Here is a 43,414-nt window from a genome sequence, read left to right as displayed (position 1 = left end):
GCCCCCCGACCTCTCCCCCGAGGTCTTCCGCATCGCCAAGGGGCTGCGCTGCCCGGTGTGTCAGGGGGAGTCGGCGAGTGAGTCCAACTCCGGGGTAGCGCAGGAGATGCGCCGCCTGATCGCCGAGCAACTGGCCCAGGGCAAGAGCGAGGCCGAGATTCGCCAGTTCTTCGTCGAGCGCTACGGCCCCTGGATCCTCTACGAGCCCCCCAAGCAGGGCCTTACCCTGTGGGTCTGGCTCTCCCCACTCATCGGGCTGGCCCTGCTGGCCTATGGCCTGTGGCGCTATCTGGCCGCCACCCGCGCCAGGGCCGCGCAGCGCGACGTCTCCGAGGAAGAGATCGCCCGCCTCGAGGCCGAGCTCCTGCCGCCCGACACCCAACACCCAACGCCATGATATTTGCCTACCTCTTCACCGCCCTGCTCACGCTGGCCGCCCTGGCCTACATCCTGCGGCCCCTGCTCAAACCCTCCCAGCCCTTCCCCCAGAGCCCGCGCCCCCAGGAGTTGCGCGCCGAAGTCGAGCTACTGAAGAACCAGGCCCGCGAGGCTGAAGGAGAAGAGCGCAAGCGGCTGCTGGCGCAGGCGGTACGGCTCGAGCGTGAACTGGCCGATCTGGGCCAGCAGGCTCCCGCCCCACGCACGCTCTCCCCGGCCACGCTGGCGCTGGTGACGGTGAGCCTGCTAGTGGTGGGGGTGGGGCTTTGGCGCTTCACCGTGCCCCGCCTGCCGGGTGAGACCATCATCACCAGCCGGGCCGAGGCCGCTCGGCTGCGCGAGTTGGAGTCCAAAGCCCGCCAGAACAACCGCCCCGAGGACTGGCTGGCCTACGCCAACCAGGCCTGGGACGTGCAGGACTTCGAGCGGGCCAGCCAGGGTTACCTGCAGGTCGTCAAGCTCGAGCCCAAAAATGTGCTGGCCCTGCGCCGCCTGGGCATCCTGCTCTTCTTTGCCGGGCGCGGCGAACAGGCCCTGCCGCTGCTCGAACTCGCCACCCGTGCCGACCCCTCCGAACCAGAGGGCTGGCTCTTCCTGGGCAACATCTATTTCCAAGCAGGTCGTTCCCAGGACGCCATCGACGCCTGGGAGCGCTACAAGGCCGCCGGGGGCTCGTCGCCCCAGGTGGACAACCTGATCCAGACGGCCAGGCAGCAGCTACAGGCCCGTTCGTCGGGCCAGAGGGTCTACCTGCAAAAATGCGCGGCCTGCCACGGGGCCCAGGCCCAGGGCGAAAGCGGCCCCGCACTCAGAGGCAACCCCATCAGCAAAGTCCCCCAGGCCGTGACCGAAGTGGTCACCAAAGGGCGCGGCAGCATGCCTGCTGTTCCGCTGAGGGCAGAAGAACTCGAGGCACTGCTAGATTACCTGAAAACGTTATAGGGTACAGGGTGACGGGGATGAAGCTCGAGCGACGCGACCTCATCTGGATTATCCCCAGCGCCATCGCTGCCGGGTTTTTCGGCTGGCTGGGCTGGCGCACCGTCTACATCCAGTTCTTCAAAAGCGGGGTTTCGGAGCCGGTGTGGAAGGACGGGCCCAGGGTGCACGTGGCGGAGGCGAGCGAGCTAAGGCGACCCTGGGCCTTCAAGTACTTCGAATATCCCGTCCGGATCGGCTCGGCAGAACGCAGGCTACGGGCGGTGGCCTTCCGGCTGCCCCAGCCGGCGGTAGGGGGCCTCGAGCTGGAGGGCGCTTACTTCCTGGCCCTCTCGCGCATCTGCACGCACCAGGGCTGCACGGTCAACTTCGTGGACAACCCTGAGCTGGGCGCCATCGCCTACAACTTCCGCACCGACCACCCCTTCCTGGGCTGCCCCTGCCACTTCGGCGCTTTCGAGCCCTTGCAGGCGGGGCGAGCCGTATACGGTCCGCCGCGCTTCCCCTTGCCGAGGCTGCGGCTGGAGGCCGAGGATGGGGCGATCTACGCCACGGGGCATGAAACCCCGCTGCGACCCCTCGAGCAGGGGTAGCGATTAAGTACCCCAGATGAGGGAAGATCAAGCGGAAGGCGCTTAGTCATCGGCGAAAAGGGGTATTGGGGAACGGTTCGTGAATCGCCCCTAGGTCTGGCGCTCCGCGTTCGACGTTTGACCCTTGAGGACCTCCACCCGCACGAAGCGGTCCTTGCCTCGCTGGAGCACCAGGGGTTGCTCGAGGGCAATCTGGGCGTTGGGATCGGCCACTACCTCACCGTCGATGCGCAGGCCCCTGTTCTGGATCATGCGCTTGGCCTCACCGTTGGAGGCGGTGAGGCCGGCTAGGGTGAACAGCCGTGCGACGGGGATGGCCCCGCCGCTGAGTTCAGCAGGGGGGATCGCGACGGTGGGAATGTCCTCTGGGATGAGGTTTCTGGCGACCTGGTAGTAACGCTCCTCGGCCTGGCGGATCACCTCCACGCTGCCCGCATCGCGGTCGTGCCCGGCGGCCTCGAGGCTGTACCCCAACCCCTCGTAGAAGGCCCGGTCCAGCCGCGGTGGGATCAGGCTCTGAGCGTAGGCCCCGGTGAGCAGGCGGGCCAGTACCCGGTGCGCCCCGACCATGCCGCCTTTCTCGAGCACCCCTTTGATCTCCTCGGGCTCCAAGTCGGTGCACAGCTCGAAATAGCGCGGCAGCAGCGGGTCTATGACCTGCATCAGCTTCTTGAAGATCACGGCGGGCTCCTCGTTGATGCCGATGTAGTTGTCGTAGCTCTTGGACATCTTGCGCCCGTCGGAGCCCTCCAGGAGCGGCATGATGAAGGCCACTTGCTCTGGCAGGCCATAGGCCCGCTGGACCTCGCGGCCTACGAGCAGGTTGAACTTCTGGTCGGTGCCGCCCATCTCCACGTCGGCTTCGATGGGCACCGAGTCGTAGCCCTGGGCGAAGGGGTAGAGGAACTCGTGGATGGAGATGGGGACGCCCGAGGTGTAGCGGTTCTTGAAGTCCTCGCGCTCGAGCATCTGCGCCACGGTGAGCTGCGAGGCCAGCTTGATAACTTCCTTGAAGCCCAGGTTCTCCAGCCACTCCGAGTTGTACCGCAGCTCGAAGCGCTGCGGGTCCTGGAGCAGGATCTTAGAGACCTGCTCCACGTAGCTCCTGGCGTTGGCGCGGGTCTCTTCGAGCGTCAGCGGCGGGCGGGTGGCGCTGCGCCCTGAGGGATCGCCGATCATGGCGGTGAAATCGCCGATGATGATGACCACCTTGTGCCCGAACTCCTGGAACTGGCGCATCTTGCGCAAGACCACGGCGTGCCCGATGTGGATGTCCGGGCGGGTGGGGTCTAAGCCGAGCTTGATGGTGAGCCTGCGTCCCGACTCGAGCTTCTTGCGCAGGTCCTCCTCGGGGATGATCTCCACCGCTCCCCGTTTGAGTGAGTTAAGGGTTTCCTCAACCGTCATGGGCACAAGTATAACCGCCAGGAAAGCCCCTTCCGCCCGTATACTGAGGCCGTGCTGCGTCTCGTGTTGGTGTTGGCGTTGCTGGGGGCGGCCCTGGCCTACTATGCCGAGCAGGTGGGCCTGGCGGTGGGCTATCCCCCCTTCATACCGATGGTGTACTGGAAGTACAGCGGCGAGCACAAATACGACCTGCGGGTAACCGGGGTAAATGCCGCGGTCAAGGTCAAGGTGGACGGGCAACTCAACGACGGCTCGCTCGAGGTAATCATCGCCCAGAATGGCCGGCAGATCGGGCAATCCCGGCGCTATAAGGGTCGCTTCAGCGATATCGCCTTGTTTTATGTCAACCCCGGCCTGTACACCGTGCGCTTCAAGCTGCAAGATGCCAGGGGCTATGCCCGCTTGGACTGGGTGAGCACCCGCTTCGAGTACTGAATGGCCAATTCATCCCACACGCATCGCATGGGGTATGCGCAGCCTCGCCCTGATTGGTAAAACCCCCATCCATGTGCTAGACTTGTGAACGGTTTGCCTGGAGCGCATATGTTCAGCGTGGCCGGGCAGTCTTGATTCAGGAGAAACATGGCACAGAAGAAAAGCACCCGCAACCCTTCCGCGATGAAGCGGCACCGCCAGTCCCTCAAGCGGCGTGCCCTCAACCGCTCCAAGAAGGCCACCATCAAGACCGTGACCAAGAAGGCCCTGGCCCTGGCCCAGGCTGGCAACGCTGAAGAGGCCATCGAGACCATGCGCTACGCCGAAAGCCTCATCGATAAGGCTGCCAAGGGCTCTACCCTGCATAAGCGGGCCGCCGCACGCAAGAAGTCTCGCCTGATGGCCGGCGTCAACAAGCTGCTGGCCGCCGCTAAGGCTTGAAGGAGTACACCATGGGCAAGGGCGATCGTCGTACCCGTAGGGGCAAAATCTGGCGCGGTACCTTTGGCAAGTACCGTCCCCGCTCCAAGAAATAATCCCCAATCCCCGAGGCCTATACCTCTGCCCTCGAGCCCAGCGCTCGAGGGCTCTTCGTCTTGGCGTTCAAGCGGGCGAGGTAATCCGGCTTTCCGCTTCCAGCTCCCACAGCAGGTCGCGCAGCAGCCAGCCCCGGCCAGGGGGCTGAATCTCGCCCGAGAGCAGCGCTGTGATCAGGTAGCGGCGCACCGCGCTGAGCTCGAGGCCCCCGCTTTGGATGATCTCGCCCACGTTGCGGGTACCGTCGAGGGCCACGGTGATCCTGTCCTCGAGGCGGGTGAGGCTGCCAGCCTGGGTGCGGCGGGCGGAGGGATGTCGGATGCGCAGGGCAAACCAGGCGTACTTGCGCAGCGGCACCAGGTCCCCCTCGTGCAGGCCGCGCCAGGCCCGCTCGGCGGCCACGATCAAGGGCACTCCCCAGGCCTTGGCCGCCGCCCTGACGCTCTTTCCACCGACCAGAACCGTGAAGGGCTCGACCGGGCGCGGGCTCTCCACCACCCGGCTGGGTGAGTCGAGCAGGCGGTGAAAGCGGCTCCACTCGTCGTTGAGGCGGGCCCACTCGCCCATGAGGGTCTTGAAACCCATCAAGGGCGCGCCCGTCTGGAGTTCGTTGACGAACTCAAAATGGCCCTCGTGGGCATAGAGGGGAAAGGTGCTGATGGCCTCGAGGCCCTCCCAGTCCCAGATTCCCCCGCCCACCACTTCCCCCCCCACGAAGCGCAGGGTCAGCGGCAATTCGCCCACTTTGAGCTCCAGGCGTCCGGTACGGCGCCCGTCATGGAGCAACTCCATGACGTCGGCGATGGGGATGGTGCTCAGATCTCCTTCCACGTATACCCTGCTCCCGGCCCTAGAATAAGGGTTCGACCGCCCCGACCGGCGTACTCCGCCAGGGCTTGCCGCACCGGGACCTCCGTCCCAGGCCGGACGACTGCCGCCACCGTCGGTCCCGCGCCTCCCACGAAGGCCGCCAGGGCTCCGGCGGTATAGGCCGCCTCGAGCGCCGCCTCCAGGCCCGGCATCAGGTGGGCGCGGTAGGGCTGGTGCAGGCGGTCTTTAGCCGCTTCGCGCAGCACCTCGAGCCTCCCACTGGCCAGTGCAGCCGGCCACAGCGCGCTGCGGGCGAGGTTGAAGACCGCATCCTGCAAGGAATAATGCCGGGGCAGCGCGGCCCGCGCCAGCGGGGTAGGCACCTCGTAAGTCGGGATCGCCAGCACGAAGCGCACCTCGGGCACGGGTAGGGGGATGGCGATGGGGGGGTCGGCCAGGGCCGCCACGAAGCCGCCGTAGATGGCCGGGGCCACGTTGTCGGGGTGGCCCTCGATGTGGGCGGTGACGGCAAAAACCCCGTCCCTGCCCAGCTTCCCCCCGCTCATGCAGTCGGCGATGGCGGCACCCGCGACCAGGGCCGCCGAGCTGCTGCCCATGCCCCGCGCCAGTGGAATGGGGTTGTTGGCCCACAAGGCGACCGGCGGAGCGACCTGGCCCAGCTCGGCCCAGGCTGCACGGTAGCCCTGGTGGACGAGGTTGTCGGGGGTGGGGGGCACCTGCCCCTCCCCCGTGTAGACGAAGCGATCGCACTCCGCCGGCTGGGCGCGGACCTCGAGGTAGGTGTCCACGGCCACCCCTAAAGCATCGAAGCCCGAACCCAGGTTGGCCAGGGTCGCCGGAACCAGGACCTCAAACACGCCCGTAATCATACCCAAAAGCCGCGTCGGGGCCATGCTACACTGTGGCCTAGCTTTCAGGCTCGCAGTGATCGCCTCGCCGGATGGAGCGATGGCTGTTGTGCAGTGCAGACTTCTCGGGGGTAGATGTTGATGGAAACGGCTTCACGCGGACTTCTCGACACCGTCAGCCCTGCCCTGCTGGCTTATCTATTTGGTTTTCTTCCACAAAACGACCCTCTCACCGAATGGGTTCCCGGCGAGTTGCTGACCCCGGAGTTCGTCCAGCGGCTCAGGGAGTCGCAGTTCACCGGCTTTGCCCTGGCCAAGCTGCCCAGAGGTCACGGCCTGCTGGTGTTTTACAAAGGACGCCTGCTCGAGGCCTGGCGACAGGACCTGCAAGGCTACGAAGCGGGCACCACCGCCTACCGCCACCTCATCGCCGAACTCTCCAAAGGCGGGCTCTCGCTGTACAAGCTGCGCCTGGAGGACGTTCCCTGCCTGCTGGCCCTGACCCAGGGCTCCCCGCGCTTTCTGGCCGCCATCCCGCGCTCGCTGCAACTGGAGACCCTGCTGGACTCGTTGCGCCAGGAGCACTTCACCGGGGTGCTGGTCGTGGAGGACGGCAGTGCCGGGAGGGCCTGGTACTTCTACCGCGGGCAGCCAGTGTTCTCCCCCGAGTTGCCGCGCGAGCTGCGCGAGGGCCGGGTCCACTTGTTGCAGTCCCCGAACAAGGCCCCACCGGACCTCTTCGAGGTCTTACAGCGCGAAGAGGAAGAACTTCGCCGCCAGCAGAGCAACCGCATGTGGGAGTCGGTGGAGCAGGTGCTGCGCGAATACATGGGGCGGGGAGCGGCGGGAGCGCTCGAGCGCCTGCGCCGGACCCTCCCCGAGGACGATCCCGAGGAGTTGCGCCAGGGGCTGGTGAAGTGGCTGGGACAGACCCTCGAGCCCGGTGCAGCCAAGCTGTTTGAGCAGCTCATCCAGCGCCCCCGCTGATACAATCGCTTCATGAGAAATCTGACAACTCCAATGTATCTGATGGCCGCGCTGTGGCTGGTCTGGGCCGCGGGGGTACTGAGCAGCGAGTTCGTGCGCAGCGCCGCGGTCACCCTGGCCGATTTCCTGGGGGTGACGATGCTGTGGAGCCTGGCCAGCCGCTCGCCTGCAGTAGTGCGCCTTCCCCTGGCCGGCCTGGCCGTGGGGCTGGTGCTGCTGGGGGTGGGGGATTCCTCGCTCGCGCTGACCAAGCTGGGTCCCAACCTTGGAGGGCCGGAAGCCGTGCGGGAGGGGATCTACCTGCTGAGTGCCCTGCTGGTGCTGGCGATGGGCGCCCTGCTGCCCTGGGCCATGGAACGCAACGGGCTCTACCCCACGGGCAACGCTCTGCGCTTCACCCTCATCGCAGTGATCTCGGCGGTCTTGCTGGTGGTCTTCGTCCAGGCTTTCCGCAGCTTGAGCGCCCTCAGCATGGTCTACCAGGGGGTGGTGTTCTTCCTGACCATGATCTACATCCAGCAGGCCGCCGTGCTGGCCGGGGGTCGCATCGCCCGCAGCCTCAGCGCGCTGAGCCTGGCGCTGGTGCTCGTCAGCCTGGCGCGGGTGGTCTCGGTGCTGGGGGGTCCGGCCCGGTGGACCACGGTGCTGTACGACCTGTTCTGGCTCGGCGGGATCAGCCTGCTGGTGTGGACGGCCTCCAGGGTGGCGATCCCCGCCCAAAAGCCCGGCCTGAAGGCTACCTCCACTCCCAGAAAGCCCTGACCTCGCCCCGCTCGAGCGCGGCCCTGGCCTGAGGTAGTTCCTCGGCCAGGTCGTGGGCCAGCAAACCCACCTGGCCCCGGCGGTCCCCGCTGAGGCCGTGCAGGTACACCCCCAGCCGCGCCGCGTCCCACGGCTCCAGGCCCGCCGCCAGCAGGGCGGCGATCACCCCGGAGAGCACGTCGCCCATCCCGCCGCTGGCCATGGCCGGGTTGCCGGTGGTGCCTACCGCCAGTTCGACCCCGCTCCCCCTCTGCCGCGCCAGGACCGTTGGCCCGCCCTTGAGCACCACCGTCACCCCCGCGAAGCGTTCAGCCAGCGTGCGGGCAGCCTCGAGCGGGCTCGCTGCGATGGAAGCGGCCTCACTTCCCAGCAACCGCGCCGCCTCGCCGGGGTGGGGGGTGATCACGGCAGGCGTGCCGGCTCGAGCGTACGACTCCACGATCCCCGGCTGCAAAGCGTCGGCGTCCAGGACGGTGGGTATTCGGCGCGAGAGCACGGCCTGCGCCGCTGGCTCGGCCTGCGGCCCCGCGCCCATCCCAACCGCGGCGGCTTCGGCCCTGACGTGGCTCAGACCCTCGGGCGACCAGTGCTCCTGCGGATAGCGGACGGACTCCAGCGGCAGGTGGAGCTCGAGCCCGGCGGGATAGGCCACGCTCACCAGCCCTGCTCCCGCCCGGTGTGCCCCCAGCGCGGCCAGCGCCGGGGCTCCGGTGTAGTTGGCGTAACCCCCGGCGATCAGCACCCGGCCCACGCTGCCCTTGTGGGCATCGCCCGAGCGGCGAGGCAAGAGGGCCGCCATCGCCTGGGGAGTGAGGAGTTCGGGGAGGTCGGGCTGGAAGAGGGAGCGCTCCGGCATCCCGATCCCCGCCAGCACGATGCGCCCGCAAGCCTCCCGCCAGGGATAGAATAGGTGCTCACTCTTGAGGGCGGCCAGGACCAGCGTGCTGTGAGCCCGGACGTGAGGCTCAAAGGGCAGGCCCGAGGGCAGATCCACCGCGACCACGGGGCACGACGAGGCGTTGATCCGACCCACCAACTCGGCCCAGGAGCCCTCGAGGCGGCGGTTCAGGCCCGTGCCGAAGAGGGCATCCACGATGACCTCGCCCGGCTGCGGCTGCCACTGCTCGAGCGGGCGAGGCTCCAGAGCGTGAGCCTGCAAGGCCCGCTGCATCTGGGCTGCGTCGCCGGAGTGGCCTTCCGCCGCAAAGACCCGCACCCTGGCCCCCGCCAGCATCAGGTGTCGCGCCGCCACCAGCCCGTCGCCCCCGTTGTTGCCTCTGCCACACAGCACGGCCACCGGCCTTCCGGGGAAGCGCTCCAGCACCCACTCGGCCACGGCCCTGCCCGCCGCTTCCATCAGCAGCAGGCTAGGAAAACCAAGCCCAACAGCCGTGGCGTCGGCCTGGCGCATGCGTTGGGAAGTGAACAGCCGCATCGTAGCCACGGCTGAATTCTATCGGTGTAATTTGAGGACCGTGCTGGCTTTGCGGGAACTGCGCAAGAGCTATCCGGGCTTCAGCCTCGAGCTCTCCCTGACCCTGCCCAAGGGGCAGACCCTGGCCCTGCTAGGCCCTTCGGGTTCGGGCAAGAGCACCGTGCTGCGGCTGATCGCCGGTCTCGAGTACCCCGACTCCGGCTCCATCCGCATGGAGGGGCGGGAGTTGCTGGCCCTGCCCCCGGAAAAACGCCGGGTGGGGATGCTGTTTCAGGATTTTGCCCTCTTCCCTCACCTCAGCGTCTACGAGAACATCGCTTTCGGACTGCGCGAGGCGAGCTGGCCCAAAGAGCGGCTGGAGCAACGGGTCCGGGCCTTGCTCGAGCAGACTCACCTCACCCCTCAGGCTCACAAGCTGCCCCACCTGCTCTCCGGCGGCGAGCGGCAGCGGGTCGCACTGGCGCGGGCCATGGCCCCCAACCCTGACCTGCTCCTGCTGGATGAGCCGCTGGGCGCGCTGGACCGCAGGCTGCGCGAGGCGCTCGTCCTCGAGCTGCGGGAGTTGCTCTCGGGCGACGGTCCCACCGCCATCGTGGTCACCCACGACCAGCAAGAAGCCTTCCTACTGGCCGACCAGGTCGCGGTGATGCGGGAAGGTCGCCTGGCACAGCTTGGCTCTCCCGAAACCCTCTACCACCATCCCGCCGACCCCTGGGTAGCGCGCTTCCTGGGTCATCGCAACCTGCTTTCGCCCGAAGAGTCGTCCCAGCTGGGACTGCCCCGCAAAGCCCATCTGATCCCCTCGGCAGCGCTGGAGCTGGGTCGGGGCCCACAGGCGCGGGTGCTCGAGCGGCTGTTCATGGGCGAGCGGGTAGGCTACTGGCTGGAGTGGCAGGGGCTGCGCCTGTACCACGAGAGCGGCGAAAGCGCCTGGCAGGAAGGCCAGAGCCTGTCCCTGAGCCTCAACCTCAGCCGACTCATCCCCCTGGAGGGTGCGTGAGCCGTTTTGCCATCCTGCTGGGCGGAAGGCTGGAAATCACCCCCCGCCTGCGCCGGGAGCTCGAGCGTGGCGAGGGCTTGCGGGTCATCGCCGCCGATGGCGGGATGGTCCATGCCCGGGCGCTGGGGCTCCCGGTGGAGCTGTGGGTCGGGGATTTCGACTCCAGCCCCCCCGAGTTGCTGGCTCAGTACCCCGAGGTGCCCCGCGAGGTGTACCCCAGGGAAAAGGACAAGACCGACGGTGAGTTGGCTATCGTAGCGGCGCGCTCGAGGGGAGCGGGGGAATTGCTGTTGCTGGGAGCGCTGGGCGGTCAGAGCGACCACAGCCTGGCCCACCTCACCCTGGCCCTCACCCTGGCCCGCCAGGGGCTCAGAATCGTCCTCAGCAGCGGCCTCGAGGAAGCCCACCCCCTGCTGCCAGGTCGCCACCGCTTCGACTTCCCCCCCTCGACCCCCTTCAGCCTCATCCCCCTGACCGACCTGCATGGGCTGGGCATCCGGGGCGCCCGGTGGGAGCTGGCACAGACTCAGGTCGCGCTAGGCGAGAGTCTGACCCTGTCCAACCAGGTCACGAGCCCCGAGGGTCTGGAGGTCGAACTGGCCCAGGGCTACGGGATTCTGATCGCGCAATTCAAATAAGAAGCACTCTAGCTCTCCTGGCCCAGGCTTTCCCACCCCACGCTTTGCTCCTCGAGGGGGGAAAGCCTTTGCTTTTTGGGCGAGAACTCAGCGAACCACCGCTTGAAGCTGGGCTCGAGCCCTACCAGTACCTTGTGGACCGTCGAGCGTTTGAGCGGAGCGGCCTCGAGTAGCCCCAGGAGCAGCCGATCCTGGTGCTTGCCCACCAACTCAGCGGCCAGGCTGGTGAACTGTCCTTGGAACCAGAGCTGGTCGGAGACTCCCGGCTTCTTGCGCTCGTAGCTGCCGAGCTGGGGGTCGCTGGGGGTCAGGTGGGTCAGGGTGTGGCCCCAGGCTCTGGCCAGCTTGAAGAAGTCGGGGTTGGTTTGCCAGAGGGCCAGCAGCCACAAGTAGTTGGCGAGGAACTCATCCACCCAGCGCACCCGTGTACGCAATCCCCAGGCTACCGCCACCGCATGGGCGTACTCGTGACCTAAGTTGAGGTCGAGGAACTCCTCGAGCTTGCCGGGCAGTCCGTCCTGCTTGGCCGCAGGAAGCAGCACCTCACGCAAACGCCACAGCAGGCGCTCCGGGTAACGAGCCGGAAGGAAGACGAACAGGCCCCCGCTGGGGCTGGTGCGCTGAAAGGCGAAGCCGTAGGGATTACGGGCCCTCGCGTTCCAATCCTCCTGGCCCAGCACCATCAGGTGAATGCTGGGAATCGGGCGATAGCGGCTGAGGGCGGAACGCAGCTCGAGCAAGTAACCCTGCATGGCCCTGGCCCTGAGCACCGATCCCTCCGAGGCTTGGGTGGGGAGATGGGGATGAGGGAGGGCCTGCACAGGGGGAATTGTATACGCCGCATGAGGTCGATAGTCGATAGCCGATAGCCAAGGGCAAAACGCCACACGCACTCTAGCGCGGTTCGAGGTCGGCCTCGAGGGTGTAGTCGTCGGGGTTGAGCATCAGCTTGAGCAGCACCGGACGGCCTAGCATGCCCGAGGTGCTCACCCGCGTGACGAACTGCACCGGCACGTAGACCGTGCGGGTCTTGATGGGCCCGATCCCCATTTCGCCGCTGCTGCACAGCAGGGTCACGGCCTGGGCGTAGGCCCTGGTGTCGCCGGAGCGGCTGGCCCGCCCCGCTTGAGTGATGAGCGAGCGGGCTAAAGCCGAATCCCGCGCGGCGTTGAACTCGCTGAGCTCGAGGACGAAGCTCTCGGAGAGGATGCCCTGGTAGGTCCAGGTCTGGCACGAGGGTACCGTGCTCGAGAGCACCCCCGAGGCCCGGGCGTAGGTGAGGAAAGTCTCCCCCACCGCCACCTTGCTGTACAGGCGGTAGTGGTGTCCCGCGCTGCCCTCACTGAAGTACACCACCCGGCTCCCAGGGGTTTCAAAGCGCCCCAGCGAAACGCCTCCCTGGGCTGCCACAACCGCGAAGGCCGCCGAAATTACCCATAACAAGCGCTTCACGGCAAGGTTGTGCCACGGTGGGGCCCGGCCCTGCACCTATTGCCGGGGCTCGAGTTCAGCGCGAGTAGTTGGGCGCTTCCTTCACCACCACCACGTCGTGGGGGTGGCTTTCGATGAGGCCCGCGCTGGTGATGCGGGCAAAGCGGGTCTGGGTGCGGAAGGCTTCGATGTCAGGGGTGCCGCAGTAGCCCATCGCCGCCCGCAGACCGCCCACGACCTGATAGAGCACGTCCCCCACCGGCCCCTTGTAGGGCACCATGCCTTCGATGCCTTCGGGAACGAGCTTCTTGGCTTCGGTTCTCTCGCCTTTGCCGGAATCCTGGAAGTAGCGGTCGGCGGAACCCTGGCGCATGGCCCCCAAAGAGCCCATGCCCCGGTAGAGCTTGTAGCGCCGCCCCTCCCTGAGCACTTCCTCGCCGGGGGCTTCCTCGGTGCCGGCGAGCATCGAGCCCAGCATCACGCTATGGGCTCCGGCAGCGATGGCCTTGGCCACGTCGCCCGAATACTTGATACCCCCATCGGCGATGACCGGCACGTCCAGGCCCTCCAGACCGCGCACGGCCTCGAGGATCGCCGAGATCTGGGGCACGCCCACCCCGGTCACCACCCGCGTCGTGCAGATCGAGCCGGGGCCGATGCCCACCTTGACCGCGTCGGCTCCGCGCTCGGCCAGGGCCCGGGCCCCCTCCGCCGTGGCCACGTTGCCCGCGATGATCTGAACCCCCTCGCCGTAGCGGCCCTTGAGGCCCTCCAGCGCCAGCAGGATGCCCCGGCTGTGACCGTGGGCGCTGTCGAGCACCAGCACGTCTACCCCGGCCTCGACCAGCGCGGCGGCCCGCTCGTCCAGATCCTTCGCCACCCCGATGGCCGCCCCCACCAGCAGGCGGCCCTGGGCGTCCTTGGCGGCGTGGGGGTACTTCCGGCGCTTGCTGAGGTCCTTGAGCGTCAGCAGGCCCTTGAGCTTGCCCGTGTCATCCACCAGGGGCAGCTTCTCGATCTTGTGTTGGCGCAGCAGTTCCTCCGCCTCCTCGAGCGTGGTGCCGGGAGGGGCGGTGACGAGGCGCTCGAGCGGGGTCATGACCTCACTGACCGGGCGGCGCAGCTCGCGCTCGAAGCGCAGGTCGCGGTTGGTCACCAGCCCCAACAGCTTGCCGAAAAAGTCAACCACCGGCAGGCCACCGATCTTGTACTCGCGCATCAGGCGCTCAGCGTCCTCGAGGGTCGCGGTGGGGGGCAAGGTCACGGGATCGTGAATCATACCCGCCTCGGAGCGCTTGACCTTACGTACCATTGCGGCCTGCTCCTCGATGGGGAGGTTCTTGTGAATGACCCCCAGACCACCCTCGCGGGCCATGGCGACCGCCATCCCTTCCTCGGTAACGGTATCCATCGCCGCCGAGAGCACCGGGATATTGAGCCATAAGCGGCGGGTGAGGCGCGTGCGGGTAGAGACCTCCCTGGGCAGAACCTCGGAGTAGGCTGGGATGAGCAACACGTCGTCGAAGGTCAGGGCTTCTAGGGCGATCTTCTCGATTTTGTTGGCGGGTTCGGGTGTGATCCGCAACATATTCCCAAAAGTATAACAGCAGAATAGATCGTGGCCTACCACCCAGGCCCCTATCGCGACTGGCCGCAGAACTTCGCACCGTCACAAATCGAAAGATAACGAAAATTTTCGTAAGCCAACAAAACCAGCTCCATGTATACTGTGCCCCATGAAAGTACTGATCACGGGAGGAGCAGGCTACATCGGCAGCACCGTCGCCAGCGCCCTGGAGGATAGCGGACACACCCCCGTCATCCTCGACTCTTTAGTCACCGGTCGCCCGGAGTTCATACGGGGCCGGGCCTTCTACCACGGCGACATCGCCGACCGCAGCCTGTTGGAGCGCGTTTTTGACGATCACCCCGACATCCACGCCACCATCCACTGCGCCGCCCTGATCGTCGTGCCCGAATCGGTCGAGCAGCCCTACCTCTACTACCGCGAGAACGTCTGCAAGTCGCTCGAGCTGTTCAAGCACCTCGAGGAACTGGGTTATCCACGAGTGGTCTTCAGCTCCTCGGCTTCCATCTACGATACCGTGCCAGGATTCAAGGTCACCGAGGACTCCCCCTTGAAGCCTGGCTCACCTTATGCCCGTACCAAATACATGATGGAGATGGTGCTGCAAGACCTCACCCGCGCCACCCGTCTGCGGGGAATTGCCCTGCGCTACTTCAATCCCATCGGGGCCGACCCCAAGCTGCGCTCGGGGTTGCAGGTGCGCGATCCATCCCACGTGCTGGGCCGGTTGGTAGACACTGCCTTGGGCAAGCTCCCCTACTTCCAGATCACCGGCACCGACTATCCCACCCGCGACGGTACCGGCATCCGCGACTACATCCACGTCTGGGACCTGGCCATGGCCCACGTCAGGGCCGTCGAGCGCTTCGACGAGGCGCTGGCCAGAACCTCCAACACCTACGAGGTCATCAACCTCGGCAGCGGTCACGGGAACACCGTAAAGGAGCTGGTGGCGGCGTTTGAAAAGGTTTGGGGCTCACCCATCAACAAGCGCGAAGGCCCCCGCCGCCCCGGCGACACGGCGGGAGCTTACGCCAACGCCGATAAAGCCTGGGAACTGTTGGGCTGGAAAACCCAGCTGAGCCTCGAGGACGGCATCCGCAGCGCCCTCGAGTGGGGCAGGAAGCGCAAGGAAGTGCTGGGCTACGCCTAAAAAGGGGCGAACACGGGCCAAGCGGATTTGCCTCCAAAGAAGTTGCTAGAGGAATCGAGGGTCGGGAGTGAATATCCCCCCTTGCCCCCGGTAGAGAAAGGGTGTTCAGCGTATCAGCCACCCGCTTGGCCCTGAAGCTTCCTGAGCGCCTCGCGAGCTTGGCTATAGCTGGGTTTGTAGCGTAGCGCAGCCTGCAAATCGCTGATGGCTGCCGGGGTCTGGCCTATAGCCGCCCGTGCCATGGCCCGCCAGTAGTAGGACTCCTCGTGGTCGCTGACACGGCCCAGCACGTCGCTGGTCAGGGTGATCACGTCCTGGTAGCGGCCTGCGCGGTAGTAGGCCTCGAGCGGATCGAACTGGTACCACAGCATGCGCCAGGGCCAGTTGGATATCGTACCCGTGGGGCGGCCCGGATCGTAAGCGCGGTTGAGGGGCAGCTTCCTCGAGCGGTCGAAAGCCTGCGCCGCCCCCCTGGCATCACCCAGCCGCAGCAGACTGCTCCCCAGGTTGAACCAGGCGAAGGCGTTGGTGGGCCGGGCCTGGGTTTCCTTGCGGGCGAGATCGAGTGATCGCTGCCAGAGGGTGCGGCTATCGAGCCTTTCACCCAGAATCGCCTCGACCCTGGAAGCCCGCTCGGCGGTATAGACCACTAGATAGGCGCGGTTGAAGACCTGCCATAGGCCGTCGAACTCACCGTAACGCAGCGTGACCCTGGGACCGTAGTAGGAGTCGAAGGCGTTGAAGATGCCCCTGGTGTCGTCGTAGCCGACCAGCAAGCGGTAGTGCCCCATGCCCCCGGCGTCCGGGGTAACGAACCAGGTCTCCACGATCACCGGAAAACCCGCCGAGATCAGGCGTTTGAGCAACGCGTAATCCCCCGCCACGCCATGATGAACCCTGTAGCCCTGCTCGCGGGCGTAGGCGGCCATTTCCTCGGGGCTGACGTTCTTATCCTGCTTGTTGGGTTTGAGCACCGGGGCGATTTGGTACTGGGTCTGCCGACTGCCCCAGAAGCTCATGGCCATGCCGATGGTCACAGGGCCACAGTTGTTGAAGCGCTGGTACTCGTGACGCACGCCCTGCAAAAAGGCACCTGGGGGCAACTCGGCAGCCCAGCACAAGCCCATCAGGCTCAGGGAGAAGGCCAGACGCATCACTCAGTCTCCGAACAATTGGTCGAAGGCATCCTTACCGCCCGACTTTCGCGCAGGACGGTAGACGTCGCGCTCGAGCTCGATCCGCCCTTCCCTGAGCAGGGCCTCGAGGGCGCGGGCGAGCTCGAGGCGCGAGAGGCTCTCGCCTTCCTCGTCGAGCCAGCGCTGGATGTCGCCCACACTGGCGAAGCGCAACCGTTCTACCGCACGCAAGACCCAGCCCCGCGCATCCATGATCCCCAGGCTACAGTAGCACCCCCGCGCCATCTCGAGCCGGAGCACATTTACCCTGGTCCGGCTCGCTAAAAAAGTAAAGGCTGCGTGGAGGCGGTGGGCCTATTCAACTGGCGCCGTCTTGTCGCAAAATAGCAGGGTGGACCCCTATCGGGAGTACCAGGACTATGTCGTGGCCCACCGGCTGCGCTCTGAATTGGGGGAACGCATTCCACCTTTGTTTTCCTTATCCGAGTATGCGGCCTTGCGCTTAGAACGCAGTGAACTCCTGCGCAAGCTGGTGGCCCGGCAGGGAGACCCGTCGCTGCTGAACCAGATCGAAGAACTCACCGACGACCTCAACTACGGCTTCTGGTCCAACCCAGGCACCCTCAAGGCCTTTCTGAGCCGCATAGGGCCAGGCGCGCACCCTGTCCTCAACAGCCCGGAAGCCTTCGAGCGGCTATTGTCGCCGACCGAGCGCTCGAGGCTGCCCGAGCCGGGCCTGGCCGGGCGCTACTACCTGGGCTGGTTTCGCCTGCCCAACCTGGTGATGGAGCCCCTGGCCTTCGAGGCAGCATTGCGCGAACAGGAAAGCCTGGGCGAGCGGCTGGGCCTGTTTCTGGACACGTTTAACCAAGTAGTGGGCTAGGGGAAGCGATAAAGTTGGTATTACACAGGCTCTGCCCACCGTCGGCCAGGGCTCGAGGCAAAAGCCCACCGGCTACTTCCCGGTGGGCTTGGCAGCGCTTGGCGCTTACAGGTAAACGTTGATGCCGAACTGCCCGGTCAAGCCAAAACCACCCGAAGTGAAGTTGAACAGCGGGTTCAACTCGACGAACCAGCTCCAGTTGCTAGCCACAAAGCGCTCATAACCCACAGCCCCTTGCAGCAAGAACGCAGCCGTGCCGCCCCCGAAAATCAAGTGAGGACCGCCGCCGAAGTAGACGCTATCGCCCGCGTTGAGGGGATAGAGCACATCGGCTCCCAGCAGCAGGCCAAAGCCACCCCCGCTCGCTCCCAGAGCCCCCCCGGCGCGAAGGTCGAGGGGCCCGAGAAGGCGCTCGAACCCCACGACTCCGGAAAGGCTCAGGCTAAACCCCGGCGTGAAGCTGATGACGGCACCCGTACCGTTGGCGAGCAGGCCAGGTGTGGACACCCCAATCCAGTTGCGCTGGGCCGAAGCCACACTGAAGAGGAGTACAAACATGGCCAGGACAGCGAATTTTCTCATGGCTTTCCTCCTGGGGGCATTCTAATGCTTTATTTCTCTCCTATGTAGTCTTTTAGATTTAGACAGGGCTCATAGTTAGGCTTCGCACCAGCCAGGTGCGATTGAAGGCCCCACTAACCATCGGGAAAAGCCTTGGCCGAGCCTAAAGAAGCCCCGCTGAGCGGGGCTTCGCGCTTTCATTCAGACTTCAGCTACAGGCCCGCGCCCTTCTCGAGGTGTGCCGAGATGACGCCCGCTTCCTGGGCTTCGCGCTCCTCGATCTTGGCCTTGATGCGCTTGAGGGTGGTCACCTCCTCCAACGCCCGCTGATCGAGGGTGTCGGAGATGAACTTGATCTGCTCGTTGATCTCGGGGATCGTGATCTGCTCGAGGGCGTTGACCCGGCGGTTGGTCTTCTTGATCTCCTCACCGATCTTGCGCAGGCGGTTTTCGGTGTTGGCGACCTCGATGATGGCCTCGGCCAGGGCCCTGAAAGCAGTGGCGGCCTCGAGGGTCTTGGAGCCCACCCCGATGGGGCTGAAAGCCAGGGCCCCGTTGCCCTCGGGGGCGCTGATCCTGGGCACCTTCACGCCGTAGAGGCTCTCGACTTCCATGTGCACCCTCACCGGCGTGCCCGAGAGCGACTCTACCGCTTCGGGGGTGTCGAAGGCCTTGGCGATGAGCAAGCTGAAGTAAGCGTCCTTGGCGGCGGCGTTCAGGGCCTCACGGGCCTTGAGTGAGTCCTGCACCAGGGCGAAGAACTCCCCGATCAGTGCGTCGCGCTTGTTTTTGAGCAGGTCGGCACCCTGCAGGGCCAAGCGGCGCTGGTCGCGCTTGGCCAAGAGTGTAGAGCGTGTGGGTGAGACTTGTTCAGCCATTGGCACCTCCGGTGCGCCCAACGCCCAACGCTGAACGCCTGAAGCCTTTGGTGTTGGCGTTCAGTGTTGGGCGTTCGACGTTCGAGAGCATCCCTACACTCCCACCAACTCTTCGAGCTTGCCCGTCTTCTGGTGGTACTGGTCGATGTACTCCTTGCGGATGCGCTTGAGCTCGGAGGCGGGGAAGTCGGAGAGCAGCGCCCAACCGATGTTGAGGCTCTCCTCGATGGAGCGCTCCTGCTGGCCTTGGTTGATGAACTTCTTCTCGAAGTTGTCGGCGAAGCGCAAGTACTTCTTGTCCACCTCGGTCAGGGCGTCCTCACCGGTGATGGCCACCAGGCGGCGCAGGTTGATGCCGCGGGCGTAGTTGGAGAAAAGCTGGTCAGCGAGTTCCTTGTGGTCGGCGCGGGTTTTGCCCTTGCCGATGCCGTTGTTCATCAAGCGCGAGAGGCTGGGCTGCACGTTGATGGGCGGGAAGATGCCCTGCTGGGCCAAGTCGCGGGCGATGAAGATCTGGCCCTCGGTGATGTAGCCGGTGAGGTCGGGGATGGGGTGGGTGATGTCGTCACCGGGCATGGAGAGGATGGGGATCTGGGTGACCGAGCCCTTCTTGCCGTGCACCACGCCTGCGCGCTCGTAGATCGAGGCCAGGTCGGTGTACATGTAGCCGGGATAACCGCGGCGACCAGGGATCTCCTCGCGGGCCCCGCCGATCTCACGCAGCGCCTCGCAGTAGTTGGTCATGTCGGTGAGGATGACCAGCACGTGGTAGTCGTGCTCGAAGGCCAAGTACTCGGCGGCGGTGAGGGCCATGCGGGGGGTGAGCAGGCGCTCGACGGTGGGGTCGTCGGCCTTGTTGAGGAAGAGCACCGAGCGGCTCAGGGCTCCCGTGCGCTCGAACTCCTGCAGGAAGTAGCTCACCTCGCGCTGGGTGATGCCCATCGCGGCGAAGACCACCGCGAAGCCCTCGCCCTCGCCGAGCACCTTGGCCTGACGGGCGATCTGGGCGGCGAGCTCGTTGTGGGGCAGGCCCGAGCCGGAGAAGATGGGCAACTTCTGACCGCGCACCAGCGTCATGTTGACGTCGATGGCGCTGACACCGGTCTGAATGAACTCCTCGGGCTTCTCACGGGCCACCGGGTTGATGGGCGCGCCGTTGATGGGCAGGCGCTTCTCGGCCACCACCGGGGGCAGGCCGTCGATGGGCCGGCCGATGCCGTTGAAGGCCCGGCCCACCATCTCCTTGCTCACGCCCAGGCGGGCCACGTCTTCCACGAGCGAGACGGTGGTGCGCTCGAGGTTGAGCCCCGAGGTCTCCTCGAAGACCTGGAGCACGGTGTACTGGTCGGAGACTTCGATCACCTGGCCACCGCGCACCCGGCCCGTGCCGTCGTCGATATTCACGATCGCGCCGTAGGCCAGGTCCTTGGCCCCCTCGAGGAACAAAAGCGGGCCGGAGACGTAGGTGACGGCGGTGTATTCTTTCTTGAGCATCTGCTACACCTCCTCAAGCCTTGACGCTGCCCAGGAATGCGTGCTGGACCTGGGCGTCGAACTCGGCCTTATAGGCGGGGAAGTCGGCCTCGGGCACGTAGCGGGCGCGACCCATCTTCTCGATGATGGGGTCGGAGAGGAAGTCGGCGATGGTGGCGCCGCGGGCCAAAGCAGCCTCCCCTTGCTTGTACAGCGCGATGATCATCTGCATCATGCCGTAAGCCTTGGCCATGGAGCACGAAGCGTCTACGGGGTCGTAGGCGTTTTGTTGCAAGAAGTCCTCGCGGGCGATACGGCCAATCTCCAGGCTCAGGCGCTCGGCGTCTTGCAGAGCGTCAGGGCCCACGAGCTGAACCACCTGCTGCAGCTCAGCCTCACGCTGGAGCATGGTGATGATCTGGGTGCGCACCTCAGGGTAGTCGGGGGCCACGTTCTGGCGGTACCAGGGCTCGAGGATGCCCAGGAAGAGGCTGTAGGAGCGGGCCCAGTTGATCGCCGGGAAGTGGCGGGCGCGCGCGAGCTGGGCGTCGAGGGCCCAGAAGCCGCCGGTGATGCGCAGGGTGGACTGGGTGACGGGCTCGGAGAAGTCGCCGCCCGCCGGGCTCACCGCGCCGATCACCGACACTGCGCCGGTCTCCCCGGCCAGGGTGGTCACCCGGCCCGAGCGCTCGTAGAAGCTGGAGAGGCGCGAGGAGAGGTAGGGCGGGTAGCCCTCTTCAGCCGGCATCTCCTCCAGGCGCGAGGCGATCTCGCGCAGGGCCTCGGCCCAGCGGCTGGTGGAGTCGGCCATCAGCGAGACCTTGTAGCCCTGGTCGCGGAAGTACTCGGCGATGGTGATGCCGGTGTAGAGCGAGGCCTCGCGGGCGGCCACGGGCATGTTGGAGGTGTTGGCGATGAGGATGGTGCGCTCCATCAGCGGGCGCCCGGTCTGGGGGTCCTCGAGTTCGGGGAACTCCACCAGCACGTCGGTCATCTCGTTGCCGCGCTCACCACAGCCGACGTAGACGACGATGTTAGCGTCGCCGAACTTGGCGATGGACTGCTGGGTGACGGTCTTGCCCGAGCCGAAGGGACCGGGGATGGCCGCCGTGCCGCCCGCGGCCAGCGGGAAGAGCACGTCGAGGATGCGCATGCCGGTGAGGAAGGGCTCGTTGGGGTCGAGCTTGCGGGTGAAGGGACGCGGCTTGCGCACGGGCCAGAAGTGGGCCAGGCGCAGCTTGGTGCCGTCCTCGAGCTCGGCGATGGTGTCGTCGATGGTGTACTCACCAGGGCCCACGATGCTCTTGATCTTGCCCGACTTGTCCGGGGGCACCAGGATCTTGTGGGTGAAGCTGAACTCGGGCACCGTACCCAGGATGTCGCCGCCTTTGACAACATCCCCCACCCGTTTCATGGGGGTGAAGGCCCACTTCTTGCTGCGGTCGAGCGAGCTGACCTCGATACCACGCGAGATGTAGATGCCCGAGACCTCCTGAATCTTGTCCAGCGGGCGCAGGATGCCGTCGAAGATCCCGTTCAGGAGGCCCGGCCCCAACTCCAGTGCCAGGGGCAGGTTGGTAGACACCACCGGCTCGCCCACCTGTAGCCCGTTGGTGTCCTCATAGACTTGAATGAAGCATTCGTTACCGTCCAGCCGGATGATCTCGCCCACGAGCTTCTCGTTGCCCACGCGCACGATGTCGTACATCTTCGCGCCCTCGAGCCCCTCGGCGATCACCGCTGGACCTGCGATTTTCTTGATGACCCCCACTATGTTCCTCCTTGTCTGTGGAGTCTTGCCTTTACAGATCGTCGGTGGTCGATAGTCAATAGTCTATAGCCTGATCTGTTCGTATCGGACTATCGGCTCTCGCCACCGACCCCTAGAGCTTGATGTCAAACCCGATGGTCTGCCGCACCAACTGGCGCATGTAGGCCCTGGCGTCGCCACCGCCGCTGAAGGCCTCGAGCAAGTTGGGCAGCGAGAGCAGCACCGGGGTGCTGCGCCCGCGCATGATGCGCTCGACCGCCTTGTTGGGGTCGGAGAGCAGGCTCTCGTCCACGGCGATCAGGGCGTAAGCGTTCGACTGCACCATCTCGGCGAGCGTGCGGGCAGCTTCCTCCTTGCTCGAGGTTACCGCTTCCAACCCGGCCAGGCGATACCCGGAGGCCGTCTCGGCATCGGTCAGCACTCCGATCTTCACCCCATCACCTCCTTCTCCACCGCGTCGGCAGGCAGGTTGTAGTAGGCCCGTCGGGCCAGCAGGCGAATACGGGCGGCCTCCCACTCCTTACTGCGGACGTAGTCGAGGGTCAGGCCCGGCCCGAGGCTGTCGAGGCTGCCCTGGTGGGCCTTCTGGCGCAGGATCTTGCGGAGGATTCGCTCCAAGTCGCCCAGCGTCCGCGCCCCCGTCGCCGGGGCCAGGGGAGTCGCGCTCAGGGTATCCATGGCAGCGAAGTCGCCCTGGGCGATGCGGCTGAAGGCGGTCAGGGAGAGGTGGGTTCCGCCGGGGACGAAGTAGGCCTCGAGGTTGGCCGGAGCACCCAGGGCCTGTAGCTTGAAAGCCGTCGCCAGGTTGGTGGCGTCTACCTCGAGGGCAAAGTAGGAGGCCAGGAAGCGCTCGCGCAGCTTCTTGGCCTTGGCCAGCGCCGCGGCGAAGAACTCGCGGTCGAGCGCCACTTCCAGCGCCAGAAGGTCGGGGCTGCCCTGCACCGCGTTGCGCAGGGCCTTGGCCAGCGGGTTGCCGGGCAGTTGCAAGATCTGGGCGATGCCCGCGGCGTCGGAAGCCTGGAGCATGCTGTTGATGAGGGTGTCCGGCAGAGTCCCTCCCACCAGGGTAGCCTTGATCTCCTCGGGGTCTTTACCCGCCGCTTTTCCGCGCAGGATGGCCTTGAGGTTGACCAGATCGGCCCGCAGCAGCGGCAGGCTGACCACCGTGCGCAGCTCGCCCGACACCAGGCTCGGCAGATCGCCCACGGTGCGGCTCAGGTGGCTGGACACCGCCCGATCCACATCCTCCAAGCTTCCGCCCTTGAGGTCAGGGCCATAGACCGTCTCACCCAACAGCCGCACGAAGTCGGGGAAGGAGGCGCTCAGGGCCTGCTGGAAAAAGCCCTCGCCCACCAACTGGCTGCGCCGGGAGCGCACGCGGGCGTTGAGGTAGGCGTAGCCAGCCGCCATGCCTACCCCCAGATCGCTTTCGCGGCCTTGGCCGAAAGCGAGTCCCAGGCGCGCTCGAGGCGCTCGGGAAGACTATTCTGCACCATGCTCTTGCCACCTGGGGCCACCAAGCGCACGCCGTAGCGCAGGCCGGCATCGGTGCGCAGCTCGAGGCCCTTGGCCTTAGCCCAGGGCTCTATTTTGGCCGCGTCGTCGGGGTTGACCACCACTGCCTCGGCCTGGCCCAGGCCCTGCAGGGCCTCCTCAGCCAGCTTGGTCAGGATCTCGTCATAACCCGGCTGTCCTTGGAGACTGGCCAGGGCCTTGAGGGCCTCGGCCTTGACCCGGTCCACCACCTGGCCCCTGGCTTGGATGCGGGCCTGGTTGAGCACCAGCTCCGCCGCGCTCTCAGCCCGGCGCTCCGCTGCTGCACGCTCAGCCTCCAACTGCTTTTGCCGGGTAGCCTTGAGGGCCTCAGCCTGCTCCTGAGCGGCCTTGATGATCTCGGCAGCACGGACTTCGGCGGCTTTGGTGACCTCGGTGATCTCGGCGAGAACCTCCTGTTGGAGGATGTCCTCAAGTTTCGACATTCTTCAGGTCTCCTTGCGACTCCATGCCCTAGGGCATGGAGTCCGGTCAGGGCTCTAGCTGATGAGGAACAGACCCACGAAGCCGAAGATCACCAGCGTTTCGGGTAGCAGGAAGAAGATCAGCGCAGTACCGAAGTTGCGGCGGTCTTCGGCCACAGCCCCCAGCGCAGCCGCACCGATGGCCGACTGGGCCACGCCTGTGCCCAGAGCGCCCAGACCCAGGGCCAGACCCTTGCCGATGGCGGCGAAGGACGAGGCCGCAGCGGCCCCTTCTTCAGCAGCGAAAGCCACAGCCAAGAGCGCCATACCGATGATCGAGAGAACTTTCTTCAGCATCACGTCACTCCTTTTCGCGCATCCGCGCAAGATGAACTTATTGGTCACGAACCGACTTGAAGGGACGGTAAGCCCGGCCCACCTCGTCGAAGAACCCGTAGTTGTTGCCAAACTCGATCCACAGCAAACGGATCGGCTGGAGCACGTGCCCCATGATGGTGATTAGGGTGATCAGCGCGAACATGATCGCCCCCACCGCGAAGCCGATGAGGCCGCCGATAAAACCCAGCTGCTCGGCCATGGCAAAACCCGCGTCGTTGGCGAGTTTGTAGAGCACCGCCCCCGCCAGGCCCACCGCGTATATACGGATGTAGCTGAGGATCTGCCCGCCTTTGGTCAGCAGCTCGATGGGCATCACCAGATAGCCCATGATGGCCCCCAGGCTGCGGGCCACCTGGAACATCGCCACCACGAACACCGCCAGCCCGGCGACGAGGATGAAGGTCGTCAGCGGAGCACCCGCGCCGGTCAGGAAGGTGTAGGCATAGGCCACGATCCCGATCAGGCCCGCCAGGTACCCGATGCCCTCCCACATGTGCGAGGCGCTGTGGTGTTTATAGCCCATGTAAGCCCGCAGGCCGAAGGCGTAGAAGAGCTGGAGGATACCCAGCAGCAGGCAGACCACGATCAGCAATGTGGAGGTCTCGGCGGCCTCGAGGCGGTTGAGCAGGATTGGGAAGAGCCCGCTGTGATGGCCGTCGTTGGGGTAGAAGATGCCCAGGTGCTCGGCTAAAGTGCCGAAAAACTCCCCGTAGAGGAAACCCCAGATGCCCGCTGAGACGGCCATCCAGGTCAGCACCTTAGAGATGTCACGGCTCACCGCCGGGGCGATATTGAAGCCCACCAGGGGGATCAGCACACTCTGTCCCTGCTTGGCCCTGTTGCCAAAGAACCAGGCCAGGTAGCCAAACAGCAGCGCCATACCGATGTCGCCCACCACGATACCGAAGAAGAGCGGGAAGAAGAGGGCGATGTTGATGGTAGGGTCGTAGGAGCCGTACTTGGGGGTGTTGAGGAAGCCGTGCAGCAGTTCGAAGGGCTTGGCCCAGGCTGGGTTCTTCAGCGTCACCGGCACCTGATCGGCCTCGTGGTGCTCGTCCACGGGCTCGAAGGTGTAGACGATCTGGTCACGCAGCTTGCTCAGGGCCTCTTCCACCTTGGGCTTGGCGTCCTGGGGCACCCAGCCCATCAGGGCCACGCCGTACTTGCCCGCCGCCAGGTCGGAGGCGGTCTTGTAGCGCAGTACCTCGTCGCGGGCCCTGGTCAGCAGGGCTTGCAGGGAGGTCAGGGACTCCCGGCCCAGCTTGGCAACCTCCTCGAGCACCCCCGCGAGTTCTTCAGGAGCGATCTTCTCGCGCTCGCGCATGCGGCGGGCCACCTGGGTGACGGGCAGGTTGGCGAAGGCTCCGGGAAAGCGCAGCTCGGCCAGACCCAGGCGCGAGAGGGCGCTGCGGGCGGCCTCGAGGTCGCGCCTCATGACCACTACCACCGCGGCCACCTGCTTGTCCATGGGTGCTGACTCGAGCAGGTAGCGGTCTTGCAGGGCCGAATCCAGCGCGCTCCGAACCGGGAGCAACTCCTCGGGCTTGCCTACCAGGAAGGGGACCACCCCGAAGCGGGGGCTCTGGTCGATGCCATAGGTTAGGCCGGCGAGAGCCTGGGCGGCAGCGCCGAAGAGCTGGATGCTTTGAAGCTCCTCCTCCAGCGCCGCCCGCTCGCGACCCAGCACCTCCGCGCGCTCCACCCAAGGCCTGATCTGGGCTTCGGCTTCCTCGAGCGTGCCAGGGAAGGGCACGCTCGCCACCGGAGTCACACCCAGCACCGCCAGGGTGCGGTCTACGCCAGAGACGATGGCTTCCCAGCGTCTGAGTTCGCTCTCCTCCTGCGGGCTCAGGCGAAACTCGCCGAGCTCGGCGGGGCGCAAGGGGTCGATGTGGACCACCCCGGCGTGCTGGAGTTCGGCCAGCAGCGAACGGGCCAGGCGACGTGGCCCGGCCACGACCAGCTTCTCCATCGGCGCGATCAAGGGAGGACCTCCCCCAGCACCAGTTTGACGGCGCTTTCGATGCGCGCCTCGGCAGCTTCGGTGATGCTCTTCGCTTCGGTCTCGGCACGCGCTTTGGCCTCCGCCTCAATTTTGGCTACCGTATCGGCGGTCTGGGCCCTCATCCGGCTTTCCATCTCGCGCACGGCCTCCTGGGCCTGGGCCACGATCTGGGCCGCCTGGGCTTCGGCATCCTTGATTTTGGCCTGCGCCGCTTGTTTGGCCTCCTCGAGCTGCTTCGCGAGTGCTTGCTCGCGCTCAGCGAGGTCTTTAATCAATCCTAGGCCAGCCACTTTCCCTCCTTTCGTGAAATAAGGCTCATGTAAACGCCCGCAGCATTGTAGCGGTTTATGAAAAGGGGCGTCAACGGTGCATAGCATACCCTACAGCAGCGCATTTAGCCCCATGGCTCAGGCTGGAATTCCAACACCGGCCCAGAGCGATTGAGAGCGCCACCACCGGTCGCACCGACACGCGGCAGCCTGGCGGCGCACGGGCAACCCGACCTGCGTTCGGTCGCGAAGCGCTCGTGGTTTTCATCGCTACCAGTCTGCCCGATTTTAGATGTAACAACTGTTACGCAATCGGGAATTGACGTTTTGCCTACGGCAGTATGGCGTAAACTGCCCCGGTGAAGGTTCGCGTTTCCCCCCGCGGGGCCAGCCGCCTGCTGGCCCGCCACCCATGGGTCTATCGCTCCGACGTGCTCGAGGGGCCAGATCAGGCCGGGTTGTACCCGGTCTACGGGCCCAAGGGCCTGCTGGCCTGGGCGGCCTGGAACCCGGCTTCGGAAATTGCAGTGCGGGCATTTCGTTACCGCCCTACCGACGACGCCGAGCAAAGCCTGCTGGACAACCTCCAGCGGGCGCTGGCTCAGCGCAAGGCCAGCCTGGAGGCCGAACCCCAAGGGGCCTTTCGCCTGGCCCACGCTGAGGGCGACAGCCTGCCGGGGCTGGTGCTCGACTACTACGCCGGTCACGTGGTCGTGCAATCTGGCTCGGCGGCCCTCGAGCCCCTGCTGCCCCGCTTCGTCGAGGTCTTGATCGAGCAAATCCCCGTACAGAGCGTGCTGGCGAGGAACGACCAGCGAAGCCGCACGCTGGAGGGGCTCGAGCTGGAGGTAAAGCCCCTCTTCGGCAAAGTGCCCGAGTGGGTGTGGGTGAGGGAAGGAGACATCGAGTACCGCGCGGACCTGCTGAGTGGCCAGAAGACCGGGGCCTTCATCGACCAGAGGGACAACCGGCTGCGGCTGCGGGCTTACAGGGGTGAGCGGGCGCTCGACGTGTTCAGCTACCACGGTTCCTTCGCCCTGCACCTGGCGCAGGGGTTCAAATCGGTCACGGCGGTCGACAGCTCAGCCGAGGCGCTGGCCCGCGCCCGCGCCAATGCCCAGCACAACCGCCTCGAGATCGCCACGGTGGAGGCCAACGCCTTCGAATTTCTGCGCCAGGAAGAGAAATCGGGGCACAAATACGACCTCGTCGTGCTCGACCCCCCGGCCTTCGCCAAGAGCAAGCGGGACCTCGAGCGGGCTTACGCGGCCTACAAGGAGGTCAACCTGCGTGCGATCAAACTGCTGCGCGAAGGCGGCATCCTGGCCACCGCCTCGTGCAGCCACCACCTGACCGAGCCTTTGTTCTACGAGATGCTGGCCGACGCCGCCGCCGACGCCCACCGCTCTTTGCGGGTGATCGAGCGGCGCGGCCAGGGCTGGGATCACCCGGTGCTGCTGGGCGTGCCGGAGACGCATTACCTCAAGTTCGCGTTGCTGGAGGTGGGGGAATAAGGGGCAAGCGGGTATCGGGCGAAGGGAGGCCCGTGGCGCATGGGGTCGGGGAAGGGCTTGTGGAGTATCCTGACCCTTGACCTCCCTTGCCAAAGCCTCCACACTGAGCACGATGAATGACGCCATGGAAGACCTGCTCGAGCGCTTGGGCAACAACCTGGTGTGGCGCATCGGCAAGGCTGAAACCGAGGACGTGATCGTGGTGCGGGTGGGCCTGGCCCGCGCCGCCAGCAACTTCGCCCTGTACCCCCGGCTACGCAATGCCACCGACGAGGAAATCGAGAGCCTGGTCAAGAACGGCCAGGTGCGGGTGGAGTGGGTCGATTGACTCATCACGCGCCCTGCACGCAAACTCCGCGACTCGCGAAAACCATGAACATCGAGCGAACCTTCGAACTAACCCTGCCCGGTGACGAGGCGCTGCTGCACTCGCCTGAAAAAGTCTTCGGCGGGCGCAGCCCTTTCGAGGCCATGAGCCGCGAAGGGCTCAGGCTGCGGGGGGCCCTGGCCGCCGACGTGCCGCTGCTGGGCCAATTGCGCTTCCCCTTCGAGAGCGAACTGGTGCTGGACATCGGCTTGGCGCAGCTCGAGCCCGTCCTGCCCTCTCCCATCCCCGACTACTGGGCCGAGATCGCTGGCGAGGGGCGGGTGCAGGGCGAGAAGCTTCACTACCAGATCACCGTGCGGCTGCACGCCGAGGTGCCCCCTGGCGATAAGTGGGGGGGCAAGGCCCTGCGGCGCATGGCCGAGGCTGCCTTCGAGCGCACCCTCAGCCGCGCCCTGAGCCAGCTCCAGCCATGAGGCTGTCGCAAACGACCTCGAGTCCACCAATCGAGCTTTATACTGTTTTTTGGATGAAGCACCTGGAAGCGGGCGGTTGCACTGGGGGTGAGACGCCATGCTAGAACTCCGGTACATCGGCCACTCGGCGGTTTACTTGAGCGACGGAACCACCCGCATCGTGATTGACCCCTTTATCACGGGCAATCCCAAGGCCACCGTGGGGGTTGAAGCCGTAGAGGCCGACCTGATCCTGGTTACCCATGCTCACGGTGATCACTGGGGCGATGCCCTGACGCTATCCAAGAAGGGCGGACTGCTGGTTTCCACTGCCGAAATCGCCGCCTACGCGGAGCAGCGGGGGGCCAGGGTTCAATCCATGAACATCGGCGGGACGTATAAGTTCAAAGGAGGCTGGCTCAAATGGACCCCGGCCTGGCACTCCTCGAGCTTTCCCGACGGCACCTACGGCGGCATGCCCATGGGCGTGGTGCTGGAACTGGGCGGCAAGCGCATCTACCACGCCGGCGACACCGCCCTCTTCAGCGACATGCGGCTCATCGGCGAGATGGGCCTCGACCTGGCCCTGCTACCCATCGGCGACAACTGGACCATGGGACCCGACGACGCCCTCAAGGCGCTCGAGCTGCTGCGTCCCAAGCAAGTCATGCCCATCCACTACAACACCTTCCCGCCCATCGCCCAAGACGGCGCGGCCTTCGCCTCCAAAGCCACTCTGATGGGGATCGAGGGGATGGCCCTGGCTCCAGGGGAGAGCCGCAACCTGTAACGGCATGGTAACGCCGGATCGCCTATGCTGAGGCTGAGTCGGTAACGCTCGCGTTTGATTTCCAGGTGGTTATGCCGCTGAGAGACGAGAATCTCGATTATTCACGCCTGACCCGCAAGGATTTCCGGCTGGAGATGCTTCTGGGCCTGGGTCAGACCGCTCAGGTCTATCTGGCCAAGGCACCCAACGGCGTGAGCGTGGCCCTGAAAATTCCGCGCCGCGAGGTGCGGGAAAACCGCCAGATGAGCGAGCGCTTCGCCCAGGAGGTCTCGCTGTCCATCAGCCTGTCGCACCCCTACCTGGTGCGTGGTCTGGCGGGTCGCCCCACTGGAGACGGGGCTTTCCTGGCCTTGGAATACTTTCCCGAGGGCAGCCTCGAGGACCGGCTCCACAAAGAACCCCTCGCCTTCCCCGACGCGGTGCGCAGCCTTCAGCAGATCGCCCAGGCAGTGCTGTTCCTCCACCAGCGCGGGGTGATTCACCAAGACATCAAACCCGCCAACATCTACCTCAAAGGCCCCGACTTCAAGCTGGGGGACTTGGGGGTAGCCAAGAGCCGCAGCAACCCCAGGCCGCTCGAGCGGGCCGGGAGCCCTTTCTACATGGCCCCGGAACTGTTCGCGGGAGAAGAAGCCACCGAAGCCTCCGACGCCTACTCCTTCGGGGTGCTGGCCTACGAGTTGCTCACCGGTAAGCGGCCTTTTCGCGCCGAAACCCTCGAGGACGTCACCCACGCCCACCTGCACCTGGCTCCCCCGCCTACCTCGCTGCCCCGCCGCCTCGACCAGGCCCTGCGCAACCTGCTGCACAAAGACCCCAAGCAACGCCTGAGCATCCCCCAGTTCTTGCAGGTGCTCAGCTCGCCCAACGAGCCTCCCCAGCCCCAGACGGAAACCAAAGAAAAGCCCAAGGGCCTGTTCGGGTTGTTCCGCCGCCGCTCCTGAAGAATTTCCTCCCTGGCGGTGTAGTTACAGCACCGAGCGCAGCAGCCTCGAGGACCGATAAACTTGGGCTATGGCACAACCTGTCTGGTATCCCAACGAAGAATACACCCGCGGCTCGCATCTCGAGACCCTCATGCACAGGCTGGGCCTGGGCAGCTACGAAGAGCTGTACCGCTACAGCGTCGAGCAGCCCGAGGCTTTTTTCGAAGCCACCTTCGAGCAGATGGGCCTGGAGTGGTTTCGGCCCTACACACGGGTGCTGGACACCTCACAGGGCCCCCAGTGGCCGCAGTGGTTCGTCGGCGGCCAGCTCAACCTGGCCTACAACGCCGTAGGTCGTCACGCCAAGACCCGACCCGACGCCCTGGCGCTGATCTGGGAGGGCGAGGACTCCCAGGTGATCCGGCTCTCCTACGGCGAACTCGAGGTCTCGGTCGCGAGGGCGGCCAATGCGCTCAAATCGCTGGGGATCGGCAAGGGGGATCGGGTAGGCATCTTCTTGCCCATGATTCCCGAGACGGCCATCGCAGCGCTGGCCATCGCCCGGATCGGGGCCATCTTCATCCCCATCTTCTCGGGCTACGCCGCCGAGGCTGCCGCCACCCGGCTGAACGACGCCGAAGCCCGCCTCATCGTCACCGCCGACGGCTTCTGGCGGCGGGGCAGCAAGGTCAGGCTGCTGGAGGCTGCTCGCGAGGCCGCGGCACTCTCCCCCAGCGTCGAACGGCTTCTGGTGGTGCGGCGCTTTGGTGACGTGCCGCTGAAAGAAGGCGAAGTGGCCTGGGAGCAGGTGGTAGATGCCCAACCCAAGGAGGCTCCTTACGAGCCGATGGATAGTATGGACCCCTTCATGCTCATCTACACCTCGGGCACCACCGGCAAGCCCAAGGGCACCGTCCACTACCACGCGGGCTTCCCGCTCAAGGCCGCCCAGGACATGGCCCACTGCTTCGACCTACGGCAGGGCGAGATACTGTTCTGGTTCACCGACATGGGCTGGATGATGGGCCCCTGGGCCATCCTGGGCGCACTCACGCTGGGCAACACGGTCTTCCTCTACGAGGGCGCGCCGGATTTCCCCGATCACGGACGGCTGTGGAGCATGGTCGAGCGCCACCGCATCACCCACCTGGGCATCTCCCCTACCCTGGTGCGCGCGCTGGTGCCCTTCGGCGAGGAGCCCATACGCCGCCACGACCTCTCCTCCTTGCGCATGCTGGGTTCGACCGGCGAGCCCTGGAACCTCGAGCCCTACCTGTGGTTCTTCCACACCGTCGGAAAAGGCCGGGTTCCCATCATCAACTATTCCGGCGGCACCGAGGTCGGCGGGGGGATCCTGGGCTGCGTGCCCTTCAAGCCCATCAAAGCAATGGGCTTCAACACGGCGGTGCCGGGCATTCGGGCTGCCGTGCTCGATGCCCAGGGCCGACCGGTGGTCGCAGAGGTAGGTGAGCTGGCGGTGCTGGCCCCCTGGCCGGGCCAGACCAAGGGCTTCTGGAGGGCGCCCGAGCGCTACCTGGGCACCTACTGGAGCCGCTTCGAGGGCGTGTGGGTCCACGGAGACTGGGCAATGGTGGACGAGGAAGGCCACTGGACTATCCAGGGCCGCAGTGACGACACCCTCAAGGTCGCGGGCAAGCGGGTGGGGCCGGCGGAGTACGAGAGCGCGGCGGTGGAGCACCCAGCGGTCAAGGAGGCTGCTGCCATCGGAGTACCCCACGAAGTCAAGGGGGAGGGCGTGGTGGTCTTCGTGGTGCTCAAGCCAGGCCACACCCCCAGCCAGGAGCTGGCTAGGGCCATCACCGAACAGATCGTGCTGCGCCTGGGTAAGGCCCTCAAGCCCGAAAAGCTGCTGTTCGTGGGTGACCTGCCCAAGACCCGCAACGCCAAGGTCATGCGCCGGGTGATCCGCGCGGCCTTTTTAGGCCAGAACCCCGGCGACCTCTCCGCGCTGGAAAACCCTCAGGCAGTGGAGGCCATCCGAGCGCTGGCGTAAGGGGAGATTGCCGATTGTCAATGGTCGATAGCCACTCGCGTTTTGCGTCTTGCGCTTCGCGTACGACGTACGACGCTTAACCCAAGCGTGGCCTATACTGAACCCTCGGAGCCCTGAGCCTATGCTCGATGCGCAGACCCAGCAACTTGCCCACGAAGTGCGCGATCTGGTGGCCCAGGGCCTGGAGTCCCTGGCCCGCACCCCCACCGACCTCACCCCCCTGCGCCAGGCCCTGCTCGACCTCGACGGCCCTTTCCTGCTAGTAGTGGCAGGCGAGTTCAACAGCGGCAAGAGCAGCCTCCTGAACGCACTGCTGCGAAGCGATCTGCTCGAGGAGGGGGTGACGCCCACCACCGACCGGGTACAGCTCATCGGCTATGCCCCCGAAGCCCGCTACGAGCCCCAGAGCCCCGAGTTGGCCCACCTCTACCTGCCCAACCCCATCCTCGAGGACTTGCGGCTGGTAGACACTCCCGGCACCAACGCCATCCTGCGGCACCACCAGGTGCTCACCGAGCGATTTCTGCCCCGCGCCGACCTCATCCTCTTCGTCACCAGCGCCGACCGGCCCTACACCCACAGCGAGGCCGAGTTCTTGCAGCTCATCCGGACCTGGGGCAAGAAGATCGTGCTGGTGGTCAACAAGATGGACATGCTGACCCAGTCCGAACGCGAGCAAGTGCTGGAGTTCGTGCGCAAGGGAAGCGAGCAGACCCTGGGCCGCAGCGTCAGGGTATTCGGGGTTTCGGCGCGGCAGGCCAGGCAGGGCGAGCGCGACATCAGCGGCGTGGGGGAACTCGAGGCCTACATCCAGCAGGTGCTGAAGCACGAAGCGGCTGCGCTCAAACTGGGTTCCCCCCTAGGGGTGCTGATCCGATTGTTGGAGGTAGCCGCACCCGAGCTGGAAAAGCAGCTCCAGGGCATCAAGAAGCAACTCGCTACCTGTGAGGACCTTGAGCTGCTGGCTGCACGCCACGCTGAGCGCACCCGCCGGGACTTTGCCGGCCAGGTGGCGCTGGTGACCCAGGTGGTAGAGGGGGTGCGCGAGCGCGGCGAGGCCTGGCTGGACGAAACCGTGCGCCTGGGCCGCCTCTTCGATCTCGTCCGCGGCTCCAAGATCAAGCAGAGTTTTCTCGAGGAGGTGGTCAGGAACGCTAACCTTGAAATCGAACGCGGGGTGATGCAGGGGCTGGGTTGGCTGGCTAAGCGCGAGCGCGAATTGCTCGAGGACGCCCTGCACCTCCTGCGCGAGGCTCCGGGTCTTAGTGGAGCGCAGGCTTCAGGGGAGCAGCAGGCCATCGCGGGCAACCTCGAGGCCGCCCTGAACTCCTTCGAACCCGAACGCGAGGCCCTGGAGCTGAAGAACCACATCCAGACGGCCCTGCAACACACCGCGCTGGTGGAGGTGGGAGCAGTGGGGCTGGGCGGGTTGCTGGTGCTGATCTTCCAGAAGCTATTGCTCGACCTCATGGGCATCTTCACCGGGCTGATCGTGGCAGTGCTGGGCTTTTCCATCCTGCCCCGCCGCAAGGAAGCGGCCAAGATCAGGCTGCGCGAGCGCCTGGCCGTGCTCAAAGCCGATCTGCAAAAAGCCATGGGTGAAGCCCTCGAGGCCGAGTTACGCAAGGCTCAGGAGCAGTTCACCGCCCTCTACCGCCAGCCTTGCCTGCGGTTGGAGGCCAGCCGCGACAGCCTGCAAGGCCAGATCGACAGGCTCAACGCCCTCAGGCAAAAAGCACTGGCGTTGCGGGAAGAAGTGGCCCGTTAGAGAAGAGGGGGTCGAGGGCTGGGAACTCGTGGATATTCCCCTTCCCCAACCCCCCTCCACGCAAACCCGCCTTTGCCTGAAGCGAGGACAACCCCCAGCCCGCGTGAACAGCTTTCAGGTCTATAGTTGTCCCATATTTGTACTACGATCATATTCATAGAAATTCATCTCACAAACTTGACCTCGCAAGGTAAGGTTTATTGGGTCGTTGTTGCGTTGAAGCCGAAAACTCCGCCTTTGGGCTCGAGACGGCTCGTCGCATTTTCGGCCCACTCTGTGCATCTGTCACAGGAAAGCCGCACGCACGCTCCTAACATCTGGAGTGATCACGCCGGGCGATTCTGAGTCATGCCCTCAATACATCGCATCGCCTGGACGTGCAGTTTGCAGGAGGAACCTCGGTTATGGCTAAACTCATCGCAGTCGACGACTCCCTCTCCGACCTCAAGCTCATCGAAAGCATCCTGGCCACCGATCACAAGGTGGTGCTGGTGCAGGGTGCCGAAAACGTGGAGAGCCGCATCGAGGCCGAAAAGCCCGACCTGGTGTTGCTGGACGTGGTGATGCCAGGTCGCAACGGCTATGAGGTCTTGCGGGGCCTGCGGCGCAACGAGAAGACCAAAAACCTGCCGGTGCTGGTCATCAGCTCCAAGGGCGAGCCCACCGACATCGAATGGGGCAAGCGCCAGGGCGCCAACGGATACCTCACCAAGCCCTACACTCCCGACTCCTTGAAGCAGGCGGTGAGGGAGTTGCTGGGCGGGAGTGAATGGTCGTGAGCAAGACCCAGGTTCGTCAGGCCGGGTTCTTTCGCCTGGCAGGCGACCTGTATGCCCTCGAGGTGTCCCATTTGCAGGAGGTGCTCGAGGTAGGGCGGCTGACCCCCATCCCCCTGGCTCCCCCCGCCCTGCTGGGCATGGTCAACTTGCGCGGGCGCATCCTGCCCCTCTTCGACCTCAAGGGGGTGCTGGGCCTGAGCCGCCAGCCGGGCGCGGGCGGGGAGAGCGCGGTGGTCATGCGCTACGGCAAGCAAGTGCTGGGACTCGTGGTAGACGAGTTCATGGGTCTTTCACCGCTTCAGAGCCTGCGCCCTGGAGGCAGCGGCATGTACCTGGGTACGGTGAGCTTTCAGGGCCGCAGCGCCCGTGTGCTCAACCCCGAGGCCCTGATGGCGGACATCCGGGGCTTGCTATCCTCGGCAACGGATTGGAGCCGTTCTTTCGAGTGAGCGTAAAGGAGCGTCATGAGCCGCGTCCACCTCTCACACGAGCCTGGCCCGATGACCCATCGACGGGCCACCCCCCCTTCTAAAACAGGAGCGTCGTATGCAACCCGCCAAACCCACTAAACCCACCAGACGCAGAATCCTGCCCCGCCTATCCCCCCGCACAGCCTCCACCCAGCAAGTGGGCCCGTCCGGTGGTTTCCTGAACAACCTGCGCCTGGTCTGGAAGATCGCCCTGATCGTGCTGGTGATGGCGCTGGGTGCCTCCGCAATCGTGCTGGCCGGTCTGGCAGGTCTCCAGGCCATGCGCGCCGACCTCGACAACCTCTACAGCGGCATGCTGCTACGCCTGTCCAACGTCCACAAAGCCGAGATCTACTACGCCGACCTGCTGCGCTACCTCGAGATCGCACGCAAGCCCCAGGCCGATATCGGCGAGCGGCGATCGGCCATGGAGCTGGCCATGAGGGCCATTTCCAACGCCGACGAGATCATCGACCGCTACAACCAGGAGTGGGTCACCGGCAGCAACTACGACTACATCACCCGGCTGCTGCGCGCACGGGGCAAGGAGTCGCTGCAAGAGAGCGAGCTGAACGCGGTCACCACCCTCAACGAGCGTTATCTCGACGCGCGCAACCAATTCGACGCCTTCTACCAGAGCGTGGAGGCTGGAAAGCCCGACCTGAAGCTGGCTGAGGAAGTCATCTACCAATACACCACCCTGCGCGGACACCTGCGCGAACTGATCAACGTCAACGACGCGCTGGCCTTCGAGATCAACAACGCGGCGCTGGCCAGGAGCGGCGAGGCCCTCCGCACGATGCTGGTCACCCTGGTGGTGGCGACGCTGTTGACGCTGCTGATGGTTTTCTGGATCACCCGGGCCACCACGCGCCGCCTGGCCGCGCTCGAGCGCGGCGCCGTAGACCTGCGCGAGGGCAAGCTGGACACCGTGGTGAAGGTGAGCGGCAGGGACGAGATCGGCACCTTGGGGTCGGTCTTCAACGATGCCGTGACCCAGCTCCGGGCCAAGGCCGAAGCCGACGCCGAGGCCATGCGTCAGAGCCAAATTCTCCAGCAAAACATCGCCGAGTTCCTCAACGTCACCATGGACATCGCCCAGGGTGACCTCACCAAGCGTGGGGTGGTGACCGAGGACGTGCTGGGGAACGTGGTCGACGCGGTGAACCTCACCGTCGAGGAGATCGCCTACTTGCTCAAGGACGTGGCCAAGGTGGCCGAGCGCGTCAACGCCGAAGCCGAGCGGCTCAACCAGGTGGCGGCCTCGGTGCTCGAGGGGGCCAAGGTTCAGGCCGACGAAGCCCAGAAGGCCCAGGGACAGGCCCTGGAGGTGACCCAGTCCATCCGCCAGATGTCCGATACGCTGAGCATCTCGGCCCAGGCCGCCGCCAAGACGCTCGAGGCCTCACAGAAGGGCCAGGAAGCGCTGACGGCGACCTTGACGGGCATGCAGAGCATCCGCCGCGAGGTGCAAAGCATCGCCAAGAGCATCAAGGGCCTTTCCGACCGCTCGCTGGAGATCTCGGAAATCGCGCTGACCATCTCCAACATCGCCAAGCAGACCAACCTGCTCGCGCTCAACGCTGCCATCGAGGCCGCGGGCGCGGGTGAAGCGGGCATGCGCTTCTCGGTGGTGGCCGACGAGGTGCGCAAACTGGCCGAATCCTCCGCGCAGGCCGCCCAACGCGTAGGCACGCTGATCAAGGGCATCCAGAGCGAGATCCAGGGCGTGGTGATCTCGGTGGAAGGCGGAACCAAAGAGGTGGAGCAGGGCTATCGCATCGCCACCGAAGCCAGCGAGCAGCTCAAGGAGATCGCCCACCTGGCCGAGCAGTCGTCGAAGCTGGTTCAAGCCATCTCGGGCGTGGCCCAGCAGCAGGTACAAAACGTCGAGCGCGTGAGCCAGGCGGTGCGCTCGATCGCCGGAACCGCCGAAGCCACCGAGGAGAACAGCCAGCAAGGCCGTCAGGCTGCCGAGGAGTTGCGCAGGCTGGCCGAGCAGCTCAGCGCCAACCTCTCCCGCTTCCGCCTGCCCAGCTGAGTCCCCCCACGGTGAGCGCGATGCAGAAGCCTTTCCACCTAAGCCCGCCACTCGACCAAGCTCACCGTGAGGGCCCCGACAAAGGACCAACCCACAGGCACTAACTAAAGGAAGCTTATGCAAGCGGCCAAACACAAACCCAAGCCCAACCCGCGCCCGGCAGCCTCGAGCGCCTCCCCCAGGATTCGCTTCGGCATCCGCCAGCGCATCCTGCTGCTGCTAGCGCTCCCCCTGCTGTCGCTGCTGGCCGCGGCCTCCATCGCCACGGCGGTCACCCTGCAGCAGAGCCTAGAGGCCGAGTTCAGCGCCAAGGGCGAGGCCATCGCCCGCTCGATTGCCTCCAGCATCGACGACGACATTCTCGCGGGCAATCAAAGCGCCGTGCAGCAGCGCCTCGAGGACTTCTCCCCCATCCCCAACGTCACCTACATCTTCGTGCTCGACAACACTGGCCAGGTCTTCGGTTCGGTCATCGCCCACGTCACCCTCAAAGGCGGCAGCATCCGCAGCACCTACATGCCGCAGGCCGTCATCGACAGCGCTCGCTCCTCCACCGCGGTGATGCGCCGCGTCAACTACACCGACGCCGTCGGTAAGAACTACCGCGACATCCTCGAGCACCAGGCTCCCATCGTGGGCAACCTGGGCCGGGTGTTCGTGGGCATCGATCGCAGCGTCATCGTGCAGAAGGCCAACCAGATCGCGCTGGCCCTGGCCTTGGGGTTCGCGCTGGTAGCTGTGGTGGTGCTGTTGCTGGCCACCGTGCTGCTGAACCGGCTGTTCCGCCCCGTCAACCGCCTGGTGAGCATAGCCACCCGCATCGGTCAGGGAGACCTCTCCGAAACCACCGACGTCAAGACCAACGACGAGCTGGGGATGCTGGGTCGGACCCTCGACCAGTCCATCGTGCAGTTGAGGGGCCTGGTGCGTACCGCCGAGGAGCGCGACCGTGAGCGCCGCGAGCGCGAGCAACTCCAGGCCAACATCGCCGAGTTCCTCAAAGTGGCCATGGACATCGCCCAGGGCGACCTCACCAAGCGTGGAGCGGTGACTCAGGACGTGCTGGGCAGCGTTGTTGACGCGGTGAACCTGGCAACCGAGGAAATCGCACGATTGCTCCAGGACGTGCAGCAGACCGCTTTGCAGGTCAATCAGGGCGCGCGCAGCATGGCCAGCACCTCAGCGCACGTGCTCGAGGCCGCTGCCTCCCAGGCTGAGGAAGCGCTCAAGGCCCGTGGACAGACCCGCCAGGTGGCCCAGACCGTGCAAAGCCTGGCCCAGACCGCCTCCTCCTCGGCAGAAGCCTCCCAACAGACCCTGCAAGCCGCACGCGCGGGCGAGCAGGCGGTGGAGGCGACCCTGGCGGGGATGCGGCAGATCCGCGAGCAGATGCAAGGCATCGCCGAGAGCATCCGGGGGCTCGCCAGCCGCTCGGCCCAGATCTCGGAAGTGGCCGACGCCCTGGCCGACTTCGCCTCCCAGACCAACCTGCTCGCGCTCAACGCCACCTTCGAGGCCGCGGGTGCAGGCGAGCTGGGACGGCGTTTCGCGGTGGTGGCCGAGGAGATTCGCAAGCTGGCCGAGGACTCCGCTAAAGCCACCCGCCAGGTGAGCGACATCGTCACCGACGTGCAGCAGGAGATTGGTCGCACCGTGAGCGCGGTGCTCGAGGGGGCCCAGACCGTGGAGGTGCAGTACCGCAGCGCGGAGCAGGCCCAAGGACAGCTCAGGGAAATCGCGCGACTGGCCGAGCAGTCCTCGCGGCTGGCGGCGCTGATCTCGAGCTACGCCCAGTCACAGGTGAAGTCCATCGAACTCGTGGACGAAGCCGTGCAGAGCATCGCTCAGACCGCCCAATCCACCCAGAGCGAAAGCCAGCAAGGCCGTCAGGCTGCCGAGGAGTTGCGCAGGCTGGCCGAGCAGCTCAGCGCTAACCTCTCCCGCTTCCGCCTGGCCTAAAGGAAGATATGCCAAGCCCTATACCCGAACTCCTCCAAAGCTTCCTCGCCGAAGCCTGGGAGGCCGTGCTGGCGCTGGAGCAGATTCCCGACTACGTCGCCCGCCAGGAATTTGAACCCCTGGTCATCGTGACACATCGGCTCAAGGGCTCGGCGGGGCTGTACAACTTCCCTCAGCTCTCTCGCCTGGCCGGGCTGCTCGAGCGCCTGCTCGAGGGCGCACCCCGGCTGACCCCCCAACAGCAAGAGCAACTCACCCGCTTCGTGGGGCTGGCCTCGGCCTGCATCTGCGACGCACTCGACAGCATCGCCCAGAATGGACACGAAGGCGGCGTAGGGCTCAACCTCAGCCGCCTGGGGGCCTCGAGCCTGCTGGGCGAGCTGGCCTTCGCCAACCCCCAGGCTTGGGTGGCGCACCCCCCGAGCGACCCCGGCGCCGAGCTGGGCGAGGGCGATGCGCCGGAAGAGGATGCCCCCTACAGCGCGAGCCTGCGCGAGGAACTACACCGCTTCTTCCGCGAGAACCCCGACATCTGGGAGTTCTTCGCCCCCGAGGTGCTCGAGCACCTCGACACCGCCCAGAACGCGTTGGAGCACCTGGCGGGCGAGGGCGAGGAGGGCGACGTGACCGCGCTCTTCCGCGCGCTGCACACCATCAAGGGTGCGGCCTACTCGGTGGGCTGCACCCCTATCGGCAAGCTGGCCCACAAGCTCGAGGACCTGCTGGTGCTCGTGCGCGACGGTCAGCGCCCCTGGAGCGGCGAGCTGGCCTCGATCGTGGCCGAGGGGGTGGGCACCATCCAGCTCATGCTCACCACCGCCGAGGGTCGCTCCACCGACCTCGAGGCGCACATCATCCGGCTCGAAGGGCTGCTGGGCGAGCCCACCGGCCTCATCGCCGAGGCCGTGGCGCCTGCACCGGCTCCCCAGCCCGCCGAGCCCCAGGCCACCCCCGTCGCCCCGAGCCCCGAAACCCGCAGCACGGTGCGCGTGGCGCTCGAGCGCCTCGACCACCTCCTCGACCTCACCGGCGAAGTCATCGGGACCCGCTCGCGCTTCGAGAGCCTGCTCTCACGGCTGAAGGAGATCGACGAGGCGCTGGAGAACAGCCGCCTGCGCCTGATGCAGGCCGCCAGCGACTTCGAGAGCCGCTACCTCAACCCCACCCTCTCCGAGTCCAAGGCCCCCGCCGCGGAAGAAACAGGGGAAGCGGGCTCGAGCGGCATCGGCAAGTCGGTGCAGGAGATGTTCTCCGAGCTCGAGTTCGACCGATACACCGACCTCAACATCCTCGCGCGTTCGGTCTCGGAAATGGTGGCCGACCTCAACGAGGTGCGCTCCCAGCTCGGCGCCACCCTGCTGGCCCTGCGCGACGAGCAGGACGCCTTCGGCAAGATTACCCGCTCGCTGCGCTCGGAGGTGGGCCGCATCCGGCTGGTGCCCATCGGGCGCCTCTACCAGCGCCTGCGCCGCCAGGTGCGGCAGATCGCCGCAGACCGGCCCATCCGCCTGGAGCTCTCCGGCGAGCAGGTCGAACTCGACAGCCTGGTGCTCGACGGCCTGGTCGAGCCCTTGGTACACATCGTCAACAACGCCATCGTGCACGGCATCGAGAGTCCGGAGATCCGCCTTCAGCGGGGCAAACCCGCCGAGGGCCTGCTGCGCATCCGCACCTACCAGCGCGGCGGCGACGCCTTCATCGAGGTCCAGGACGACGGCAACGGCATCGACGTGGAGGCAGTCAGGGCCAAGGCCATCGAGAAGGGCCTGCGCAACGAGGCCGATTTGCAAAACCTCAGTCGCCGCGAGCTTATCGAGCTCATCTTCCTCCCCGGCCTCTCCACCGCCCCGACCATCACCCAGGAAGCCGGGCGCGGGGTGGGAATGGACGCGGTGTGGAACAGCGTACGCCGCCTCAAGGGCGACATCACCATCGAGACCCAGGAGGGTCTGGGCACCACCTTCCGCCTGCGCGTGCCGCAGAGCCTGATCGTCTCGGACGTGCTGATCCTCGAGGCGAGCGGGCACACCCTGGGCCTGCCCAGCGACACCGTGCGCGCGCTGCGCCTGGTTGAGGGCAGCGCTCAAACGCTGGAGCACGAGGGCGAGCGCTACCCCATCCAGAAGCTTTCCCGTCTGCTGCGCCTGCCCGAGAGCGAGCTGAGCGAGATGGCGGTGGTCTACCTCGAGGTCGCCGGGCGGCAGCTGGCGTTGGGCGTTGACCGCCTGGTGGGGCTGCAACAATCCATCGTCAAGCCCTTCGAGGAACCGCTTTCACTCTTAGGTCACTTCTCCGGCGCGCTCGTAGCCGGTACGGGCGAGGTCATCCTGGTGCTCGACCCCAGCGGCCTGCTGCGCCTGCAGGCCGATCCCTACGACCACCGCGCAATCTCCTCGCTCAACATCGCCGCTCCTGCGCAGCAGACCATCCTACTGGCCGACGACTCGCTTTCGGTGCGCAAGATGGTGGGTCAGAACCTGCGCCGACTGGGTTACAATGTCGTCACCGCCGCCGATGGTCAGGAGGCGCTGGAAATCCTGCAAGAAGGCACCTTCGCCGCCCTGATCACCGACCTCGAGATGCCCCGCATGAGCGGTTTTGAGCTTCTGGAGGAGGTGCGTCGCCGCCCCCACCTCGCGCACCTGCCGGTGGCGATCCTCACCACCCGCGCCAGCGCCAAGCACCGTGACCTGGCGATGCAACTGGGGGTCAACGCCTATCTCACCAAGCCCGCCGACGAGGCCCAGTTGTTGCAGTTCCTGCGTGAAGGAGTTCGCACGTGAAAGCCTTGATCGTTGCCGCCAACCTCGAGTCCACCCGAGCCTTGCAGCAGGCTTTCATCCAGTCGGGTTTCGAAGTCCAGACCGAGACCAGCGCGCTGTATGCCCTGACCCTGCTGGAGCGCAATCGCCCGGATGTGGTGGTGAGCTTGGCCCAGCTTTCGGACATGAGCGGGGCCGAGTTCTATGAGTTGGTGCGCAGCGACGACGCTTTGCGCTTCGTGGCCTTCATCCTCCTAGCCTCCGAGGCCCCGGCCCACGTCTCCCGCATCGACAGTGTGATGCCCCCGGCGGTGATCGCCGGGGAGGTGGTGCGGCAGGCTTACCAGAAGGTGCTCGAGATCACCCGCCAGACCTACGAAGCCTCCAGCGCAGCCCCCATCCGCGAGGCCATCCAGGGCGTGCTGGGCGACATCAGTCTCTTCGACCTGGCCCAGTGGCTGGCCCGCTCGTCCAAGACCGGGCGGCTCGTGGTACACCTCGAGACCCAGCAGGCCACGCTGTACTTCCTCAAGGGTCAGCTCATCCACGCACAATTCGGCGACAAGAGCGGCGAGGACGCGGTGCTGCACCTGATGATACAGGCCGAGTCCAACCGGGACGGCAGCTTTGGCTTCGAGCCCAAAGACGCCAGCGACCTGTTCATGGAGCCCGTCACCATCCACAAGAGCACCGATCAGCTCCTGCTGTCGCTGGCGGTCGAGATCGATCATCGCCAGGCGGGCTCGAGCCTGAACTGAATAAGGAGGAGTATGCCAAAAGTTCTCGTGGTCGACGACAGCACCAGTGTACGCAAGGTGCTGGAGCGTCTGTTGGCCGCACGGGGGTTGCAGGTAGTGACTGCCCAGGACGCGGAGGAAGGGCTCAAAATGGCCACCGACGAGTCCCCCGATCTGGTCATCGCCGACGTGGTGATGCCGGGGATGAGCGGTTTCGAGCTGTGCCAACTGCTGCGGCTCAACCAGCGCTTCCGCGACACTCCGGTGATCCTGATCTCGGGCATCATGGACGACAAAACCCTCGTGCAGGCCCAGAGCGTGGGTGCCAACGGGGTCATCTCCAAGCCCTTCACCCCCGACACCCTCTACCCCAAGATCGAGCAGGCTCTGAGCAAGGCTCCCGCCGTCGCGCTTGCAGCTCCCCCTCCCGTATCCGCACCGCCTCCGACCCCTAATCCCGAGCCAATCCCGGCTCCTCCGGTGGCTGCCGCTCCGAGCACTCCCGCCCCTACCCCACCC

The 43,414-nt window shown here is 65.7% G+C and carries 45 protein-coding genes; 26 read left to right on the top strand and 19 right to left on the bottom strand.

Features of this window, described 5'->3' with window-relative positions:
• From Mrose_RS07805 to Mrose_RS07795, 3 genes are all read left to right on the top strand, one after another.
• The coding region (locus Mrose_RS07805) for a cytochrome c-type biogenesis protein (protein ID WP_147371589.1) at nt 1-397 on the top strand (397 nt) is incomplete at its 5' end.
• A complete protein-coding gene (locus Mrose_RS07800; RefSeq protein WP_119277116.1) occupies nt 394-1,380 on the top strand; it encodes a tetratricopeptide repeat protein in 987 nt (328 codons plus the stop codon). The genes Mrose_RS07805 and Mrose_RS07800, both read left to right, overlap by 4 nt.
• Before the next feature lie 17 nt (nt 1,381-1,397).
• Nucleotides 1,398-1,970, top strand: coding sequence for a Rieske 2Fe-2S domain-containing protein (locus tag Mrose_RS07795; protein WP_119277114.1), 573 nt, complete (start codon nt 1,398-1,400; stop codon nt 1,968-1,970).
• Between the two features lie 90 nt (nt 1,971-2,060).
• Here Mrose_RS07795 and tyrS read toward each other — a convergent pair whose 3' ends face one another.
• Entirely contained in the window at nt 2,061-3,377 is a 1,317-nt protein-coding gene (tyrS, locus tag Mrose_RS07790) for a tyrosine--tRNA ligase (RefSeq protein WP_119277112.1), read from the bottom strand.
• Nucleotides 3,378-3,428: 51 nt separating this feature from the next.
• On the opposite strand from tyrS, the gene Mrose_RS07785 reads away from it, so the two are divergent.
• The 3 genes from Mrose_RS07785 to Mrose_RS07775 all read left to right on the top strand — a co-directional run bounded on the left by Mrose_RS07785 (nt 3,429) and on the right by Mrose_RS07775 (nt 4,348).
• Complete coding sequence (locus tag Mrose_RS07785; protein ID WP_119277110.1) at nt 3,429-3,812, top strand: hypothetical protein; 384 nt, start codon at nt 3,429-3,431, stop codon at nt 3,810-3,812.
• A 147-nt stretch (nt 3,813-3,959) separates the two neighbouring features.
• Nucleotides 3,960-4,253, top strand: a complete 294-nt coding sequence (rpsT, locus tag Mrose_RS07780; RefSeq protein ID WP_018466482.1) for a 30S ribosomal protein S20 — start codon at nt 3,960-3,962, stop codon at nt 4,251-4,253.
• An 11-nt stretch (nt 4,254-4,264) separates the two neighbouring features.
• A complete protein-coding gene (locus Mrose_RS07775; protein ID WP_119277120.1) occupies nt 4,265-4,348 on the top strand; it encodes a 30S ribosomal protein THX in 84 nt (27 codons plus the stop codon).
• Nucleotides 4,349-4,415: 67 nt separating this feature from the next.
• Here the strand turns inward: Mrose_RS07775 and Mrose_RS07770 are convergent, their stop codons facing one another.
• Nucleotides 4,416-5,180 carry a DUF4388 domain-containing protein gene (locus Mrose_RS07770; RefSeq protein WP_119277108.1) on the bottom strand — a complete coding sequence of 255 codons (765 nt, stop codon included), beginning with the start codon at nt 5,178-5,180 and terminating at the stop codon, nt 4,416-4,418.
• Complete coding sequence (thrB, locus tag Mrose_RS07765; protein WP_119277107.1) at nt 5,165-6,049, bottom strand: homoserine kinase; 885 nt, start codon at nt 6,047-6,049, stop codon at nt 5,165-5,167. Before thrB ends, Mrose_RS07770 begins: the two co-directional genes overlap by 16 nt.
• A gap of 120 nt (nt 6,050-6,169) precedes the next feature.
• Here thrB and Mrose_RS07760 point away from each other — a divergent pair, with 120 nt between their 5' ends.
• Both Mrose_RS07760 and Mrose_RS07755 read left to right on the top strand, forming a co-directional pair.
• Complete coding sequence (locus Mrose_RS07760; protein WP_147371588.1) at nt 6,170-7,015, top strand: hypothetical protein; 846 nt, start codon at nt 6,170-6,172, stop codon at nt 7,013-7,015.
• A 12-nt stretch (nt 7,016-7,027) separates the two neighbouring features.
• Nucleotides 7,028-7,777, top strand: coding sequence for a hypothetical protein (locus Mrose_RS07755; RefSeq protein WP_147371587.1), 750 nt, complete (start codon nt 7,028-7,030; stop codon nt 7,775-7,777).
• Here Mrose_RS07755 and Mrose_RS07750 read toward each other — a convergent pair.
• Nucleotides 7,752-9,212 (bottom strand): NAD(P)H-hydrate dehydratase, encoded by a 1,461-nt coding sequence (locus Mrose_RS07750; protein ID WP_119277101.1) that lies wholly within the window; start codon nt 9,210-9,212, stop codon nt 7,752-7,754. The two genes, Mrose_RS07755 and Mrose_RS07750, sit on opposite strands and share 26 nt — an antisense overlap.
• Nucleotides 9,213-9,252: 40 nt before the next feature.
• Here Mrose_RS07750 and Mrose_RS07745 point away from each other — a divergent pair, with 40 nt between their 5' ends.
• Nucleotides 9,253-10,212: an ABC transporter ATP-binding protein gene (locus Mrose_RS07745; RefSeq protein WP_119277099.1), complete on the top strand. Its 960-nt coding sequence runs from the start codon at nt 9,253-9,255 to the stop codon at nt 10,210-10,212.
• Nucleotides 10,209-10,850 (top strand): thiamine diphosphokinase, encoded by a 642-nt coding sequence (locus Mrose_RS07740; protein WP_119277098.1) that lies wholly within the window; start codon nt 10,209-10,211, stop codon nt 10,848-10,850. Before Mrose_RS07745 ends, Mrose_RS07740 begins: the two co-directional genes overlap by 4 nt.
• A gap of 8 nt (nt 10,851-10,858) precedes the next feature.
• On the opposite strand, the gene Mrose_RS07735 is transcribed toward Mrose_RS07740, so the two are convergent.
• The 3 genes from Mrose_RS07735 to guaB all read right to left on the bottom strand — a co-directional run bounded on the left by Mrose_RS07735 (nt 10,859) and on the right by guaB (nt 13,869).
• On the bottom strand, nt 10,859-11,671 hold the full coding sequence (locus Mrose_RS07735) for a hypothetical protein (RefSeq protein ID WP_119277096.1): 813 nt from the start codon (nt 11,669-11,671) through the stop codon (nt 10,859-10,861).
• Between the two features lie 73 nt (nt 11,672-11,744).
• A complete protein-coding gene (locus Mrose_RS07730; RefSeq protein WP_119277094.1) occupies nt 11,745-12,302 on the bottom strand; it encodes a hypothetical protein in 558 nt (185 codons plus the stop codon).
• Between the two features lie 55 nt (nt 12,303-12,357).
• On the bottom strand, nt 12,358-13,869 hold the full coding sequence (guaB, locus tag Mrose_RS07725; protein WP_119277092.1) for an IMP dehydrogenase: 1,512 nt from the start codon (nt 13,867-13,869) through the stop codon (nt 12,358-12,360).
• A gap of 148 nt (nt 13,870-14,017) precedes the next feature.
• Here guaB and galE point away from each other — a divergent pair, with 148 nt between their 5' ends.
• Entirely contained in the window at nt 14,018-15,022 is a 1,005-nt protein-coding gene (gene galE / locus Mrose_RS07720; RefSeq protein ID WP_119277090.1) for a UDP-glucose 4-epimerase GalE, read from the top strand.
• Between the two features lie 113 nt (nt 15,023-15,135).
• Here galE and Mrose_RS07715 read toward each other — a convergent pair whose 3' ends face one another.
• Together Mrose_RS07715 and Mrose_RS07710 are read right to left on the bottom strand one after the other, a co-directional pair.
• A complete protein-coding gene (locus Mrose_RS07715; RefSeq protein ID WP_119277088.1) occupies nt 15,136-16,176 on the bottom strand; it encodes a C39 family peptidase in 1,041 nt (346 codons plus the stop codon).
• Nucleotides 16,177-16,179: 3 nt separating this feature from the next.
• The gene (locus Mrose_RS07710; protein WP_119277086.1) at nt 16,180-16,410 is read right to left on the bottom strand and encodes a hypothetical protein; all 231 of its coding nucleotides are present in this window, start codon (nt 16,408-16,410) and stop codon (nt 16,180-16,182) included.
• Nucleotides 16,411-16,549: 139 nt separating this feature from the next.
• Between Mrose_RS07710 and Mrose_RS07705 the strand changes: the two genes are divergently transcribed.
• The gene (locus Mrose_RS07705) at nt 16,550-17,041 is read left to right on the top strand and encodes a hypothetical protein (RefSeq protein ID WP_119277084.1); all 492 of its coding nucleotides are present in this window, start codon (nt 16,550-16,552) and stop codon (nt 17,039-17,041) included.
• A 105-nt stretch (nt 17,042-17,146) separates the two neighbouring features.
• Here the strand turns inward: Mrose_RS07705 and Mrose_RS07700 are convergent, their stop codons facing one another.
• The 10 genes from Mrose_RS07700 to Mrose_RS07655 all read right to left on the bottom strand — a co-directional run bounded on the left by Mrose_RS07700 (nt 17,147) and on the right by Mrose_RS07655 (nt 26,376).
• Complete coding sequence (locus tag Mrose_RS07700) at nt 17,147-17,623, bottom strand: hypothetical protein (protein ID WP_119277082.1); 477 nt, start codon at nt 17,621-17,623, stop codon at nt 17,147-17,149.
• A gap of 191 nt (nt 17,624-17,814) precedes the next feature.
• Nucleotides 17,815-18,480, bottom strand: a complete 666-nt coding sequence (locus Mrose_RS07695) for a V-type ATP synthase subunit D (RefSeq protein ID WP_119277118.1) — start codon at nt 18,478-18,480, stop codon at nt 17,815-17,817.
• A gap of 93 nt (nt 18,481-18,573) precedes the next feature.
• Complete coding sequence (locus tag Mrose_RS07690; RefSeq protein ID WP_119277080.1) at nt 18,574-19,974, bottom strand: V-type ATP synthase subunit B; 1,401 nt, start codon at nt 19,972-19,974, stop codon at nt 18,574-18,576.
• Nucleotides 19,975-19,987: 13 nt separating this feature from the next.
• Complete coding sequence (locus Mrose_RS07685) at nt 19,988-21,727, bottom strand: V-type ATP synthase subunit A (RefSeq protein ID WP_220452301.1); 1,740 nt, start codon at nt 21,725-21,727, stop codon at nt 19,988-19,990.
• Between the two features lie 109 nt (nt 21,728-21,836).
• Nucleotides 21,837-22,151 carry a V-type ATP synthase subunit F gene (locus Mrose_RS07680; RefSeq protein ID WP_182482727.1) on the bottom strand — a complete coding sequence of 105 codons (315 nt, stop codon included), beginning with the start codon at nt 22,149-22,151 and terminating at the stop codon, nt 21,837-21,839.
• A 2-nt stretch (nt 22,152-22,153) separates the two neighbouring features.
• Nucleotides 22,154-23,134: a V-type ATPase subunit gene (locus Mrose_RS07675; protein ID WP_119277075.1), complete on the bottom strand. Its 981-nt coding sequence runs from the start codon at nt 23,132-23,134 to the stop codon at nt 22,154-22,156.
• A gap of 2 nt (nt 23,135-23,136) precedes the next feature.
• Nucleotides 23,137-23,703, bottom strand: a complete 567-nt coding sequence (locus tag Mrose_RS07670; protein ID WP_119277073.1) for a V-type ATP synthase subunit E — start codon at nt 23,701-23,703, stop codon at nt 23,137-23,139.
• A gap of 54 nt (nt 23,704-23,757) precedes the next feature.
• The gene (locus Mrose_RS07665) at nt 23,758-24,039 is read right to left on the bottom strand and encodes a F0F1 ATP synthase subunit C (protein WP_119277071.1); all 282 of its coding nucleotides are present in this window, start codon (nt 24,037-24,039) and stop codon (nt 23,758-23,760) included.
• A 37-nt stretch (nt 24,040-24,076) separates the two neighbouring features.
• Nucleotides 24,077-26,065 carry a V-type ATP synthase subunit I gene (locus tag Mrose_RS07660; RefSeq protein ID WP_245969696.1) on the bottom strand — a complete coding sequence of 663 codons (1,989 nt, stop codon included), beginning with the start codon at nt 26,063-26,065 and terminating at the stop codon, nt 24,077-24,079.
• Complete coding sequence (locus tag Mrose_RS07655) at nt 26,062-26,376, bottom strand: V-type ATPase subunit subunit G family protein (protein ID WP_245969694.1); 315 nt, start codon at nt 26,374-26,376, stop codon at nt 26,062-26,064. The genes Mrose_RS07660 and Mrose_RS07655 overlap by 4 nt, the downstream gene beginning before the upstream one ends.
• 338 nt (nt 26,377-26,714) lie before the next feature.
• Here Mrose_RS07655 and Mrose_RS07650 point away from each other — a divergent pair, with 338 nt between their 5' ends.
• The 14 genes from Mrose_RS07650 to Mrose_RS07585 form a co-directional block, all read left to right on the top strand.
• A complete protein-coding gene (locus tag Mrose_RS07650; protein WP_119277065.1) occupies nt 26,715-27,869 on the top strand; it encodes a 23S rRNA (cytosine(1962)-C(5))-methyltransferase in 1,155 nt (384 codons plus the stop codon).
• A 112-nt stretch (nt 27,870-27,981) separates the two neighbouring features.
• A complete protein-coding gene (locus Mrose_RS07645) occupies nt 27,982-28,197 on the top strand; it encodes a DUF3248 domain-containing protein (protein ID WP_119277063.1) in 216 nt (71 codons plus the stop codon).
• Nucleotides 28,198-28,241: 44 nt separating this feature from the next.
• Nucleotides 28,242-28,670, top strand: coding sequence for a DUF3809 family protein (locus tag Mrose_RS07640; protein WP_119277061.1), 429 nt, complete (start codon nt 28,242-28,244; stop codon nt 28,668-28,670).
• Between the two features lie 97 nt (nt 28,671-28,767).
• Nucleotides 28,768-29,439: a metal-dependent hydrolase gene (locus Mrose_RS07635; protein ID WP_119277059.1), complete on the top strand. Its 672-nt coding sequence runs from the start codon at nt 28,768-28,770 to the stop codon at nt 29,437-29,439.
• A 71-nt stretch (nt 29,440-29,510) separates the two neighbouring features.
• Complete coding sequence (locus Mrose_RS07630; RefSeq protein ID WP_119277057.1) at nt 29,511-30,383, top strand: serine/threonine-protein kinase; 873 nt, start codon at nt 29,511-29,513, stop codon at nt 30,381-30,383.
• A gap of 70 nt (nt 30,384-30,453) precedes the next feature.
• Nucleotides 30,454-32,379, top strand: coding sequence for an AMP-binding protein (locus tag Mrose_RS07625; RefSeq protein WP_119277056.1), 1,926 nt, complete (start codon nt 30,454-30,456; stop codon nt 32,377-32,379).
• A 121-nt stretch (nt 32,380-32,500) separates the two neighbouring features.
• The gene (locus tag Mrose_RS07620) at nt 32,501-34,147 is read left to right on the top strand and encodes a dynamin family protein (protein ID WP_119277054.1); all 1,647 of its coding nucleotides are present in this window, start codon (nt 32,501-32,503) and stop codon (nt 34,145-34,147) included.
• A 404-nt stretch (nt 34,148-34,551) separates the two neighbouring features.
• Nucleotides 34,552-34,926 carry a response regulator gene (locus Mrose_RS07615; RefSeq protein WP_119277052.1) on the top strand — a complete coding sequence of 125 codons (375 nt, stop codon included), beginning with the start codon at nt 34,552-34,554 and terminating at the stop codon, nt 34,924-34,926.
• Nucleotides 34,923-35,375, top strand: a complete 453-nt coding sequence (locus Mrose_RS07610) for a chemotaxis protein CheW (RefSeq protein WP_182482725.1) — start codon at nt 34,923-34,925, stop codon at nt 35,373-35,375. Before Mrose_RS07615 ends, Mrose_RS07610 begins: the two co-directional genes overlap by 4 nt.
• A gap of 97 nt (nt 35,376-35,472) precedes the next feature.
• Nucleotides 35,473-37,437 (top strand): methyl-accepting chemotaxis protein, encoded by a 1,965-nt coding sequence (locus Mrose_RS07605; protein WP_119277048.1) that lies wholly within the window; start codon nt 35,473-35,475, stop codon nt 37,435-37,437.
• Nucleotides 37,438-37,554: 117 nt separating this feature from the next.
• A complete protein-coding gene (locus Mrose_RS07600; protein ID WP_119277046.1) occupies nt 37,555-39,396 on the top strand; it encodes a methyl-accepting chemotaxis protein in 1,842 nt (613 codons plus the stop codon).
• 8 nt (nt 39,397-39,404) lie between these two features.
• Nucleotides 39,405-42,179 (top strand): hybrid sensor histidine kinase/response regulator, encoded by a 2,775-nt coding sequence (locus tag Mrose_RS07595; protein WP_119277045.1) that lies wholly within the window; start codon nt 39,405-39,407, stop codon nt 42,177-42,179.
• On the top strand, nt 42,176-42,916 hold the full coding sequence (locus Mrose_RS07590) for a DUF4388 domain-containing protein (protein WP_119277043.1): 741 nt from the start codon (nt 42,176-42,178) through the stop codon (nt 42,914-42,916). The genes Mrose_RS07595 and Mrose_RS07590 overlap by 4 nt, the downstream gene beginning before the upstream one ends.
• 12 nt (nt 42,917-42,928) lie before the next feature.
• A partial coding sequence (locus tag Mrose_RS07585) for a response regulator (RefSeq protein ID WP_147371586.1) occupies nt 42,929-43,414 on the top strand: 486 nt, incomplete at its 3' end.

This window comes from Calidithermus roseus (assembly GCF_003574095.1).
Classification (GTDB): Bacteria; Deinococcota; Deinococci; order Deinococcales; family Thermaceae; genus Calidithermus; species Calidithermus roseus.
The sequence above is the reverse complement of the archived record's forward strand: the minus strand, read 5'-3'. Positions and strand labels throughout refer to the sequence as shown.

Bases quoted from the DNA above. Each gene is read 5' to 3' on its own strand.
- Mrose_RS07800 (WP_119277116.1), top strand. From the start codon at position 394: ATGATATTTGCCTACCTCTTCACCGCCCTGCTCACGCTGGCCGCCCTG.
- Mrose_RS07795 (WP_119277114.1), top strand. From the start codon at position 1,398: ATGAAGCTCGAGCGACGCGACCTCATCTGGATTATCCCCAGCGCCATC.
- tyrS (WP_119277112.1), bottom strand. From the start codon at position 3,377: ATGACGGTTGAGGAAACCCTTAACTCACTCAAACGGGGAGCGGTGGAG.
- rpsT (WP_018466482.1), top strand. From the start codon at position 3,960: ATGGCACAGAAGAAAAGCACCCGCAACCCTTCCGCGATGAAGCGGCAC.
- Mrose_RS07775 (WP_119277120.1), top strand. From the start codon at position 4,265: ATGGGCAAGGGCGATCGTCGTACCCGTAGGGGCAAAATCTGGCGCGGT.
- thrB (WP_119277107.1), bottom strand. From the start codon at position 6,049: ATGATTACGGGCGTGTTTGAGGTCCTGGTTCCGGCGACCCTGGCCAAC.
- Mrose_RS07760 (WP_147371588.1), top strand. From the start codon at position 6,170: ATGGAAACGGCTTCACGCGGACTTCTCGACACCGTCAGCCCTGCCCTG.
- Mrose_RS07755 (WP_147371587.1), top strand. From the start codon at position 7,028: ATGAGAAATCTGACAACTCCAATGTATCTGATGGCCGCGCTGTGGCTG.
- Mrose_RS07750 (WP_119277101.1), bottom strand. From the start codon at position 9,212: ATGCGGCTGTTCACTTCCCAACGCATGCGCCAGGCCGACGCCACGGCT.
- guaB (WP_119277092.1), bottom strand. From the start codon at position 13,869: ATGTTGCGGATCACACCCGAACCCGCCAACAAAATCGAGAAGATCGCC.
- galE (WP_119277090.1), top strand. From the start codon at position 14,018: ATGAAAGTACTGATCACGGGAGGAGCAGGCTACATCGGCAGCACCGTC.
- Mrose_RS07715 (WP_119277088.1), bottom strand. From the start codon at position 16,176: ATGCGTCTGGCCTTCTCCCTGAGCCTGATGGGCTTGTGCTGGGCTGCC.
- Mrose_RS07710 (WP_119277086.1), bottom strand. From the start codon at position 16,410: ATGGATGCGCGGGGCTGGGTCTTGCGTGCGGTAGAACGGTTGCGCTTC.
- Mrose_RS07700 (WP_119277082.1), bottom strand. From the start codon at position 17,623: ATGAGAAAATTCGCTGTCCTGGCCATGTTTGTACTCCTCTTCAGTGTG.
- Mrose_RS07695 (WP_119277118.1), bottom strand. From the start codon at position 18,480: ATGGCTGAACAAGTCTCACCCACACGCTCTACACTCTTGGCCAAGCGC.
- Mrose_RS07690 (WP_119277080.1), bottom strand. From the start codon at position 19,974: ATGCTCAAGAAAGAATACACCGCCGTCACCTACGTCTCCGGCCCGCTT.
- Mrose_RS07675 (WP_119277075.1), bottom strand. From the start codon at position 23,134: ATGGCGGCTGGCTACGCCTACCTCAACGCCCGCGTGCGCTCCCGGCGC.
- Mrose_RS07670 (WP_119277073.1), bottom strand. From the start codon at position 23,703: ATGTCGAAACTTGAGGACATCCTCCAACAGGAGGTTCTCGCCGAGATC.
- Mrose_RS07665 (WP_119277071.1), bottom strand. From the start codon at position 24,039: ATGCTGAAGAAAGTTCTCTCGATCATCGGTATGGCGCTCTTGGCTGTG.
- Mrose_RS07645 (WP_119277063.1), top strand. From the start codon at position 27,982: ATGAATGACGCCATGGAAGACCTGCTCGAGCGCTTGGGCAACAACCTG.
- Mrose_RS07640 (WP_119277061.1), top strand. From the start codon at position 28,242: ATGAACATCGAGCGAACCTTCGAACTAACCCTGCCCGGTGACGAGGCG.
- Mrose_RS07635 (WP_119277059.1), top strand. From the start codon at position 28,768: ATGCTAGAACTCCGGTACATCGGCCACTCGGCGGTTTACTTGAGCGAC.
- Mrose_RS07630 (WP_119277057.1), top strand. From the start codon at position 29,511: ATGCCGCTGAGAGACGAGAATCTCGATTATTCACGCCTGACCCGCAAG.
- Mrose_RS07625 (WP_119277056.1), top strand. From the start codon at position 30,454: ATGGCACAACCTGTCTGGTATCCCAACGAAGAATACACCCGCGGCTCG.
- Mrose_RS07620 (WP_119277054.1), top strand. From the start codon at position 32,501: ATGCTCGATGCGCAGACCCAGCAACTTGCCCACGAAGTGCGCGATCTG.
- Mrose_RS07615 (WP_119277052.1), top strand. From the start codon at position 34,552: ATGGCTAAACTCATCGCAGTCGACGACTCCCTCTCCGACCTCAAGCTC.
- Mrose_RS07605 (WP_119277048.1), top strand. From the start codon at position 35,473: ATGCAACCCGCCAAACCCACTAAACCCACCAGACGCAGAATCCTGCCC.
- Mrose_RS07600 (WP_119277046.1), top strand. From the start codon at position 37,555: ATGCAAGCGGCCAAACACAAACCCAAGCCCAACCCGCGCCCGGCAGCC.
- Mrose_RS07595 (WP_119277045.1), top strand. From the start codon at position 39,405: ATGCCAAGCCCTATACCCGAACTCCTCCAAAGCTTCCTCGCCGAAGCC.